The organism is Serratia sp. 22264 (assembly GCF_052045345.1).
GTDB classification, from domain to species: domain Bacteria; phylum Pseudomonadota; class Gammaproteobacteria; order Enterobacterales; family Enterobacteriaceae; genus Serratia; species Serratia plymuthica.
Window position 1 is genome coordinate 1 of sequence record NZ_JBQEOY010000001.1, and the last position, 56,048, is coordinate 56,048.

Consider the following 56,048-nt stretch of genomic DNA (forward strand, 5'->3'; position numbering starts at 1 on the left):
TTGGACAGCGCTTGCGCTGGCCCGAAGGGCGAGGCCAGAGGCCGAATCAATCCCGCACGACCCACCATTCTTTCCGATACCTCAGCCCTTTCCCCACATCATAAAATTACATAACGCACGAATCGTGTGGGTGAGTAACCTGCGTTCAGGTTCGACAAAATTGCCCAGTCAATTTTGGACAGCGCTTGCGCTGGCCCGAAGGGCGAGGCCAGAGGCCGAATCAATCCCGCACGACCCACCATTCTTTCCGATACCTCAGCCCTTTCCCCACATCATAAAATTACATAACGCACAAATCGTGTGGGTGAGAAGCTGCGTTCAGGTTCGGCAAAATTGCCCAGTCAATTTTGGACAGCGCTTGCGCTGGCCCGAAGGGCGAGGCCAGAGGCCGAATCAATCCCACACGACCCGCCATTCTTTTCAGCCTGCGCATCATTTCTATAAACACGCAACTTTCAACTCCTGACAAACCGCACCTACTGCAATCGTCTTTCTTTTGCCGGAATTCAATCCATTAAACTTTATCATCGCAAAAATGAAAATATCAGCGGACTTTTGGCGTGTTTTTAGGTATTTTGTTTAGTATATAAAACGAGTGGCGGTTGCGAAGGGGCATACCCGGGCAGCAGACACCCAGCCTAGCACAGAGACGATTGCAGCGATGAGTGAAATGTTTGATGTCAATGCGGCGGTGTACCCGTTCCCGCCCAAACCGGTGCCGCTGGACGTAGCGGAAAAGGCGTTTTATCGCGAGAAGATTAAAACCCTGCTCAAGCAGCGCAATGCGGTGATGGTGGCTCATTACTACACCGATCCGGAAATTCAGGCGCTGGCGGAAGAAACCGGCGGCTGCGTGGCGGATTCGCTGGAGATGGCGCGTTTTGGCAGCAACCACCCGGCCTCGACTCTGTTGGTCGCCGGCGTGCGCTTTATGGGGGAAACCGCCAAGATCCTCAGCCCGGAAAAGCAGGTGCTTATGCCGACGCTGAACGCCGAGTGTTCGCTGGATCTCGGCTGCCCGGAAGACGAGTTTCATGCATTTTGCGACAGCCACCCGGATCGCACCGTGGTGGTCTACGCTAATACCTCGGCGGCGGTAAAAGCGCGTGCGGATTGGGTGGTAACATCCAGCATCGCCGTAGAGTTGATAGAACACCTCGACAGCCTGGGCGAAAAAATCATCTGGGCGCCGGACCGCCATCTGGGCAACTATGTGCAAAAGCAGACGGGCGCCGATGTGCTGTGCTGGCAAGGGGCCTGTATCGTCCATGACGAGTTTAAAACCCAGGCGCTGATGCGCATGAAAGCCCTGTACCCGCAAGCGGCAATACTGGTGCATCCAGAGTCTCCACAGGCGGTGGTCGATCTGGCCGATGCGGTCGGCTCAACCAGCCAACTGATTCAGGCGGCCAGAACGCTGCCCAACCCGCAGCTGATTGTTGCCACCGATCGCGGCATTTTTTACAAGATGCAGCAGGCCTGTCCGGACAAAGAACTGTTCGAGGCGCCAACCGCCGGTGAAGGTGCCACCTGCCGCAGCTGCGCGCACTGTCCGTGGATGGCGATGAACGGTCTTAAGGCGATTGCCGACGGGTTAGAGCAGGGCGGCGCCCTGCATGAAATCCACGTGGATGCCGCGTTGCGCGAAAAGGCGTTGATCCCGCTTAACCGGATGCTGGACTTTGCCGCGCAGTTGAAAATGCAGGTCAAAGGAAACGCTTAAGTTAACCATTTGATAAGGAAGAACAGATGAGCTTTTTCAGTACCAGCAATATATTGGTGCACATCCCGCTGGGGGCGGGCGGTTACGATCTGTCATGGATTGAAGCCATAGGTACCTTGTTCGGCCTGCTGTGCATCTGGTACGCCAGCAAAGAGAAAATCATCAACTATCTGTTCGGCCTGATTAACGTCACGTTGTTTGCGGTGATTTTCTTTCAGATCCAGCTTTACGCCAGCCTGTTGCTGCAACTGTTCTTTTTTGTCGCCAATATTTACGGCTGGTATGCCTGGAGCCGCCAAACCCAGGACAATCAGGCCGAGCTGAAAATCCGCTGGCTGCCGTTGCCGAAAGCGCTGGCCTGGGCGGCGGTGTGCGTTATCGGCATTGTCCTGATGACCTTCAATATCGACAGCGTCTTTGCCTGGCTGACGCGGCTTGCGGTGACGGTCATGCAGGGAATGGGCTTCAGCGTGCAAATGCCGCAGCTGCAGCCGGATGCTTTCCCGTTCTGGGATTCGGCGATGATGGTGCTGTCGATCGTGGCGATGATCCTGATGACGCGCAAATACGTGGAAAACTGGCTGTTGTGGGTGGTGATCGACGTGATCAGCGTGGCGATTTTCACCTACCAGGGCGTGTACGCCATGGCGCTGGAATACGTGATCCTGACGCTGATTGCGCTGAACGGCTCCTGGTTGTGGATCAAAAGTGCAGCTCGCAACCATTCCCGGCCGTTATCTTCCTCGCAATAACAAACGCAGAGGGCGCCAAACTGGCGCCCTCTTGATTTTAGTGGTGATGACCCAGATGTGAATGCGAGCCGGAATGTGAGTGGTCACTCGGCTCGGGTGCCCGGTTAATGCCGCAGTCCGGCGTATCACAGTGCTGATATTCCATTTGAATGGTGACATGGCCGATACGGTAGTGTTCCAGCAGATAAGCCTGAATGCGGCGCAGCAGGCCATCGTGGTCGTTTGGCGGTATCACTTGCGCATGCAGCGTCATCAGTTTCTGTTCGCCAATCTGCCAGACGTGAACGTGATGAATATTGCGTACCTCGGGAATATTCAGGCACAGGTCTTTTTGCAGTTTGTTGATATCCACTTCTTGCGGCGTGCCTTCCAGCAACTCGTGGAAGCTCTCTTTCAGCAGCCGCCAGGCGCTGCGTAACACCAGACAGGACACCAGCACCGACAATATCGGGTCAATCGGCGTCCAGCCGGTGCTCAGGATCACAATGGCGGCTACGATCGCCCCCACCGAGCCCAGCAAATCTCCCAACACGTGCAACGCAGCGGCCCGCACGTTGATATTCTTCTCTCCCGTACCGCGGTGCAGTAGCCAGAAGGCGAACAGGTTAGCCAGAAGCCCCGCTATGGCGATGATCAGCATCGGCGTACCCATCACCGGCTGTGGCTCGAAGAAACGCCGTATCGCCTCCCACAGGATGAATACCACGATCACCAACAGGGCGGCGGCATTGAGGAACGCGGCCAGCGTGGTCAGGCGCAAATAGCCGAAGGTATGGCGCGCGTTGGGTTTCCGCTGCGAAAAGTGTACGGCCATCAGCGCCACCAGCAGCGCCGCAGCGTCGGTGAGCATATGGCCGGCGTCGGCCAGCAGCGCCAGCGAACCGGAAATCAACCCGCCGGCCACTTCGGCGATCATAAATACCGCAGTGACTAAAAAAGCGGTCAGTAGGCGTTTACTATTACTGTCTTTTGGCAGGTGTACCTGTGGGGAGTCCGTCATTATTTATCCTTATGTAGAGCGAAGTTCAGCGCGTCAGTGCTGACCAGACCGTCCAGTTCTATCAGTATCTGTTCTACTAACGCACTCAATTCAGTATAGGCGGCCTGAGCCAACCTCCCATCACGGCCGCTTTCCACCAGCAATTGGCACAGGCTTGCGGCCTCAGGCTGTTGCAACATCAGCAGGCTGCCCTTGATGCGGTGTGCGGCCTGCCCAAGGCTAGGCCAGTCTTCGCCCTCCGCCGCTTTGTCAAGCCGTTGCCGATCTTGTCGCAGCGTGGAGAGCAGCGTGGTCGCCAGGCGTTGCGCCATCTGCCGATCGTTACCGGCCATATCGGCCAGCATCCGTTGCAGGTCAGTAAGGGCTAACTGTCCTTCCAGCGCCTGCGGTTGCTGCGGTAACGTCTGAGCAATGGCGGCCAGTGAAATCGGCTTGGTCAAAAAGCGATCAATAGCCACCTGTCCCTGTGGAATGCGGGTAAATTCCTGCACGTCTGCCGAACAGAGAATAATCTGGCAGGCCGGCCGCTGATCTCGCTGTTCATCGCGTCGTATTAGCCTCGCCAATGTCAGGCCGTCCGGGCGCGGCATGTTGTAATCGATAAACAACAGGTCGAATGGCTGCCTGCGGTGCGCTTTCAGCAATGCGTAACCGTGCTCGAACAGCACGGGTTGCAGGCCGAAGTGACGCAGTTGCCTCTCCATCAGCAGCAGGTTGGTGGGGTGATCGTCAATCAGCGCCACGCGCAGCGTGGGAGGCGGCAGGCTGAGCGGTTGGTCGTTCTGGCGTGGGGGGGCGGCATCTGGGGCGGCTTGGGTTACCGGTACTGACACCTTGACTTGCGTACCTATGCCAGGCTGTGAATGCAGCTCAATCTGGCCGCCCATTTGCTCGATAATTTCCTTGCAGATAGACAGCCCCAGCCCGGTTCCCTGAACCGAGACGCGTTGTGCACCGCGTGCGCGGTAGAAGGGTTGGAACAGCTTGCCTATCTCATCGGCGGCGATGCCACAGCCGCTATCGGTCACCGTCAGCAGCAGTTCGCCCTGTTGTTTGTTCTGTTCGCGCCAGCCGATATTGACCTGAATGCTGCCGCGGGGAGTGAATTTAATGGCATTATTTATCAGGTTGTTAGCCACTTGAAGTAAACGCTCACCATCAATAACAACGGCGGCGGGAAGCTGGTGGCTGGCGGTCACGCTCAAGGTTACCGGGCGTTCGCCGATCAGCGGCTGATACAGCGCGCTGATGTGAGCTATCCAGGGTTGCAGCGCCATGGCTTTTGGCACCAGCGTCAGCGATCCGGTTTCCAGCCGGGCGTAATCTTGTAAGTCATTGAGCAGATTGAGCAAGGATGACGCCGAGCTGTAAATGACCGGCAGCCCCTCCGGTATCGGCTGGCGTTTCAGTTCCAGTTCCAGCAGGCCGAGGATGGCGTGCATCGGCGTACGCAGTTCATGGCTGATGGTGGCCAGAAACTTGCTTTTCATCCGGTTCTCGGCTTCGGCATGACGGCGTGCCTGTTCGATCACTTCACGCTCACGTTTTTCCCGCCGCTGCAAAACAAAGCGGCGCAGGGTCAGCGCCAGTAACAGCAGGATCGCTGCCGCCAGTAGCGCCAGCAGCCAGGTAGTTTGCGGTTGCATGCGGTTGTCGTTCACCGCATCTATCAGGTTGCTGCGATCGACAATCCACTCATCGCGCAGCGATTGCAGCGTTTCCGAGGGGATCTGCATCAGGTTTTTATCGAGGATAGCCAGCAGCAGGGGCTGATCCTGGCGTACGCCAAACGCCACCGGATAGGCGATATTATTGGCGGCGAACGCCAGTTTTATTGCCCCGGCATAACGTGACAGAGCGATAAAGTTCGCCGAGATCACGTTATCCACCAGCGCATCCAATTGGCCGTTGGCCAGAGCGTCATACATCGCCTTGCTGTCGGCAAAATGAATGAGCTCTTCGTTCTGCGGCACCAGCCCCTGCGCCAGATCGCCCTGCAAAACGCCGATGCGTTTGCCGGCCAGATCGCTCCAGGTAGAAATCCCGTTGGCGTACTGACCGACGTAAACCCCCCACAGCGAGCGGTGAATCGGCATGCTGGCGCTGTAACGCGCCTTAACGCCGCGCGCCAGCGGCAGAGCGGTGCGGAAACTGGCCTGGCCGGATAGCACCAGTTGGTCTGCCTGTTCGGCGTTGCGCGCCCATAGCGGAGCAAAACGCAGCCCGGTGTTTTGCGCAATGATCTTGAGTATGTCGATCGCGTAGCCGCGCGGTTGGCCGTCGGAACCGCGATAGGCGAACGGGAAGTTATTCTCTATGGCGGCGTAATAAACGGTGCGGTGCTTTTCTACCCAGCTTTTTTCCATCTGCGTCAGATCGGCGTTGCCGGTATCGAGATAGCTGGGGATCTTTTTGCTCCAACGGCTTTGAATGGCGTTCATCAACTCCATCGGCGCATCGGCGATAGCGACGTTGAGGGTGTCGATCAGTGCCGGATTGTCGGCGGCGAAGACGAAAGACAGGTTACCGAGATTGACCGTGCTTTCGATCTGATAAAGCTGGCCGAGTTGCAACTGGTCAATAATAAAGCTGGCGCTGGCTTCGTCGGCAATAAAGTAATCGCTGCTGCCGTTCAGCAAGGCATAAACCGCCTGCAGGTTGTTGTCATAACGCTGAACGTGGGAAGACACCGCCTTCAGCGCGTTGCCGGCCTGCATATCGGTCAGGGTACTGATTGCCACCCGCGCATCGGCGGAGTTAAGCATCACCCGGCGGTCATTGCTCCGGTCGCGCAGCACGCGCAGGTTACTGACGTAATAAGGCTGGGAGATTTTCAGATCCTCCAGCGCTTCGTTCTGCGGAATGCCGTACAGCAGATCGATAGCGCCGCTGTGCAGCGCCTGTTCGAGCTGCGCCAGATCGGCGAAACCGTAAATCTGAAAGCGGATGCCGGTGACCTGCTGGACATAACCGAGGTAGTCGGCGTTCAACCCGTACAGATCCTCATCCACGATAATGTTATAGGGACTGGCATTCTCGCTGATGATGCCCACGCGCAGCGTCGCGTCGCGCCAGGGATTTTTCTCGCTGGCGATCAGCATGTCCGCCGGAATATTCAGGTTACTGACCAACTGATAAGACACCGGTTGCGCCGCATACGCGACGTTGCCGAGGTTGAGCAACATCGCCAACAGCAGCAGAACGCCGCGCATCATGGCGCCAGTTCTCTAAATACCGCCACCAGTTCCAACAGATTGCTGGCGCCGGTTTTGCGCAGAATATTCTTCTTGTGAGTGCTGACGGTTTTGTTGCTGATGTTCAGCATCTCGGCAATTTGCAGATTGGACAGCCCCTTGCTGAGCAGGCCGAGGATCTGCAGCTCTTTGGGCGTCAGCAGCACTCCCTCTGCCGGTTGCGTTTCTTCCGCCATCGCAGCGGCGGGAAAACTCGGCTCCCCGGCCAGCACGGTTTCAATTGCCTGCACCAATTGTTCAAGCCGGCTGCCTTTATGCACAAACCCGTTGGCGCCGGCTGCCCAGGCCATACGCGCGTAGATCTCTTCTTCCTGCGCGGTGTAGATCAGGATCGGTTGCTGCGGGTAGTGGCGGCGGATTTTTTTCAGCAGTTGCAAGCCGTCTACCTGCGGCAGGCCGATATCCAGAATGACCAGCGAAAAATCGGCTGCGGCCAATTGGGCCAACGCCTGAACATCATCCTGAACCGCCTGCAGGCTATAAGGACGGGAAGACTTCATTAGCGCCGCTTCCAGTGCGACATGAACCACAGGGTGGTCATCAACTAATAACAGAGAAGGCATGGTTTGGCTCAAGTAACGGTATCCTGATCGCTAGCATAGCGAAAAAGGAGCCACTGCGCTCTCCCGATGAAACAGCACAATCTACTGATAATTTGGCCGTTCCGCCGGGAGGCGGCAAAGGTGATTTACAGCGCTACCCTCACAGGCTAAATTGGTTGGATCCACGCTCTGTGAAATACCGCCCCTCGATACCGAATGGAAAAGTTATGAATTACCAAAATGACGATTTACGCATTAAAGAAATTAAGGAACTCCTGCCACCGGTGGCCCTGTTAGAGAAGTTTCCGGCCACTGAACGTGCAGCTGAGACGGTGTCCCTGGCGCGCAGTGCAATTCACAAGATCCTTCGCGGTAACGACGATCGCCTGCTGGTGGTTATCGGCCCATGCTCGATCCACGACACCAAAGCGGCAAAAGAGTATGCCGAGCGCTTGCTGACGCTGCGTCAGGAACTGAGTGGCGAGCTGGAAGTGGTGATGCGCGTTTACTTTGAAAAACCGCGTACCACCGTGGGCTGGAAAGGGCTGATCAACGATCCGCAGATGGATAACAGCTTCCAGATCAACGACGGTCTGCGCCTGGCCCGTAAGTTGCTGTTGGATATCAACGATAGCGGCTTGCCGGCCGCGGGGGAATTCCTCGACATGATCACCCCGCAGTACCTGGCTGATCTGATGAGCTGGGGCGCGATCGGGGCTCGTACCACGGAATCCCAGGTGCACCGCGAGCTGTCTTCCGGCCTGTCTTGCCCGGTTGGCTTCAAGAACGGCACCGACGGCACCATCAAAGTGGCGATTGACGCCATCAACGCTGCCAGCGCGCCGCACTGTTTCCTGTCGGTGACCAAGTGGGGCCACTCGGCGATCGTTAACACCAGCGGTAATGGCGATTGCCACATTATCCTGCGCGGCGGCAAAGAGCCGAACTACAGCGCGGCGCACGTCAAGGAAGTCAAAGACGGCCTGGTCAAAGCGGGTCTACCGGCGCAGGTGATGATCGACTTCAGCCACGCCAACAGCAGCAAGCAGTTCAAAAAGCAGCTGGAAGTGAATGCAGACGTGTGCAAACAGGTCGCCGGCGGTGAAAAAGCGATTATCGGCGTGATGATCGAAAGCCATCTGGTGGAAGGCAACCAGAATCTGGAAAGCGGCGAGCCGCTGGTCTATGGCAAGAGCGTGACAGACGCTTGCATCGGCTGGGAAGACACGGAAACCGTGCTGCGCGAGTTGGCGGCGGCGGTTAAGGCGCGTCGCGCCTGATAAAACAGGGCTCAGTTTGCGGAATCTCTCTGGAATCTATGGGCCACCTGTTTTGCAAGACGAATTTTGAGGGGCAGGCGGCTTTGCTTAAGTCGACCCGATGCCTGTCGGGAAGTGTTTCCTGTACCCGATGAAAGCCGCTTGCGCCATCAATACGCGGTTTTCGCCAAACGGCGTATAATTTGCATATTATTCAAATAAACAGTGGGTTAGCGATTTATGCGTTAGCCCACTGTTACTTGATAAACCCGGCGTCGGCAACTTAACTGCCACCCATGCACTTCTGCAATTTTCCATTGACGGGTTACCGGAAGGAGGACAAGGGGTAAAGCGTGATAGCCTTATTGATACTTGGCTATGGGCGTATAGATAACTGACGCAAGCCGGGAGTGAAGGGGATTTTCTTGCAGATACTACATGAGTAAAGCAAGTCTTCATTCGTATTTTGTTTTTACCAGCTTACCATTTTTCTTCATGTGATAAATTCCATTGTAAACGCTAAATAATATATCGTCATTTCTGTCATTCTCAACAGAGAAAACCTTGTTTTTATCTATACAATTTTTTGATGTGTTCATATCATCAAAACATCGTCTGTCATACTTTCCTTCTTCTTTATAACCCTCGCCAAAATCCCAAAAGGTAATAGCAAAGAATCCATCTGGCGCAGGTTCGGGGGTTTTATATTTTTCTTTTAACATTTCTTTATTGTTTAGCCACCAGTTTATCTTTCCTTTGTCGGTAAAAGGGAAGTTTTTAACTAAAACCGAACTGAATTCCCCATCCTTATGGACAGCCACAATTTCTACAGGACGCAGTGACAACCAGAGGGAGTAACTGAGTAGTGCGCAGACAATCAGGAGTAGTGTACAAATTTTAACTTTCATTGCGCGCGCCGGGATTTTTACAGTGGTTTCCAAATTTACTATACTTGATTATGGGGGTACAGGAGTGAAGAAAATCTCGCCACCTTCACTCCGAGGTGAGAAAATACTTATTTATGATAAATTTTTATAATCTCTCCATCTTTTTTCATGCGATATATCCCATCATGTACGGTAAATAAAATATCATTGCTTCGGTTATTCTCAACTGAGAAGACTCTATTTTTATCAATGCAGTTAAATTTTGTTTTCATATCATCGAAACACATTCTGTCATACTTCCCTTCTTCTTTATAACCTTCGTTGAAATCCCAAAATACTATGGTGAATAAACCATAAGGTGCTGTTTTTGGTATGTTATACATGGTTTTTAATCTATCTTTATTTTCCATCCACCAGTTTATTTTACCTTTATCAGTGAAAGGGAAGTTTGTTACCAGTACATCACTGTAATTGTTTCTCTGATGGACGCCTACGATTTCGATCGTGCGATTAGATAGCCAGATGAAATAAAAAACCAGGGCGCATCCGATCGGGAGTAATGCATAGAGAGTTTTCTTAATTTTTGTTTCCATTTCGTCCCCCGGAAATATTCACAGTGGCTTCCATATTGGTCATAAAGGGTTTAAAACCAAATTGATAGTATCGCTGAAGCACAAACCAGATGCGGAAAAAACGGAGCCGGTTAAATTTAGTATTTGAAATGTCATCACCGTCCAGGCCGAAGTGATCCTGTACCTTGTAATGCACCATGGCCCGGTAGCGGTCATTATCAATCTGTAGTGATTTTATGGTGATATGAGTTGCCCAAGTGTCGTGGACAGTTATTCCCATGCCGTTAAAATTATCCTGTAATCTGTCAAATTTAGGTAATTTTCCTCCAAGGATAGCATCCTTTAGTTCACTTTTATTTTCTATTGGATAACATTTATTTTCCCAGTCTATATTTTTGCTTAAAGATTTCCCCAATAATAAGCGTGAGCTATTATCTGGCGATCTGTCACTCAAAATATGCTCCTTCAAAGCCGCATCCAGATGCGTACTGGTGAAGGGCGAACCCTGGCCATTCTGCATATGGGTGATCATCTTTTCGATCAGCGGCTTGTAGGGACCGTATACGGAGGAAGGCTGCGAGAGGTGACGGAATTCATCAAACAGAATTTTGGCGCACGCCTCACGGGTAATTTTCTCGTCCTCTCCACGGGAACCACGAGCCAGCGATTGTGGCTGGCTGAACGGGGTGATTTTCGTCAAGGTGAACGGATTAACCCTGGCCGAGATGTCGACCAGATTAAATGTATTCTTTAACTGTGATTCGCTTAAATCACCGCAGCGCATATCATCCGCGCCATAGTCGTCCATTCTTTTTTGGGTTTTGAATATAGTGCAGGGAAACTCTAGTGCTGACATGGTGATAAATTCCTTGTGTCGTCGTCCATTGCGGTCCTTATCTATGGATAATAGGTCATGACCGGCTGCGGTGTAAATGTTGAGCAACTCTCCCTGTCGGTTTACCGATAGGGAGGACAGGCTGTGCCATTTTCTCTCCGTCGGGTAGCGCCTGGCGTAAAAGGGAAAATTCTCTTACTGTCTCTATACGATAAAGTAAATTTTATTTGTGTTGTATTTTTACTATCTCACCATTGTGGTCTAAACGATAATCGCTGCCATCATATACAACAAAGGTAGTACCCATGTTTCTACTATGGTCCACAGAGAAAATTGCATTTTTATCAATGCAATTTTTCTGTGTTTTCATATCCTCAAAACATAACCTGTCATACTTATCTTCTTTCTGATACCCTTCACCAAAGTCCCAAAATATTACTGTGTAAAAACCATCCGAAGCAGGTTTTGGTATGTTATATTTCTCTTTCAATATCCCTTTGCTTTTTAGCCACCAGTTTATCTTTCCTTTATCGGTAAAAGGAAAGTTTCTTACTAAAACAGAACTATAGTTATTTCTCTGATGGATGGATATGATTTCTACTGGACGTGATGATAACCAGAATGAATAACTAAGCAGAGCGAAACCAATCAGTGATAGCACTGCTAGGATTTTTTTATTTTTTTCCTTCATTCCGTCCCCCGGTAATTTCTACAGTGGCTTCCATATTAGTCATAAAGGGTTTAAATCCAAAAATATTGTATCGCTGAAGTACAAACCAGATGCGGAAAAAACGGAGCCGGTTAAATTTCGATTTTGAAATATCGTTACAGTCAAGGCCGAAGTGATCCTGTACTTTGTAATGCAAAATGGCTCGGTAGCGGTTATTATCAATCTGTAGTGACTTTATGGTGATATGAGTTGCCCAGGTGTCGTGGACAGTAATTCCCATACCATTAAAATTATCCTGGAATCTGTCAAATTTAGGTAATCGCCCAAAGGATACTGCATCCGTTAATCTGCCATTATTATCTAACGGATAACATCTATTCTCCCAGTCTATATTTCTGTCAAAAGCAGTTCCTAGCAAAAGACGTGTGCTATTTTTAGAATTGTCACTAAGAATATGCTCCTTCAAAGCCGCATCCAGATGCGTACTGGTGAAGGGCGAACCCTGGCCATTCTGCATATGGGTGATCATCTTTTCGATCAGCGGCTTGTAGGGACCGTATACGGAGAAAGGCTGCGAGAGGTGACGGAATTCATCAAACAGAATTTTGGCGCACGCCTCACGGGTAATTTTCTCGTCCTCTCCACGGGAACCACGAGCCAGCGATTGTGGCTGGCTGAACGGGGTGATTTTCGTCAAGGTGAACGGATTAACCCTGGCCGAGATGTCGACCAGATTAAATGTATTCTTTAACTGTGATTCGCTTAAATCACCGCAGCGCATATCCTCCGCGCCATAGTCGTCCATTCTTTTTTGGGTTTTGAATATAGTGCAGGGAAACTCTAGTGCTGACATGGTGATACATTCCTTGTGTCGTCGTCCATTGTGGCCCTTATCCATGGATAATAGGTTGTGACCGACTACGGTGTAAATGTTGAGCAGCTCTCCCTGCCAAAATTCGGATTTTTGGCCGTTTCCGGGGTGAAAGTAATAACGGAGATAACCGCTACGTTCTTGGCCCATCATCAAAATGCCATCAGGCAGGTCCTTGCATCGGTGGCCCGTGTCTAGAGCTCGATAACATCGACCCCACGCTTGCATGCTGAGAAAGTTACCGGGTTTAGACATAAAAAAATCCGGAGTCAGGGGACTGACTCCGGATTTTCTCTTATTGACAGGATTGTTTATGTGCTCTTAAACGATCTGCATTACCGGCCAAACCGGGATCAACGGGCGAAAATTACTTCGCTTTACCCTGGTTTGCCACAGCGGCCGCTTTAGCAGCGATCTCGTCGGCATTGCCCAGGTAGTAACGTTTGATTGGCTTGAAGTTTTCGTCGAATTCATACACCAACGGCACGCCGGTTGGGATGTTCAGTTCGAGGATCTCATCTTCGCTCAGGTTATCCAGGTATTTTACCAGCGCACGCAGCGAGTTGCCGTGCGCGGCAACGATAACGCGCTCGCCGCTTTTGATGCGTGGCAGAATTTCTTCGTCCCAGTAAGGGATCACGCGATCGATGGTCAGCGCCAGGCTCTCGGTCAGCGGCAGCTCTTTTTCGGTCAGCGCCGAATAACGTGGGTCGTGGCCCGGGTAACGCTCATCATCTTTGGTCAGCTCTGGTGGGGTAACGGCGAAGCCGCGACGCCATTGCTTAACCTGCTCGTCACCGTATTTCTCAGCGGTTTCAGCCTTGTTCAGACCCTGAAGCGCACCGTAGTGGCGTTCGTTCAGCTTCCAGGATTTTTCAGTTGGCAGCCAAGCCTGATCCAGTTCGTCCAGGATGTTCCACAAGGTATGGATCGCGCGCTTCAGGACGGAGGTGTAAGCAAAGTCAAAAGAGAAACCTTCATCTTTCAACAGCTTGCCTGCTGCTTTCGCTTCGGTGCGACCTTTGTCGGACAAATCAACATCATACCAACCGGTAAAGCGGTTTTCGTTGTTCCACTGGCTTTCGCCGTGACGCACCAGAACCAGCTTAGTTACAGCCATAGCTTAACTCCTTAATAATCTGACATTTCAATGATAACGAAAATCATTATATTGCCGCGGCCGGTGGCTCGGCAATCGATAGTGTCTAACCATAGCCAATTTCTTGCCGCAAAGTAAGTGCTGTTCTGAGGAAAAGCTGAATCGATCAGGCGGGCGTCACGGGGGAAACCGGCACGGCGGAATGAGATCCGGCCGTGCCGCTGGTGAAGGGCAATCAGGCTGATTTTTTCAGACAGTTGCTCATAAAGGTTTTACGCTCGTCGCCTTTCAGGCTTTTGGTTTTGGCATCGGCGTTGCAGGTTTTCATCTTCTGCTGTTGCGGCGTCAGGGTTTTCGCTGCAGTGGAACCTTCTGCCTTCAGGCAGGTGCTCATGAAGGTAGTGCGGTCCGCGCCTTTCAGCGTTTTGGTGGAGGCTTGTTGATTACAATCAGTCATGCGCTTCTGCTGTGCAGCCTGCGCCGGCGAAGGCGTTTTTGCTGCGGTTGCGGTATCGGCAGCCATCAGGTTGGTGCTCAGCAGTAAACCCGCCAGTAATGGGAGTGCAGTAATCAGACGCATAGGTGTTCCTTCAGCTATTGACCGGCCAGAGATGGCCGAAAATTGTGACGCAGCACAAGGTGTTGTGCTTATCACCGTAGCCTGATTCTAGTGTGCGCTTTGGAATAAGGAAAGGCAGGTGCCGGTGGGGCCGGCGTGTAAAAAGGTAAGCATTTATAACAAACGGCCCCCGGCCGCATGGCAAGGGGCGTGGTGGGTCAGATAGGATAAAACTGATAATGGGTGGCACTTTGATATTGCTGCCCCGGCTTGAGCCAACAGTCCGGCTGCGGCCATTCCGGGTGGTGCGGGCTGTCCGGCAAAAACTCGCTTTCCAGCGCTATGCCGGCGTAACTGGCGTAGCTGCCGCCATCACGTGCCGGTGTGCCGTCCAGGTAATTGCCGCTGTACAGTTGCAGCGCCGGTGCGCTGGTGAAGACGCTCATCTGCACCTGACCGTCCGCCGACCACAGGTGCGCCGCCGGGCAGTCCAATGCGCCGCAGGTACGGTGCAGCAGATAGGCATGATCGTAGCCTTTTACCCGCTGCTGATCGCGGTCGCGCAGGAAATCCTGCAGCAGCGTTTTCGGGTGGCGAAAATCCATGCCGCTGCCGTCCACCGGCGTGAGTTCGGCGTTGGGTATGCCCTCGCTGTCGACCGGCAGATAACGGTCGGCAAACAGCTGCAGCCGTTGCCGGCGGGCGTCGGTGCCGGCGCCGTCCAGATTGAAATAGGCGTGGTTGGTCAGATTGACCGGGCAGGCGCGATCGGTCCGGGCCTGGTAACTGATTTCCAGCCGGTTATCGGCGGTGAGTCGGTAATTGACCTGAACCTCAAGATTGCCGGGAAATCCCTGGTCGCCGTCGGGTGAATGCAGCGCGTAACTCACCTGCTGCGTATCTTGTTGAACAATCCGCCAGCGACGGGCATTGAAGCCTTCCGGCCCGCCGTGCAGTTGGTGTTCCCCTTGATTGGCGAGCAGCGGATGCGGCTTGTTGCCGACCAGCAGACTGGCGTAGGCGATACGGTTGGCATAGCGTCCGACGGTGGCGCCAAGATAGGCGGCTTGCCGCTGGTAATCCGCCGGTGTCCGGCACCCCAGCAGCAGTTCACGCGTTTTGCCCGATTTCAGCGGCAGCACGGCGGAAAGCCAGGTCGCGCCCCAATCCATCAGCGTGACCGTCATCCCGCCGGCGTTTTGCAGCCGGGTTAGCTGGTAGGGTTGGCCATCAGGGGCCAGTTGCAGGCTGTCTGTCAGCATATTCCGGCCCCCGCTGATGCCTTGCAAACGTAAAAGGTTTCCCGTAGTCCGTTGGTTTGCAACGGATATTCGCGCGCTACCGTCTCGCGCACCGGCTCCACCAATTCTTGCGGCATCAGCGCCACTATGCAGCCGCCAAAACCGCCGCCGGTCATGCGCACGCCGCCGCGATCGCCGATAACGTTTTTGACTATCTCCACCAACTGGTCGATCGGCGGCACGGTAATGGCAAAGTCATCCCGCATTGAAGCGTGAGATTCCGCCATCAGCCTGCCCATCAGTTTCATATCGCCTGCCGCCAACGCATCTGCGGCGGCCAGGGTGCGATCGTTTTCGGTGATTACGTGGCGCGCTCGTTTGGCGACGATCGGATCCAATTCATGTTGGATCGGGAAGAACAGCTCCGGGCTGACGTCGCGCAGTGCCTTGACGCCGAAGAAGCGCGCGGCGGCTTCGCATTGTTCGCGACGGGTGTTGTATTCGCTGTCCACCAGCCCGCGCTTCACGTTGGAGTTGATGATCACCACGGCAATATTTTCCGGGACCGACACCGCACGGGTCTCCAGTGAACGGCAATCGATCAGCAAGGCATGATCCTGTTCACCGAGGGCGGAAATCAGCTGATCCATGATCCCGCAATTGCAGCCGACAAACTGATTCTCCGCCTCCTGGCCATTCAAAGCCAAGGCTACGCCATCCAGCGGCAGTTCATACAGCGCCTGCATCACCTGGCCAACGGCCACTTCCAGTGAGGCGGAAGAGCTGAGGCCGGCGCCTTGCGGCACGTTGCCGGAGATCACCAGATCCGCGCCGCCAAAATTGGCGTTGCGCAGTTGCAGGTGTTTGATCACGCCGCGCACGTAATCGGACCAAAGCTGGTCCGGGTGACTGACGATCGGATCGTCGAGCGAGAATTGATCCAACTGCCCGTCGTAATCGGCCGCGATCACCCGGATCTGGCGATCGTCACGTCTGGCTCCGGCGATCACCGTTTGGTAATCAATGGCGCACGGCAATACGAAACCGTCGTTATAGTCGGTATGTTCGCCGATCAAATTCACTCGTCCTGGCGCTTGAATGGTCAGTGCGGGCGCGTAGCCAAAGCGTTGGGTGAAAATGGTGTGGGTATGATTTTTCAAACTCATTGTTTGGCTCCGGCTTCACGGTAATGAATGTCGTCAACGGCGCGCAGACGCTCTGCGGCCTGTTCTGCAGTCAGATCGCGCTGGGTTTCAGCCAGCATCTCGTAACCCACCATAAATTTACGCACCGTGGCGGAGCGCAGCAGTGGCGGATAGAAATGGGCGTGCAACTGCCAGTGGCGGTTATCCGCGTCATTGAAAGGTGCGCCGTGCCAGCCCATGGAATAGGGGAAAGAGCACTGGAACAGATTGTCGTAACGGCTGGTCAGCTTTTTCAGCGCTACGGCCAGGTCACTGCTCTGCGCGGCGCTCAGATCGGTAATGCGTTGTACTGCGGCCTTCGGCAGCAGCAGCGCTTCAAACGGCCAGGCGGCCCAGTAGGGCACCACGGCCAGCCAGTGTTCGGTTTCAACGATCGTACGGCTGCCGTCAGCCCGTTCACGCTGCACGTAATCCAGTAACAGAGGGGATTGGTGCTGTTGGAAATACTCGCGCTGCAGGCGGTCTTCATGCTCGACTTCGTTCGGCAGGAAGCTGTTGGCCCATACCTGTCCATGCGGGTGCGGGTTTGAGCAGCCCATGGCCGCCCCTTTGTTTTCGAATACCTGGACCCACGGATAGCTGCGGCCGAGATCGGCAGTTTGTTCTTGCCAGGTGGCAATCACCCGCTCCAGAGCCGCAAGCGTCAGTTCCGGCAGGGTTTTACTGTGATCGGGGGAGAAGCAGATGACCCGGCTGGTGCCGCGCGCGCTCTGGCAGCGCATGAGCGGATCCTGGCTTTCCGGTGCCTGCGGCGTATCCGTCATCAGCGCGGCGAAGTCATTGGTGAACACATAGGTGTCCTGATAATCCGGGTTTTTATCGCCGGTAACGCGGGTATTGCCTGGGCAGAGGAAGCAGTCCGGATCGTGCTGCGGCAGCGTTTCCTGCTGCGCGGACTCCTGTTGGCCCTGCCATGGGCGCTTGGCGCGGTGCGGCGATACCAATACCCATTGACCGGTCAGCGGGTTATAGCGGCGATGGGGATGATCGATGGGATTAAAATCCGTCATTGCGGTTCCTTTTTCTTGTCCGGCGCGGCGAGTGTAATCGCTTTCATCAACTCCAGGCGCACCCTTTACAGATTAAAATGGATAACGATGCGCAAAAAGATAGCATGCCCGACGGAGTAAAAAGGTGATCCAGAGCGAAAAATGGAATCGTTTACACTTGAGGCAGCAATAAGGAACACAGGCAGTACGGCAGAGGGTTTAGGACAGAGAAAGCAGGGCAATAAGTTGGATGATAGCGTTTTCATCCATAGCGCCGGCAGAAGGGCTCCTGCCGGCTGAGAAGGTCAGGGATGTTGATACACTGGATAAGTGAATAACAGCAGGTGCGTCAGATTAAGCCCAAAATGGAACAGGATCGGCACCCACAGGCGGCCGCTCCACATCCACGCCAGGCCGTAAATCAACCCGGCGAGCGTGGCGAATGCCACCATCAGCATGCCGCCGGCCAGGTGCGCGGCACCAAACACCAGTGCTGCGATAATCAATGCGGGCCAGGCGCCCAGCCACTGGCTGAGACGTTGCTGCAGATAACCGCGAAACAGTGCTTCTTCCGCCATACAGACAAAGAACAGATTGGCCATCACAAACGCCAGGATCCAGTCCGGTGCGTGCGGCTCAATCTTCAGGCCACCGAGGGCTAAGGCCAGCAGCAGTAAGGCAGGCACTGCCAGTATCAGCGCGATCCAACCGGTTTTACCGGCGCTTTTACCGGTTTCAGCGGCAAACAACGTCGGCAGGCAGGCGAACAGCAGGAATGGCACCATCGCTTTGTCGAAATTGTAATACATGGTGAACGGCGCGCTGAGCGGGCCGGGTTTTTCACCGTCGATCATCAACTGGTTATGGAACCCCGGCACCAGGTGCAGGAATAGCGCCACGCAGCTTGCCATCACCAACACTTCCAGCAGCCCCGCCAGATTACGTTGGGCGCGGAAATGGTGCCGCAGGCCCGCCAAAGCGACAATGACCAACACACAGCCCAGACTCAGCGGGGTCAACACCCCGTGGTACATCCCCATGCCCGCCGATGCGGCCAGAACCAACCAGGCAATCAGCCGGTTAAATGGCAAAAAGAATAACGAAATCGAAAGTACGCCCCACATAACTCTATCCCTTTAAAATATGCACACGGCGCTCAATGCCTGTGCGGCGTGTGAGTATGGCGAAGTTGAACGCTATGACGAATAGTAACATAGAGAGGTTACAGCAAAGGTCCGGACAGTGATCTGAAGCGAGCTTATTCGGCAACTGTCTGATTTACCCTTTCATCCAGGCCTGCGAACGGGTGATTTCCGCCAGGTTTTGCAAAATATCCAGGCTTTGCTGGTGTATCTCCTCGCTCGGCGCCGCGCACAAATCCTGCAATACGGTAACCTGAAAACCTGCGTCGTGAGCCTGCCGCGCGGTGCTTTCAATCGCCAGTGGGGTGCTGACGCCTCCCAGCAATAGGTGATGGCAACGATGCTGCTGCAACCAGGCTAACAAATTGTTACCGGCAAAAGCGGAAACGGCGTTCTTTTCGAACTGAAAATCCACCGGCAACACCTGTAAAGCCTTGTCCCATTGGCAACCGGGGCTGCTCAAACGCAGAGCGCCGATCTGCTTAAGGTGGTTGAACAGCGGAGAATGGGGCGGGATATCGTGATAATCGTCGGCAAAACCCACGCGCACCCAAATCACCGGAATTTTGCGTACCCGCGCATAGGCCGCAGCGACATTGGTGTTGGCAATCAGGTTATGCGCCACCACCTGTTCATGACAGTGATTCGCGCGCCCCTTGGGGCCAATCAGATCCTCGATCAGATCGATAATAATCAGTGCGGCGGACATAGCCTCTCCAAAAATGAATCCTTCATCCCTTTATGATAAAAGGCCCACTGAGATGTGTTACGCAGGAAGTGTTGCCGGATATGTCATCGGATGAGTGGCAGGGCCACCCCTCCGCAGGATTATCCAGAATGTCAGGCAAGCTGCTCCTGCTGATAGCGGTAACCGTCACCGTCGGGCAAGAAGCTCAGGCGGTGGGTAATGCACTGCGGCGCGTCTTCCGCATGGTGGGAAACAAACAGCAGTTGGGTAGCGCCCTGGCCGATCAGCACGTCGACAAAGCGGCGCACCAGTTGGCGATTGAGCGGATCCAGCCCCTGCAAAGGTTCGTCGAGGATCAGCAACGCCGGATGCTTGACCAGCGCACGGGCGATCAACGCCAGCCGCTGCTGGCCCCAGGACAGGCTGTGAAACGGCGTATCGCCGCGGGAGCCGCCCAACCCCAACAGCGCCAGCCATTGGTCGGCCAATTGCTGCTGCCGGTCAGACACGGCCTGATAGATGCCGATGGAGTCGAAAAATCCGGACAGGATCACGTTGCGTACGCTTGAGCTGACGCGGTAGTCCAGATGCAGGCTGCTGCTGACGTAGCCGATGTGGCGTTTGATATCCCAGATGGTTTCTCCGCTGCCGCGGCGGCGGCCGAACAGGGTAAGATCGTTGCTGTAACCTTGTGGATGATCGCCGGTGATCAGGCTGAGCAGGGTGGATTTACCGGCACCGTTAGGACCGACGATCTGCCAGTGCTCACCGGGGTTAACCTGCCAGTCGAGATGATTAAGGATGGGGCGATCGTTGTAACTGACCACCCCGTCATGCAGCACGATTAACGGTTGATCCGTCGGCAAGGGGGCTTTCTGGGCCGGATCCTCGGTTTCCGGCAGCGCCAGGCCATCCAGATTCTCGCTGTGCGCCAATTGCGCCACCAGCGCGTCCGCCATCACCTGTTGGCGCGTGCCCTGGCTTGCGAGAGTGCAATCTGCCAGCACCCCCACCTGCCGGATAAAGTCCGGCACCTCGTCAAAACGGTTGAGCACCAGTACCAGGGTATAGCCGTGCCCGGAGAGATCGTTCAGCAGCGCGGCCAATTGGGCGCGGGAATTCACGTCGAGCCCGTCGAAGGGTTCATCCAGGATCAGCAAGTCGGGCTGCGGCATTAACGCCCGGCACAGCAGGGTTTTGCGCGTTTCGCCCGTGGAAAGGTACTTAAAACGGCGCGTCAGCAGCGCAGTGATGCCAAACTGTGCGGCCAGTTGCGCGCAGCGTTCCGGGTCTTTCACTTCTTCTTGAATGATTTCCGCCGCGGTGCGGCCGGTGTCTTCTTCGCCGGGGCTGAGCAGGTCGGTATTGTTGCGTTGCCATTCGTCGCTGACCAGTTTTTGCAACTGTTCGAAGGAGATGCGCACCTGGCGGCTGAAATCGCTGCGGCGTTCGCCGCTCAGCAACACTAGCTCATCGGCCAACGCGCGCGCCAGGGCGGATTTTCCGCTGCCGTTGGCGCCGACAAAGGCCCAACTGTCGCCAGACCGAATCTCCAGCGCATCCAGCGTCAGGGTTCGGGTATCGCTTAAGCGAAATGAACCTTGCGAAATGTGCAACGATGACATTACCTATTCCTTATTGTGCAATTATTTGATTTAGAAATAGGCGTATTGGCGGGTGAAGTCAATCGGCAAAAACGCAACATTACGTTGCGTTTAGCACAACGTGGCGACAATCACCCGGTCGGCGTTGAACAGGGCGTGCACCGCGCTGCCGGGTTGCAATTTAAGCTGTTGCAGTTCCTGATTGGCTACCGTGGCGCACAGGGTTTCGCCGCCCGCCAACGTCACCAGCACTTCGCTGTGATCGGCGCCCGGCTGGATGTTGGCCACCACGCCCGCCAGCGCATTGTCCGCTGCCCCGACGAGGGCCGGATCGGTATTCAGCTTCACCCATGGCGCTTTAATCAGCGCCAATACTTCCTTGCCGGGGGCGAGCTGCAGCCGGTCGGCGCTTTGTTGGGTGAGAGCCGCGCTGAGACGGGTTGTTCCATCGCTCAGTAAAATCTCCAGATGCTGCTGAACCTGCCGGTGGTCGCGTTCGATGACGGTGCCGAAGAACTGATTACGCGCGCTGGTTTGCAGCGAAAAGCGGGAAATTGCCGCCAGCAGGCTGTCGAGCGGCAGGTTGTCTTGCTGCAATACGTCGAAGGCTTTTTGCTGGATTTGGCCCAGCAGATCGTATAATTGGATCAGCCGTTCACCGTAATGGGTGACCTGAGCGCCGCCGCCGCCTTTGCCGCCGGTGGCGCGTTCCACCACCGTTTGCTCCGCCAACTGGTTCATTTCGTTAATGGCGTCCCAGGCGCTTTTATAGCTGATGCCCGCCAGTTTCGCGCCTTGGCTGATGGAGCCGGTATGCCGGACCTGCTTGAGCAGCGCGATGCGGCGTGGATCGGCGAACAGTTTTTGCTGGAGTTTTAGAGTAAGGAGGATTTCGGCCTGCATAACGCGTCCTGTCGGCTGCAAAAGCCTTATTGTCGCCGATTTACCGGCAAAGCGCCAAAATGGCACGTTTGGCCGGTTACAAATTTCACCTGATGTTTAAAATAACTCCGTTTTAGCCGCTATTTTGGTTTAAAATGGCGCTACGTAGCGGTGTTCATTGCCGCTCAATGGGCAGTTAAGTGAGGCTACCATGTTGGAATTATTGAAAAGTTTGCTGTTCGCTGTGGTAATGGTGCCGGTGGTTATGGCGATCATTCTCGGCCTGATCTATGGTTTGGCGGAAGTGTTCAACATTTTCTCCAAAGTGGGCCGCTCGAAAGAAAACCGCACTCAGCACTGATCGTCAGCCATCCCCATCTCAACGCCCGTCGGCGCCGTTCGGCGGGTGTCTCAAGTTATGTCTTCCCCTGCCGATAAACCGCATGACAAGCTTCCGCACAACGTTATATTATTTTTTATATAACGAAGAGTGATATTGCACATTAACTTGCGGAGAACACCATGAAACAGCAATGGACTAAATGGGTCGGCGGTATTGTATTGGCATCCGGTATGGTCATGCAGGCGTCTGCGGCAGAGAAAATTACCGTTTTTGCGGCAGCATCGCTGACGAATGCGCTGCAGGATATCGCGACCCAGTATCAGAAAGGCAAGGATGTGCAGGTGGTTTCTTCATTTGCCTCTTCTTCAACGCTGGCACGCCAGATTGAGCAGGGCGCTCCGGCCGATCTGTTTATCTCCGCCGATCAGCAGTGGATGGACTACGCCATCGACAAACAGCAGATGGTTAAAGAGACGCGGTATACGCTGTTGGGCAACGAACTGGTGCTGATCGCCGCCAAAGACGGCAAACAGGATAAAATTACGCTTAACAAACAGACCGACTGGGCGAAACTGTTGAATGGCGGCCGCCTGGCGGTGGGCGATCCGGACCACGTACCGGCGGGGATCTACGCCAAAGAAGCCTTGCAGAATCTCGGCGTCTGGACCGCGCTGGAGCCTAAACTGGCGCGGGCCAACAACGTACGCAGCGCAATGGCGCTGGTGGAGCGCGGCGAAGCGCCGTTGGGCATTGTTTATGGCTCAGATGCGGTAGCCAGTGATAAAGTCAGCGTGGTGGGCGTCTTCCCGGAAGACAGCCACAAACCGGTTGAATACCCGATGGCGTTGGTTAAAGGCCATCAAACACCGGCCGTCAGCGCTTTTTATAACTATCTGAAAAGCCCGGAAGCGGCGGCTATTTTTCACCATTATGGATTCTCCCCGCGTAAATGATTCTGAGTGAGTACGAGTGGCAGGCCGTTGAACTGAGCCTGAAAGTGTCCGCCGTGGCGGTAGTTTGCAGCTTGCCTTTCGGCATTCTGATGGCCTGGATCCTGGTGCGTTGCCGTTTCCCCGGCAAATCGCTGCTGGACAGTATTATCCACCTGCCGCTGGTGCTGCCGCCGGTGGTGGTCGGCTATATACTGCTGATCGCCATGGGGCGGCGCGGGGTGATTGGCGAATGGCTGTATGACTGGTTCGGTTTCAGTTTCAGCTTTAGCTGGCGCGGTGCGGCGTTGGCGTCCGCCGTGGTGGCGTTTCCGCTGATGGTGCGCGCCATCCGGCTGGCGCTGGAGGCGGTGGATACCCGCCTCGAACAGGCTGCCCGCACTCTGGGTGCCAATCCGTGGCGGGTGTTTTTCACCATTACGCTGCCGCTGTCGCTGCCTGGGGTCATCGTCGGTGTGGTGCTGGGGTTCGCCCGCTCGCTGGGGGAGTTCGGTGCCACCATTACCTTTGTATCCAATATTCCCGGCGAAACGCGCACCATTCCGCTGGCGATGTATACCCTGATTGAAACGCCGGGGGCGGAAGCCGCCGCCGCGCGTCTGTGCGTCATTGCCATAGCGTTGTCGCTGGTTTCACTGATGGTTTCCGAGTGGCTGGCCCGCTGGGGCCGCAAACGGATGGGTATCTAAATGCTGGAGCTGGATTTTTCCCAACGCCTCGGCGATCTCAACCTCAACGTGCGCGCGGATCTGCCCGCCCAGGGCATTACCGCCATTTTTGGCCTGTCCGGTGCCGGTAAAACCTCCTTAATCAACGCCATCGGCGGCCTGACGCGTTTGCAACAGGGGCGCATAGCGCTCAATGGTCGCACGCTGGCGGATACCGCCAGTGGCTTGTGCCTGCCGCCGGAAAAACGCCGCATCGGCTACGTATTTCAGGACGCGCGTCTGTTCCCGCATTACCGGGTGCGCGGCAACCTGCAATACGGCATGGCGGCCGGCATGCGCTCGCAGTTCGACGGCATCGTTGAGCTGTTGGGCATCGGCCCCTTGCTCAACCGCCTGCCGCTGACCTTGTCCGGCGGTGAAAAACAACGGGTGGCGATTGGTCGCGCCTTGCTGACCGCCCCGGAACTGCTGTTGATGGACGAACCGCTGGCGTCGCTGGATCTGCCGCGCAAGCGCGAACTGTTGCCGTACCTGGAGCGGCTGGCGCAGGACGTCAATATCCCGATTCTCTACGTCAGCCACAGCATGGACGAAATCCTGCGTCTGGCGGAACAGGTGATGGTGCTGGATAACGGCCAGGTGCGGGCATTCGGCGGGCTGGAAGAGGTTTGGGCCAGCAGCGCGCTGCGGCCCTGGTTGCAGCGGGAAGATCAAAGCAGCGTGTTGCGCGTCAGCGTGATCGAACATCACTCCCGCTATGCCATGACCGCCCTGGCGTTGGGTGATCAACGCCTGTGGGTCAGCGGTGTCGATGCCCCATTGGGGGCGCAACTGCGTATCCGCATCAATGCCGCTGACGTTTCGCTGATCTTGCAGCCGCCGGTTAACAGCAGCATTCGCAACGTCTTGCCGGCCAAGGTGACCGAGTGTCTGGAGGCCGACGGGCAAGTGGAAGTGAAGCTGGCGGTGGGGGAAAGCGTTCTGTGGGCGCGCATTACGCCGTGGGCGCGTGACGAGCTGGCGATCCGGCCGGGGCAGTGGCTGTATGCGCAGGTGAAAAGCGTGTCGATCAGCCGCGAGGCGCGCTGAATACGGCCCTCCCGCAGGGGAGGGCGAAGGGGTTACTGGCCCAGCACTCGCGTGCGGATCACGTCGGCGATGCCTGGCTGCAGGTGATCGGCGATCACCAGATCGGCGCGCTGTTTGATAGCGTCATCGGCGTTACCCATGGCTACGCCCAGACCGGCCGCTTCCAGCATGCTGAGATCGTTGTAGTTATCCCCGAAGGCCACCACCTGATCCATGCTCAGCCCCTGAGACTCGACCCACTGTTGCAGGCGTTTGCCCTTGCTGTTGCCGCCCTTGGCGATATCTACCTGATCGTGCCATGACCATTCGCACGCCAGCCCCAGCTCTTTTTCCACCGTTTCGGCGAAGCTGCGCAGCGCGGGAATATCGTCGTGCGAGGTCGCGAATTTCCAGATCGACTGCACCTCGTCCACCGCCTGAACCAGATTGTTGACGTGAAGCAACGTCGGGCGTTGCGCCGGGGGCAGGGTTTCCGCCCAGGCCAGCGAGCGGGTGATGTGGCCGCTGGTGTCCTGATACAGCATGGCGTCGTCCACATACATCAGGCCGTGAATGCCGCTTTGTTTCAGCATTTGCAGCACCAACCTGGCCTGCTCTTTTTGCAGTGGATCGGCAGCCAACACCTTTTTCTGTTGGAAGTCATACAGATAGGTGCCGTTGCAGCAGATCGCCGGCGTGTCTATTTCCAGCGCCTGATAGAACGGGTGGATCGCCACATGATGGCGGCCTGTGGCCACCACCACTTTGATACCGGCGGCGCGTGCTTCAGCCAGGGCCGCCAGCGACTGCGGCAAAATGCGTTTTTGGTTGTCCAGCAGGGTGCCGTCCAGATCGAGGGCAATGACGCGGTAGCTCATAGGGATCTCATTATCGTTAGCAAGAAAACTAACCCGATGGTACACCGGATAAGCGATGGATAAAACTGTACAGATTTCATCTGCAACCCGGGGTTGTTATGTCACCGATGTGAGGTAAGCTAGGGGAAACCGAAAAACCTGAAACCGGTTTCTCTTTTACTCTCTTCAAGGAGAACACATGAAGCAAATCGTTTATGTCGCCAGCCCGGAAAGCCAGCAAATCCACGTGTGGCAGTTAAATGACACCGGCGTACTGGAGCTGCTGCAGACCGTCGACGTACCGGGCCAGGTACAACCTATGGCGATCCACCCGGATAGAACCCACCTGTACGTTGGCGTGCGCCCGGCCTTCGGTATCGTCAGCTACCGCATTGAGGCGGACGGCAAACTGCAACAGGCCGGTATGGCGCCGCTGCCGGGCAGCCCGACGCATATTTCCACCGATTTGCAGGGCCGCTATCTGTTCTCCGCTTCCTACAGCGGCAACTGCGCCAGCGTCAGCCCGATCGGCCATGACGGCGTGGTAGGGGCCCCCCTTCAGCAGATCGACGGTTTAACCGCGCCGCACTCGGCCAATATCGACCCGACCAATCAGTTGCTGTTGGTACCTTGCCTGAAAGAAGATCGCATCCGCCTCTTCAACCTGAGTCAGGAAGGCAAACTGACGCCGCACGTACAGGACGCGGTGGCTACCGCAACCGGCGCAGGCCCGCGTCATATGGCGTTCCACCACAATGACAACTATGCCTACTGCGTGAACGAGCTGGACGGCACGGTAGATGTGTTCGTCATCACTGAAAACGGCAGCAAATACACCCTGACGCAGACGGTGAATATCATGCCGGACGATTTCGACGGCACCCGCTGGGCGGCGGATATCCACATCACGCCAAATGGCCGCTTCCTGTACACCAGCGACCGCACTGCGAGCATCCTGACGATTTTCAGAGTGTCCGAAGACGGCAGCACCCTGTCGCCGGTCGGCCATCATCCGATCGAAGAGCAACCACGCGGTTTCAACATCGACCACAGCGGCCGCTTCGTGATTGCCGCAGGTCAGAAATCCGATCATATCGGCGTCTATGAAATCGATCAAACCAACGGCAAATTGACCACGCTGGCGCGTTATCCGGTGGGGAAAGGCCCGATGTGGGTGAGCGTGTTAGCCAAGTAATTAATACCCGTCGCCTTTCAAGCTGCAGCGTTGTTACCTGCACTCGGTTATTCGGCCCATCCGTGGGCCGAACCCCTTCGGGGCCGCTGCAAGCAGCGTTCAAATCTGCTCCCGGCAGATTTGTCACCCCAGTCACTTACTTGAGTAAGCGCCTGGGGATGAGCGAGCTGGGCGCCTAGCTGCAACTTGAAATCCATAGGGTATGAATTATTGGAAAGTAGGCTCGAAAGAGCCTTTTATTTGCCAAAGAATCAGCTGTACTTCACCGTCAGCGTGGCGCTGCCAAGGCTGTGGAAGTGCACGTTAAAGCCGACCAGCGCGCCGCTGGAACCTTCATCCACCTCAATGCTCTCAACGTCCAATGCATGAATCGTGAAGTGATAGCGATGGCTTTCACCCTGCGGAGGGGCCGCGCCGCCGTAGCCGGCTGAACCAAAATCGGTGCGGGTCTGGATAGCGCCGGCCGGCAGACCGCCTTTGCCGGAGCCTGCACCCTGCGGCAGTTCACGCGTCTGCGCCGGGATATTGGCCACCACCCAGTGCCACCAGCCTGAGCCGGTCGGGGCATCGGGATCGTACACCGACATCACGAAGCTCTTGGTGCCTTCCGGCACGCCATCCCAGGCCAGATGCGGCGACAGGTTATCGCCCTGATAGCCCATGCCGTTAAACACCTGACGCTCCGGCATTTTCGCGCCGTCTTGCAGATCGTTGCTGTACAAACGAAAGCTCATAATGACCCCATGGGTCGGTAAAAGCTGAATGCCTAAGCTAGATCTTTTTGGCTCGATAACACAAGCGTCATTGCATCTCGCCAGCCGCCTCATCTATGAGTTATCCTCGTTAACGCTGAAGCTACATACGTGACATCAATAATTCACAGATCGATAAAAGTAATCATGATTTCATTCAAAAAACGCACGCCGTGGTTTGGTTGGCTGCGCCGCTGGGCCAAGGGCATCAAGCGCGACATTTATGCGCTGTGGCTGGCGGCCCGCGATCGGCGCACTCCCTGGTATGCCAAATTGATCGCCCTGCTGGTGGCGGGTTATGCGGTGTCGCCTATCGATTTGATCCCGGACTTTATCCCGGTGCTGGGCTATCTGGACGACGTGATCATCGTGCCGTTGGGCATCATGCTGGCGGTACGCCTGATCCCCCAGCCGCTGATGGCGGAACTGCGGGAGAAGGCGCAACGGCGTATCGATAATCCCACCGGCCGCATGGCGGCGGTGATGATCATTTTATTGTGGGTGCTGTGTCTGGTGTTGCTGGCCCGCTATCTGGACCAGCATTGGTAAGCCGTTAGCTCGCCGCTGCGGCCACGGCGGCGGTCAACCGGCTGAGCTGTTCGGGCTGAATGATGTAAGGCGGCATCAGGTAAATCAGCTTGCCGAATGGCCGGATCCACACTCCGCGCTCGACAAAACCGCGCTGCAACTGTGCCACGTCAACCGGTTCGCGCATTTCCACCACGCCAATCGCCCCCAGCACTCGCACATCCGCCACTTTTGGCCGCGACAGGAGCGGCAAAAGCTGCTGTTTTAGCTGCGTTTCGATGGCGGCGACCTGCTGCTGCCAATGGTTCTCCGCCAACAGCGACAGGCTGGCTTCGGCCACCGCGCAGGCCAGCGGGTTTCCCATAAAGGTCGGCCCGTGCATAAAGCAGCCCGCCGCGCCATTGCTGATGGTTTCCGCTACGTGGCGGGTGGTCAGAGTGGCCGACAGCGTCATATAACCGCCGGTCAGCGCCTTGCCCAGGCAGAGAATATCCGGTACCACCTCCGCGTGCTCACAGGCGAACAGCTTGCCGGTGCGGCCAAATCCGGTGGCGATTTCATCGGCAATCAGCAGTATCCGATGCTGGTCACACAGCTCGCGCACCCGCTTGAGGTAGGTGGGGTGGTAAATGCGCATCCCTCCTGCGCCTTGCACCACCGGCTCCAGAATCACTGCGGCGATCTCCCCGGCGTGCTGTTCCAGCAGCGTGGCGAACGGCGCAATGTCGTTTTCATTCCAGGGTTCATCAAAACGGCACTGCGGCGCGGTGGCGAACAGGTGCGGCGCGAGATAGCCCTGATACAGACTGTGCATCGAGTTGTCCGGATCGCACACCGACATCGCACCGAAGGTATCGCCGTGATAGCCGTGACGCAGGGTCAGAATACGTTGCCGCCGTTCCCCACGCGCCTGCCAGTATTGCAGCGCCATCTTCAGCGCCACTTCGACGGCCACCGAGCCGGAATCCGCCAGAAAAACGCATTGCAGCGCCTCCGGCGTCATCTCCACCAGCCTGCGGCACAGCGCGATAGCGGCAGGATGGGTGATACCGCCGAACATCACGTGCGACATTTTTTCCAGTTGCCGGGTGGCGGCCAGGTTCAACTGCGGATGGTTATAGCCGTGGATCGCAGCCCACCAGGACGACATGCCGTCTACCAGGCGCCGGCCGTCGGCCAATTGCAGCTCGACGCCGCTGGCGGCCTCTACCGGATAGCAGGGCAACGGATGGCTCATGGAGGTGTACGGGTGCCAGATATGGCGCTGGTCGAATTCAAGGTCGGAGGCGCTGATAGACATACTTGTAAACCAAATCATATTCGTAATGGTTGACAGTATATCCACAATATCTACACTGACGACACTTTTTTCATTTTTGGAGACGCCGTGATGGCCGATCGCATTCACTGGACAGTAGGTCTCGCCCAGACCTTGTTTGATAAACCGTTACTTGAGCTGTTGTTTGAAGCCCAGACCGTTCACCGCCGGCATTTTGACCCGCGCCAGGTGCAGGTGAGCACGCTGTTATCAATCAAAACCGGCGCCTGTCCGGAAGACTGCAAATACTGCCCGCAAAGTTCGCGCTACAAAACCGGTCTTGAGACGGAGCGGCTGATGCAGGTGGAACAGGTACTGGAATCGGCGCGCAAGGCCAAAGCGAATGGATCGACCCGCTTCTGCATGGGGGCGGCGTGGAAGAACCCGCACGAGCGCGATATGCCCTATCTGCAACAGATGGTGCAGGGGGTGAAGGCGATGGGCATGGAAACCTGCATGACGCTGGGCACGCTTGACCACACCCAGGCAGAACGGCTGGCGGACGCCGGGCTGGATTATTACAACCACAACCTGGACACCTCGCCGGAATTTTACGGCAACATCATCACCACCCGCAGCTATCAGGAACGCCTGGATACGCTGGACAAGGTGCGCGGGGCAGGCATTAAAGTCTGTTCCGGCGGTATCGTCGGGCTGGGTGAGACGGTGCGTGACCGCGCCGGGCTGCTGGTGCAACTGGCTAACCTGCCGACACCGCCGGAGAGCGTGCCGATCAACATGCTGGTGAAGGTAAAAGGCACGCCGTTGGCGGATAACGATGACGTCGATCCGTTCGATTTCATCCGCACCATCGCGGTGGCGCGCATCATGATGCCGGCCTCTTACGTCCGCCTTTCCGCCGGTCGCGAACAAATGAACGAGCAAACTCAGGCTATGTGCTTTATGGCCGGCGCCAACTCCATCTTCTATGGCTGCAAACTGTTGACCACGCCAAACCCGGAAGAAGACAAAGATCTGCAACTGTTCCGCAAGCTGGGCCTCAACCCGCAGCAGACCGAAACCGAGCACGGCGACAACCAGCAGCAACAGGTACTGGCGGAGCAACTGCTGCATGCCGATACCGCTGAGTTTTACAACGCGGCGCTGTAATGAGCTGGCAACAACGTATTGAACAGGCGCTGGAGGAGCGGTGGCAGAATGCCGCTTACCGTCATCGCCAGGTGAACCAGGGCGGCAATGGCCGCCATATTCAGCTGGGTGGCGAGCGCTACCTGAACTTTTCCGGCAACGACTATCTTGGCCTGAGCCAGGATCCGCAGGTGATCGCCGCCTGGCAGCAGGGCGCTCGGCAGTATGGCGTCGGCAGCGGCGGCTCCGGGCACGTCACCGGGTTCTGTGCGGCGCATCAGGCGCTGGAACAGCAACTGGCGGAGTGGCTCGGTTACCCGCGTGCGCTGCTGTTTATCTCCGGCTATGCCGCCAATCAGGCATTGCTGGCGGCGCTGATGCAGGCGGACGATCGCATCTTGGCGGACAGGCTCAGCCACGCGTCGCTGCTGGAGGCGGCCGCCCATTCACCTGCACAGCTGCGGCGTTTTCGCCACAATCAGCCGCAGGCGCTGGCCGGCCTGCTGGCAAAATCCTGCGGTGGCCAGATGCTGGCGGTGACCGAAGGGGTGTTCAGCATGGACGGCGACAGCGCCCCCCTGGCGGAGCTGCATCGCCTGACCCAAGCAGCGGGGGCCTGGCTGATGGTCGATGACGCGCACGGCATCGGCGTTCACGGCGAACAGGGGCGCGGCAGTTGCTGGCAGCAGGGCGTGCGGCCCGAACTGCTGGTGGTCACCTTTGGCAAAGCCTTTGGCGTCAGCGGCGCGGCGGTACTGTGCGACGAGGCTACGGCGGAATATCTGCTGCAGTTTGCCCGCCATTTGATTTACAGCACCGCCATGCCGCCGGCGCAGGCTTGCGCCTTGCAGACGGCGTTGCAGCGCATCCAGCAGGGGGACGAATTGCGCGCCCGGCTGCAGGACAATATTCAGCGCTTCCGGCAAGGTGCGGCCCAGTTGCCGTTAGCCCTGACGGCGTCGGTGACCGCCATTCAGCCGTTGCTGGTGGGCGACAACCAGCGCGCGCTCGATCTGGCACAGCAGCTGCGTGGCCAGGGGTTGTGGGTGAGCGCCATTCGCCCGCCAACGGTGCCGCCGGGCGGCGCGCGCCTGCGCATTACCCTGACGGCGGCGCATCAACCGCAGGATATCGATCGCCTGCTGGAGGTATTGCATGACGTCAGCCTTTGAGCCGGTCAACAAGCAGGCGGTCGCTTCGGCCTTCAGTCGTGCGGCGGGCAGTTATGATTCGGCGGCGGTACTGCAACGTGATGTTGGTGAGCGCTTGCTGGGGATGGGGGCGGAGCATCGGGGCGAACGGTTGCTCGACGCAGGCTGCGGCACCGGGCACTTCAGCCGCCGCTGGCGCGAATTGGGGAAGCAGGTTACCGCGCTCGATCTGGCGCCGGGCATGTTGGCATTCGCCCGCCAGCAGCAGGCTGCGGACCATTATCTGCTGGGGGATATCGAAAATGTGCCGCTGCCTGCGGCCGCGGTGGATATCTGTTTCAGCAGCCTGGTGGTGCAATGGTGCAGCGATTTGCCGCGCGCGTTGGCGGAGCTGTACCGCGTCACCCGGCCGGGGGGCCTGATTTTGTTTTCCACGCTGGCGGAAGGCTCGCTGGTAGAATTGGGCGCCGCCTGGCAGCAGGTAGACGGCGAGCGTCACGTGAACGACTTTCTGCCGTTGGCGCAGATCGACGCGGCCTGCGCCGGCTATCGCCACCTTCTGGAGACGGAGCGACAAACCTTGAACTACCCGGACGTGATGGCGCTGATGCGATCGCTCAAGGGGATCGGCGCCACCCATTTGCATCAGGGGCGCGAAGCCGGTTTGCTGTCCCGTCGGCGGCTTGCCGCTTTACAGGCTGCCTATCCACGCCGGGGCGGGCAATTCCCGCTCAGCTATCATCTGGTTTATGGAGTGATTTATCGTGATTAAGCGTTGGTTTGTCACCGGCACCGATACCGAGGTGGGCAAAACCGTGGCCAGCAGCGCCTTGTTGCAGGCGGCCAATTTGGCGGGGTATCGCACGGCCGGTTACAAGCCGGTTGCCTCCGGCAGTGACATGACGGTCGAGGGGCTGCGCAATGGCGACGCGCTGGCATTGCAGGCCAACAGCGCCGTGGCGCTAAGCTATGGCGAAGTAAACCCTTATGTGTTCGCCGAGCCGACCTCACCGCACATTGTCAGTGCCGACGAAGGGCGGCCAATCGAGCTGGCCCGGCTTTCCGCCGGCCTGCGTCACCTGGAGCAAAGGGCCGATTGGCTGTTGGTCGAAGGGGCTGGCGGTTGGTTTACGCCGCTGTCCGAGCAGCACACCTTCGCCGACTGGGTACAGCGGGAGCAACTGCCGGTGATCCTGGTGGTGGGGATCAAACTGGGTTGCATTAACCATGCCGTGCTGACCGCTCAGGCGATCCAGCAGGCGGGGTTGCAGCTTGCCGGGTGGATTGCCAACGACGTCACCGCACCGGGCCCCCGTCATCAGGAATATTTGGCTACGCTGCGCCGTATGCTGCCTGCGCCATGGCTGGGGGAGATCCCTCACCTGCCGCAACCTGAGCGGCAGGCGCTGGGGGCGTATCTGGATTTGAGCGTTTTATCCCACTGATCGTCGAGTCGTCCGTCCACGGCATTTACCGTGGACGGAGATAATGTGAATTGTCGTTTTCACATGGCAGTAACGCAGGCATTATCGAAGTACAGAACGCCATTTTTCGCCAAAGCGTACAAATTGAAAGACAAGATGACGTGGGTTGCCCAAACCGGCACTTTGCGTCTGTTGCTGTTAAAACGGTACTCTTTGAACTGAGCATAATCATTGGCGTTTAGGGTGCCATCCCAGGCGGCGGCATCAGATTTGGCGATGATCGACACGCCATTGCTTTCCGTTTCCTGAATGCAGGCATAGCGAAGCGTGGCAAATAAATTGCCGGACCCGCCATTCAGCGCTTTCAGAGTAAAGCAGGCGCCCAACTGTTCATATTGCGATACCGGAACAACCACCCTCAGACCGGCGTTTGAGTTGGTATTACCCAGCTTGGTCACCTTTAGCGCATTGCTGCCGTTAACGCCCGCGCCGGCTTCAATGGCGAGGGTAATGGCATCCGAAGTAAAAGGATCGCTGATGTTACCGCCGGAAACCTCCCAACCGAAGGGTTTGGTGCTGAATGCGAAACTGCCGTCCTTGATTTTATTATTATTCTCGGTAGTTAAAGTTTGAAGGCCTTTACCCCCGCCGCCGCCATCGAGCCGGCTGTTATTAATCACAAAGTCGCCAGTGCCGCCGAAATAACGCCCTGTCACGGTTCTGACACCATAAAATTTAACGTTTTCGACGATAATTCCACTGCTGCCCGCTTCGGCAAAAAAACAGTAATCTTTGGTCAGAGGGCCTTCCAGCGTAATAATCTCGCCTCCCTGAATAAGCAATGAGGCATTTTGGTTGGCGCTACAACGGAAGGGAAAATCAGTGAGTGGGCTATTTTCATTATTGAACTCGATATGGCAACCGTGCAGTTCGACGCTCCCTGCTTGCACATTCACAATAGCACCCGCGTAATCTATTGATGTACCGAAGAAACGAAAAGCGCCGTTCGGGTTCTGGTTGCCGATGGCCAGCCCTTGCGAATTACCGATAGTGCCACCAAAGAAGTTAATTCCCTCACCAAAGTTTTTAGCACCGGATTCAGCAGAGGGCATGTGCACGCATTCATGGCAGCGGATGATCTCACAGGCATAGTGATGCCCAATATAGGCGTTGGCGCCAAAATACATACCGTAATAAAAACCGGAGATATACAGGTTATTAACGGAAAAATTCCCCAGCAGGCTTTCTGGCGAGTCAAACAGGATCCCGTCGATAAAGTTGTATTCGACTTTTTCTTCATCGGCCACAGTAGGCGGTGTGGTTTTTTTCTTTGCACCGATCCCTTTGACGGTAAAGTTTTTTAAGATTGGCGCTGGTCGAATTGGGACACCATTATCCAATGCGAGGGCGGTTGTGTAGCAACGCATAAAGTAGTTGTGATCGCTTTCAGTGCCACTTGGAATTTTGGTGGTTATATTTACGCCGTTGCCGTCGATATAAACGAAGCCCACGTCGATATCGGTCTTGGGCGCTACCCATTCCTCAAAGGGCGCAGTGAATTTGACGATTGCCGGTCTTTTTAATGTGTCTTTAATGAAGGTTTGCGCTTTGATCAGCTCATCGCGTGACTTGACGTAAATACCCCCGATATCGAGACGTTCTTTTAGGGTCCAGATCTTAGTGTTCAGATCGCTATATTGAATAAACGCTGCGTCGTTATCGGCCATTGTCCACTCCTCGGTAAGGTCAATCAGGTATGAAAGTCCGTTGAGTATGGAAGGCGTGTTGACTCATTCACAGCAACGCGGGCTCTGTCCTGGCTGGTACAACACAGGAGCAGAGAAAGGGGATCAACCGGTTCGAAAGAGAGCTGGGGCGCAATACTCCGCGCCCCGCCAGTTACACTGCCAGATAGGCATTGATCAAGTCCTCGTCCAACTGCTCCAGCGTGCCGTTCGCCACGCTGCGGCCCTGATCCATCAGGCAAAAGCGATCCGCTACGCGGCGCACAAACGGCAATTTGTGTTCCACCAGCAGGATCGTCATGCCCAGTTCGCGGTTCAGTTTGCGGATCGCATTGCCGATATCGGCGGCGATCGAAGGCTGTACTCCGCTGGTCGGTTCGTCGAGGATCAGCAGCTCCGGCTCCAGCACCAGCGCACGGCCAATCGCCAGTTGCTGTTGCTCGCCATCGCACAAATCGCCGGCCCGGCGGCTGCGCATTTCCCGCAGGTTGGGGAACAGGCTGTAAATGAGCGGCGGAATGCGCCGGGTTTTGTCCCGGCCGGCCATCAGCGCCACCTGCAGGTTCTCCTCCACGCTGAGCTGCGAGAAGATTTGTCGCCCTTGCGGCACGTAACTGATGCCCAGCGCCGCCCGGTTTTCCATCGGCTGCTGCAGCAGATTTTGCGGGGGTTCGTCCGCCAATTGCCAGGTCATACTGCCGCTGACGACCGGCAAATGCCCCATAATGCAGTTGACCAACGTCGTTTTGCCCACGCCGTTACGGCCGATAAGCACCGTGCACTGGCCGCGCGGTAATTCCAGGTTAATATCCCACAGGGTATGATTTTGCCCGTAGAACTGGTTCACTGACCTTAAACTCAACATCCGGCACTCTCCTCAAAGACCCGTATTCCACTCGTGGATGTGTGCCCAAATGGGCACAGGCGTAACGCGTTCCTGCTAAAAACCACACCGATTTCACCGGCCGGCATCAGCGCAGGAACGGCCATCAAACGTCTACTTCCCTGCGTTATCCACTCCTTACTGCTTGAACCGCCTTGGCGGTTTCTTTCCCGAGTGTCTTAATGTCCAGAATAAAATGCTGCATGCCTACCTTTAACGAGGTAGTTACGGTTAAGGAAAAATAAACGATTTACAGCCAAAAATGGTTGTTAATGGCGTTTTATCAGCGTGTTTTCGCCTTTGTCGTGTCATTGCCAGTTATTTAGCCCCAGGCTAGCGCTGAACGTAGAGCAGCTAATCCTGCCGTACCGATGCGGATATTTCACCTGGTCTCACTTTTGCCGTTAAACGATTGCAACTCTCAGGCCAACTTTTAAAATCGGGGAAAAAAGGGGGAATGTTATTGTCTTGTTAACCGTTTGTCGGGTGTAGACTGGCCCAGCGGCCCGGCCAAAAATGCGGTGGAAAGTTAACGCGGACGATTTTTGCACTGTTGCAGTGCTGTGAGGAAAAGTGATGGTGCAAACTATTTCGCCGGTTGCGGCAAGATGCAGCACATGAGCGCAAAAATGGGATAAATGTGTTTTTGGCAATGGGGCTGTTTAGCATTAATCGGCATAAACAAAGCTAATTTTTTGTGAAAAAATAACTAAAAAAGCCGTTTCGGCGAGGAGAAACGGTAAAAAGCGTTCTTTCTGCAACTCCCGTCACGGGCGGGGCGGTGGGAGTTATCCACTATTCCTGTGGATAACCTTGTGCATTAGATTTAGAAAAGCGGTTTAAAGCGAGAGCGGGCGCGGGTTCTGTTCGCGTTGGCCGCATTGTCATCTTTTTATTAAATGTGTTTAATATCAATAAATTAACTAAAATCAAGCCACCAATGTATTGATGATGTGGCTATGTATGATTTTTGGCCGCAGTGCTATCAATAAGTTAATTTTTGACGGATTTTGGGGATAAATCAGTTATTGACAATAAAAATGTCACGCGACTGTAACCCTGTCGGTGCATCCGCGCCCCGCCGGCGCGCATTAGGCGGCGCTTTGCCATTGCGCGTCGCCACCGGGGTCAATGGCGGGCTACGCCATCTTGAGCAACGAATCGCTTGAAGCTGGTTTTATATCCAGTATCATAGGCACTGGCGAAAATCGCCGGGGCTTTCCATAATTAGGGGCCATTCGTCGAGCATCCGCTCCATGGCCGCCTGAGCGCGCGCATCTCCACAGGGTAGCCGAGTCAATGAGTAAAATTTTCAAACTGCATTCCGATTTCAAACCGGCCGGCGATCAGCCGGAAGCCATTCGCAAGCTGGAAGAGGGCCTGGAAGACGGCCTGGCGCATCAAACGCTGTTGGGCGTTACCGGTTCGGGCAAGACATTTACCATCGCCAACGTCATCGCCGATCTAAACCGGCCGACCATGGTACTGGCGCCAAACAAGACGCTGGCGGCGCAGCTGTATGGCGAGATGAAAGAGTTCTTCCCCGAGAATGCGGTTGAGTATTTTGTCTCGTATTACGACTACTACCAGCCGGAAGCCTATGTTCCCAGCTCCGACACCTTTATTGAAAAAGACTCCGCGGTGAACGAGCACATCGAACAAATGCGCCTTTCAGCCACCAAAGCGCTGCTGGAACGCCGCGACGTGGTGGTGGTGGCATCGGTGTCGGCAATCTACGGTCTGGGCGATCCGGAGCTGTATCTGAAAATGATGCTGCACCTGACCAAGGGCATGATCATCGATCAACGTTCGATCCTGCGGCGTTTGACGGAGCTGCAATATTCCCGCAACGATCAGGCTTTCCAGCGCGCCACCTTCCGCGTGCGCGGCGAGGTGATCGACATCTTCCCGGCGGAGTCGGACGAGCTGGCGCTGCGCATCGAGCTGTTTGATGAAGAAGTCGAGCGGCTTTCGCTGTTCGATCCGCTGACCGGCCAGATCGAGCAGGTGGTACAGCGCTTCACCATTTACCCGAAGTCGCACTACGTGACGCCGCGCGAGCGGATCCTGCAGGCGATGGAAGAGATCAAGGTGGATCTGGCCGAGCGGCGTAAAGTGCTGCTGGCCAACAACAAGCTGTTGGAAGAACAGCGCCTGACGCAGCGCACCCAGTTTGATCTGGAGATGATGAACGAGCTGGGCTACTGCTCCGGCATTGAAAACTATTCGCGCTATTTGTCCGGGCGCAGCGAGGGCGAGCCGCCACCGACGCTGTTTGACTACTTGCCGGCGGATGGCCTGCTGGTGGTCGATGAATCGCACGTCACCATTCCGCAAATCGGCGGTATGTACAAAGGCGATCGCTCGCGCAAGGAAACGCTGGTGGAATACGGCTTCCGCCTGCCGTCGGCGCTGGATAACCGCCCGATGCGCTTTGAAGAATTCGAAGCGCTGGCGCCGCAGACTATTTACGTGTCCGCCACGCCGGGCAAATATGAGCTGGAGAAGTCCGGCGACGACATTATCGATCAGGTCGTGCGGCCTACCGGGCTGCTGGATCCGATAGTGGAAGTGCGGCCGGTCACCACCCAGGTGGACGACCTGCTTTCCGAGATCCGCAAGCGGGTGGCAGTCAAGGAACGCGTGTTGGTTACCACCCTGACCAAGCGCATGGCGGAAGATCTGACCGAATACCTGGAAGAGCACGGCGAGCGCGTGCGCTATCTGCACTCGGACATCGATACCGTGGAACGCGTCGAGATCATTCGTGACCTGCGTCTGGGCGAGTTTGACGTGCTGGTGGGCATCAACCTGTTGCGTGAAGGGCTGGACATGCCTGAGGTGTCGCTGGTGGCGATTCTGGACGCAGACAAGGAAGGTTTCCTGCGTTCCGAACGCTCCCTGATCCAGACCATAGGTCGTGCGGCGCGTAATCTCAACGGCAAGGCAATCCTCTACGGCGACAGAATTACCGACTCGATGGCCAGGGCGATTGGCGAGACCGAGCGCCGCCGCGTCAAGCAGCAGGCGTTCAACGAAGAAAACGGCATCGTGCCTAAAGGCCTGAACAAGAAAGTGTCTGATATCCTGCAGTTGGGCCAGCCGGGCAACCGCAGCAAGCGCCGAGGGAAGGGCAAGGCCGCGGAAAGCGCCGCTCAGTATCAGCACCTGACGCCAAAAGCGCTGGATCAGAAAATCCGCGAGCTGGAAGCGCAGATGTATACCCACGCGCAGAACCTGGAGTTCGAGCTGGCCGCCGGTTTGCGTGACGAAATCCACCAGTTGCGCGAGCAGTTTATCGCCATCTTGTGAGCCGTTGGGGCGCCGTATTCGGTGCCCGCATCAAGGGGGGCGAATTTCTTCGCCCCCTACGGTGATGTGAACGCTGCGGTTTGAAAGACGAAGGGTATAAATTTCTTGTCGCCTGTGCCAAAGCTGATTATGGTGTGCGGCCAATTGACTAACGCGAGCCATAGACCATGACCGAACGCCCGTCCAAAGACCCGTTGCACGGCGTCACTCTGGAACAACTCTTAACTAAGCTGGTGGAGAGCTATGGCTGGTCAGGGTTGGCCGAACGCATTCGCATCAACTGCTTCAGCAGCGATCCCAGCATCAAATCCAGCCTGAAGTTTTTGCGCCGCACGCCTTGGGCGCGCAAGCAGGTGGAAGATCTCTATATCGATATGGTCAACAGCGCCGTCAGCGACAACCCGTGGCTGCGTGGGCGCGATTAACCGACCGCGATTAACTCAGGCGCGGGTGCCCAGTTCTATCAACGCCTGATCCAGCGCCTGGCGCAACAGTTGGCGATCGTGGCGGTAAGGAATATCGGCGGCTTCCAGCGGTTGCTGAATCACTACCCGATCCTGCACCGCCCCGGTATCCGCTGCCGGGCCGACAATCAGCGCATCAATCATCTTGCGGCCAATCCGCTCTTCCATCAGTTCCAGCTTGTCTTTCAGCGACAATGCCGCCGCCGCGACGCTCAGTTCGCGCCCCAGATTGCCGATGTAAATCATATTGGCGCTGCTGCGACGCAAAGCCTGGGTGAGATCGTCGAGCAATAACAGCGGCATCAGGCTGGTGAGAAAACTGCCCGGCCCAATCAGGATCACGTCGGCCTGCGCGATGGCATCCAGCGCTTCACGCGTGGCGTGGACGTGCGGCGACAACATCAGCTCCTGCGGCATATGGGTAAGCTGGTCGATGTTCACTTCACCGTAAACCTGGTGGCCTTCGTGATCGTGCGCCATCAGGTCCACCGGCTGTTCGGACATCGGGATCAGCGCCGCGTCCACTTTCAGCAGGCTGCGTACCAGATTGATCGCTTCCAACGGGCGCACGCTAAGGTGATCCAGCGCCTTCAGCATCAGATTGCCGAGATTATGCCCCGACAGCTCGCCGTTGCCGCTGAAGCGGTATTCGAACATCGCGGAGGCGACGCTTGGTTCGGTGATCAGTTGATTGAGACAGTTGCGGGTATCGCCCCAGGCAATGCCGCCTTCCGAGCGGCGGATGCGACCGGTGGAACCGCCATTATCGGTGGTAGTCACAATGCCGGTTAAACGGGAGCCTAAAGACGACAGGGAAGACATCACGCGACCAAGACCGTGGCCGCCACCTAATGCCACCACCCGATCGAGATCGGCCAGGGTACGATTACGCATAAATTTCCTTACAAAGGGGGCTGAAACTGCCCGCATAAAGTAGCGGATTTGGCGTAAAAACGCGAAAAAGAGTGTCATTTGCGTGATTCTGGTCAATTCACCTGCGCAAGGGGCGTTTATCATGGTTAACCAGACTCGTGGCCACGTAAAATCGCTGTATACACAATTATATAGCGAAATTGCGAGTTGGCTATCGCGTTTATTTAGCGCTAGAATTCTGGTGAAAACCACGGTTTCGTTCCGGCTATTTAAGCAGCGGGAACTGAGACCAAAACTCCTAGCCTCTGGGCCTACGTTGTTCCTGCGAACAATATGGCGCTTGGGCCGTGGCGAAGTCAGCCACCAGGGTGCAGAGTGGAAACGCTCGCATCTCCCGGCTTTGGAAAGGTGTTATGGTGCCGCAACTCATTGATGCTTATGAGCGTAAGTTTTATTACTTGCGCCTGTCGATCACCGACGTGTGTAACTTTCGTTGCACCTACTGCTTGCCTGACGGTTACCGACCTAACGGCAGCCCGAAAACCTTCCTGTCGCTGGATGAGATCCGGCGCGTCAGCCGCGCATTTGCCGAACTGGGCACTGAGAAGGTCCGCCTGACCGGCGGTGAACCTTCGCTGCGCCGCGATTTTACCGAGATCATTGCCGCCGTGCGTGAAAACCCGGCCATCCGAACGCTGGCGGTCACCACCAACGGTTACCGTCTGGCGCGCGACGTCGCCCAGTGGCGCGACGCCGGCCTGACGGCGATTAACGTCAGCGTCGACAGCCTGGACGCCCGCCAGTTTCATGCCATTACCGGTCAGGACAAGTTCCGCCAGGTGATGGACGGCATCGATGCCGCGTTTGCCGCCGGGTTCAGCAAGGTCAAGGTCAATGCGGTACTGATGCGTGACGTCAATCATCAGCAACTGGGCGCATTTCTGCACTGGATCAAGGACCGCCCGATCCAACTGCGTTTTATCGAACTGATGGAAACCGGCGAGGGCGGCGAGCTGTTTCGCCGGCATCACGTGTCCGGCGAAGTGATTCGTTTGCAACTGGAGCAGCAGGGCTGGCAACGGCAACCGCGCGGCCGTAGCGACGGCCCGGCGCAGGTATTCAGCCACCCGGATTATCAGGGGGAAGTGGGGTTGATCATGCCGTACGAGAAAGATTTCTGCGCCAGCTGCAACCGGCTGCGGGTCTCCGCCATCGGCAACCTGCATCTGTGCCTGTTCGGCGAGCAAGGCATTACGCTGCGTGATCTGCTGGCGGACGACGGCCAGCTCGAGGCATTGAAGCAACGTATCCAGGGCGGGTTGCTGAGCAAAAAACAGACCCATTTCCTGCATCAGAACAACACCGGCATTACCCAGAACCTGTCGTTTATCGGCGGATAATGCTCTGCATATCTCAAGCCGCAGCGTTGTTGGCTGTAACTTGAAATCTATAGGGCATTCAACGAAGAGGAGCATCGTTAACAATGAGTCATGCCAGCAGTGAATTCATTCCGGCGCATATCGCCATTCTGACCGTCTCGGACAGCCGGGGCGAAGCGGAAGACACCTCCGGCCATTATCTGCAGGAAGCGGCGCAGGAGGCGGGCCATCAGGTGGTGGATCGCGCCATCGTCAAAGACGATAAATACCTGATCCGCGCGCGGGTTTCCGCGTGGATTGCCGATGAAGGCGTGCAGGCGGTGTTGATCACCGGCGGCACCGGTTTTACCGCCCGCGACAACACCCCGGAAGCGCTGCTGCCGCTGTTCGACCGCGAGGTCGAAGGATTCGGCGAACTGTTCCGCATGGTGTCCTACGAAGAAATCGGCACCGCCACTATCCAGTCGCGCGCGCTGGCCGGCATCGCCAACCGGACGGTGATTTTCGCCATGCCGGGTTCGACCCGCGCCTGCCGCACCGCCTGGGAGCGCATTATTGAAGAGCAGTTGGACGCGCGCCACCGCCCGTGCAACTTCCAGCCCCATTTGAAGAGATAAGATCCATGACGCAGTTAACCCATATTAACGCCGCGGGCGAAGCCCATATGGTCGACGTTTCCGCCAAGGTGGAGACGGTGCGCGAAGCCCGCGCCGAGGCCTTTGTCGAGATGCTGCCCGCCACGCTGGCGATGATCCTCGGCGGCAGTCACCACAAGGGCGACGTCTTCGCCACGGCGCGCATCGCCGGCATTCAGGCGGCGAAACGCACCTGGGAGCTGATCCCGCTGTGTCATCCGCTGATGCTGAGCAAGGTTGAGGTGCAGTTGGAGGCGCAACCGGAACACAGCCGGGTGCGCATTGAAACCTGCTGCCGGCTGACCGGCAAGACCGGCGTCGAAATGGAAGCGCTGACCGCCGCCTCGGTCGCCGCGTTGACCATTTACGACATGTGCAAAGCGGTGCAAAAAGACATGGTGATCGGCCCGGTACGGCTGCTGGCGAAAAGCGGCGGCAAGTCCGGTGATTTTAAGGTGGAGCTATGATTAGCATTCTGTTTTTTGCCCAAGTGCGCGAACTGGTAGGCACCGGCGACTTGTCGATGCCGGCAGACTATCCCACGGTAGAGGCGCTGCGCAGGGCGCTGTGCGCACGCGGCGAACGCTGGGCGCTGGCGCTGGAATCCGGCAAGCTGCTGACGGCGGTCAATCAGTCGCTGGTGGCGGCCGAACACCCGCTGCGCGCCGGCGATGAAGTCGCTTTCTTTCCGCCGGTAACCGGGGGTTAACAGTGGAAAACACCCGTATCCGCGTCGGCGCAGCGCCATTCAGCGTCGGCGATGAGTATCAGTGGCTGGCGCAGTGCGATGACGACGGCGCTGTCGTGACCTTCACCGGCAAGGTGCGCAACCATAATCTGGGTGATGACGTCAGCGCGTTGACGCTGGAGCACTACGCTGGCATGACCGAAAAAGCGCTGGCGGAGATCGTGGAGGAAGCGCGCAACCGCTGGCCGTTGCAGCGGGCGACGGTGATCCACCGCGTGGGCGAGCTGTTTCCCGGCGAGGAGATTGTGTTCGTCGGCGTGACCAGCGCGCACCGCAGCATGGCGTTTGCCGCCACCGAATTCATCATGGACTACCTGAAAACCCGTGCGCCGTTCTGGAAGCGCGAAGCGACCGGGCAGGGCGAGCGCTGGGTCGATGCGCGCGACAGCGATCGTCAGGCGGCGGAACGTTGGCATAATGCGAATAAATAAAAGGTAAACCGCAGAAATATATCAATACCTTTGCAACTTTCAGGCTAGGCTTTCTGTGGTAGGCTTATAGCAGGCCGAATCCCTTGGATACCCTATGAATTTCAAGTTACAGCTCGGCACCCAGCTCGTTCATCCCCAGGCGCTTACTTTAGTAAGTAACTGGGGTGACAAATCTGCCGGGAGCAGATTTGAACGCTGCTTGCAGCGGCCCCTAAGGGGGTCGGCCCACGGATGGGCCGAATAACCGAGTGCAGGTAACAACGCTGTAGCTTGAAAGGCGACGGGTAATGGGGTTCGAAATCTTGTTTCATACGCAAAAGGTAACCGTCATGGACCGATATCCACGCTCTAATGGTTCAATCGTTGAACGTGCCAACAGCGGCATTCAGGCTTATATGGCGCAGGTTTATGGCTGGATGACCTGTGGCCTGCTGTTGACGGCATTCGTTGCTTGGTATGCTGCTCAAGACCAACGGATCCAAGCGTTTATATTTTCTAGCCAAATCACCTTCTTCGGCCTGATTATCGCGCAGCTGGCGTTGGTGTTCGTGATTTCCGGCATGGTCAACCGCCTGAGCGGCACTGTGGCTACGTCACTGTTTATGCTTTATTCGGCGCTGACCGGGCTGACGATGTCGAGTATCTTCCAGGCATACACAGGTGTATCAATTGTGAGCACCTTTGTGGTGACCGCCGGGATGTTCGGGGCCATGAGTCTGTACGGCTACACCACCAAGCGTGACTTGAGCGGTTTCGGCAGCATGTTGTTTATGGCGCTGATCGGTATCGTGCTGGCTTCGCTGGTGAATATCTGGCTGAAAAGCACCGCCTTGATGTGGGCGATTACCTATATCGGGGTGCTGGTGTTCGTTGGCCTGACGGCGTACGACACCCAGAAACTGAAAGCTATGGGTGAACAGCTGAACGCCGATGACAAAGACAGCTTCCGCAAATACGCCATCGTCGGCGCGCTGACGCTGTATCTTGATTTCATCAACCTGTTCCTGATGTTGTTGCGTATTTTCGGCAACCGTCGCTAAATCCGTCGTCTTTCAAGGCGAGGCGTTGTCGCAAGGCGCCTGGCTGTGGCTTGAAATTCATAGGATATCTGGTGATCGAAAAGGCTCTGCGATTCAACACGCAGAGCCTTTTTTTATGCCATTTTGCGGCGGAACATGGCGTAGGCGGCGCTGCCGGTGGTGGCGGTGATCACCAGCAGCGGCCACAGGCTGTGCCAGATAATGCCGAAGCTGGCGTCCTTCAAATAGATCTGTTTGGTGATATCGGTAAAGTGGCGAATCGGGTTAACCCAGGTGAGATCCTGCAGCCACACAGGCATGTTCTCCACCGGCGAGACATAACCGGAAAGCAGGATCGCCGGCATCATAAACACGAACACGCCGATAAACGCCTGCTGCTGCGTGGCGCACAGCGAAGAAATCAGCAGACCGAACCCCACCAACGACAGCCCGTAAACCAGCATGGTGCCGTAGAACAGCAGCAGCGAGCCGGCGAACGGGATCTGGTACATAAAGATGCCAATCAGCAGCACGATGCTGGCCTGGAAGGTGGCAACAATCAGCGCCGGGACCGCTTTGCCGATAAAAATCTGCCAGGTGGTCAGCGGCGATACCAGCAACTGCTCCAGCGTGCCCTGTTCACGCTCGCGCGCCACCGACAGCGAGGTGACAATCAGCACGCCGATGGTTGTGATCATGGCGATCAGCGAAGGCACCACGAACCATTTGTAATCCAGATTCGGGTTATACCAGTTACGCACCACCAGCTCGCTGTTGTTGGGTTTGGCGCGGTTGCCGATCAGCTCGTTTTGGTAATCCTGCACAATCTGCTGCACATAGTTGGCGGCAATCTGCGCGCTGTTGGAATTGCGCCCGTCGAGCAGCAATTGCAGCGGGGCGGTAGTACCGCTGGCGATATCGCGCGAGAACTGCGCCGGGAAGCGGATCAGCAGCAGCGCCCGCTGGTTGTCGAGGGTGGTTTGTATCTCTTGCGGGTTGCGCAGCAGCAATACGTGCGAAAAGGCTTTCGCCTTGGCGAAGCGCTGGGTCAGCTCTACCGAAGCATGGCCGCTGTCTTCGCTGTACACCGCGATGGTGGCGTTGGTCACCTCCAGCGTGGCGGCGAACGGGAACAGCAGCACCTGCAGAATAACCGGCAAAATCAGGATGGCGCGGGTCTGCGGATCGCGCAGCAGCGATTGCATTTCCTTAATGATTAACGTCCAGAGACGGTAAAACATTGTCTTTCTCCTTAATCCAGCCGCCGCTGGGTTTTCCAGGCCGTCAGGCCGATAAACACCACCGCCGAGGCGATCAGGAACAGCAGGTTGATCATCAGCACCGTGCCGACGTTGCCCGCCAGAAACAGCGTCTGCAACGTGCTGACGAAGTAGCGTGCCGGGATGATATAGGTCACGGCGCGCACGATCGCCGGCATGCTGTCGATCTGGAAGATAAAGCCGGACAGCATGATCGAAGGCAGAAAGGCGGCGTTCAGCGCCACCATAGCCGCGTTGAACTGATTGCGGGTGAGGGTGGAAATCAGTAGCCCCATGCCGAGCGTACTGGCGAGGAACAGGCTGCTGATCACGAACAAAATCAGCAGAGAACCGCGGTAGGGCACGCCGAGCACGAATACCGACACCGCCATGCACAGCACCATGGCGATCATGCCGAGGAAGTAGTAAGGCACCAGTTTTGAAAGCAACAGTTCGCTGCGCGTCACCTGGGTGGAGAGCAGCGCCTCCATGGTGCCGCGTTCCCATTCGCGGGCGATCACCAACGAGGTAAGGATCGCGCCAATCACCGTCATGATAATGGTGATGGCGCCGGGAATGATGTAGTGCCGGCTGATGGCCGCCGGGTTAAACCAGTACCGCATCTGCACGTCAATCAGCGGTTTGTCCTCGCGCCCGCGATCGGTGGCGCGCTGCTGCTGCCAGACTTGCCACACGCCCTGGGTATAGCCCTGGACAAAGTTGGCGGTGTTCGGCTCGCTGCCGTCGGTGATTACCTGGATTGGCGCTCTGTCGTGCGGCCGCGCCAGCTGTTTGTCAAAGTCGTTGGGGATCACCACCAGCCCACGGATGCGCCCGGCCTGCATCAGTTGGATCAGCTGTTGGCGATTATCGCTGATGGTCGGTTCAATGTAGGGCGAACCGGCGAAAGCGTGGGCCAGATCGCGGGCGTCTTCGCTTTGTTGCTCCATCAAAATGCCCAGCCGCAGCTTGCTGGAATCCAGGTTGATGCCGTAGCCGAAGATAAACAGCAGCATCAATGGGATCACAAAGGCGATCAGCCCGCTGCTGGGATCGCGCAGGATCTGCCGCGTCTCTTTCAGACACAGCGCACGCAGCCGTCGCCAGGAGAAACCGCTGGCGTCGGCGGAGGTTGTTTTCTCGGTCACGGCTATGTTTTCGCTCACGGCTACTTTCTCGCTCACGGCTGCTCCTCCCGATCGTAACCCTGCACCAGATCGATAAACGCCTGCTCCATTGAAGGGTTGGGGTTGTCGTCGCAGGCTACCTGCTGTTTGAGATCGTCCGGCGTGCCGGCGGCGATGATCTTGCCGCGATACACCAGCCCGATGCGATCGCAGTATTCCGCCTCGTCCATAAAGTGGGTCGTGACCATCACCGTCACGCCTTTATCCACCATGCCGTTGATGTGCAACCAGAACTCGCGGCGGGTCAGGGGGTCTACGCCCGAGGTCGGTTCGTCGAGAAACAGAATGTCCGGTTCGTGCATCAGCGCGCAGGCCAAGGCCAGCCGTTGCTTGAAGCCGAGCGGCAGCGAATCCGGCGTTTGGCCGAGGATCGGCCCAAAGTTGAAGGCGGTCGACATCTCGTTGATTTTGTCGCGCTGCGCTTTGCCGCTCAGGCCGTAAACACCGGAGAAAAATTTCAGGTTCTGCGCCACCGTCAGGTTGCCGTACAGCGAGAATTTCTGCGCCATATAGCCCAGACGCTGACGCGCCTTGCCGGAGCTGGTTTTCAGATCCATATCCAGCACCAGCGCCTTGCCTTCAGTCGGCACCAGCAGCCCGCACATCATTTTGAAGGTGGTGGATTTGCCGGCGCCGTTCGGGCCGAGCAGGCCGAAAATCTCGCCGCGTTGCACCTTGAAGTCCACATGGTCGGTGGCGGCGAAATCGCCGAATTTCTTGGTCAGCCCCTGAGCTTCAATCACAGTTTGCGTGCTTTCGCCCTCTACGGTGGGCATGATCTCCGCCAGCGCCGATTTACTGTTTGGCCCGCCGCCGAGCAGATCGATAAACGCATCCTCGAAGCGCGGATCCGCTTCCGTCATTTCCGCATCCGGCAGATCCAGCGCTTGCAGTATCTGGCGGTGATCTTCGCCCTGCTTGAGGATCAGCCGCAGGTATTTGCCCTGGATCACCCCGTCGGTGACCGAAGGCAGGCAGATAGCCCGTTGCAGCAGGGCGCGGTGGCTGCCGGCGGGGGGAGCGATCAATACCGTGCGCCCGGCCATGCGCTGAGTCAGATCTTTAGGCGCGCCGCTGAACAGCAATTCACCTTCATTGAGCAGCAGCACTTCGCGGCACTGCTCGGCCTCGTCAAGATAGGAGGTGCTCCACAGGATCAGCATGCCGTCGTTGGCCAGCTCATGCACCATGCGCCACAGCTCGCGGCGCGAGATCGGATCGACCCCGACCCCAGGCTCATCCAGCAGCAGCACCTGCGGTTGGCCCACCAGCGTGCAGGCCAGCCCGAGTTTTTGTTTCATGCCGCCGGAAAGCTTGCCCGCAAGGCGGGTGGTAAAGCGAGTGAGATCGGTGAAGGTCAGCAACCGCTCGAAAGTCTGTTTACGCAGATCGCCGGTGACGCCGCGCAGATCGGCGTACAGCGTCAGGTTTTCCATGACCGTCAGATCTTCATACAGGCCGAACTTCTGCGGCATGTAGCCGAGGATGGCGTGCAGTTGACGATCTTGTGCGATCGGATCCAACCCGGCGACGCGCAGCGTACCGCTGCTGGGTTTCAGCAACCCGGCCAGCATGCGCAGCAGCGTGGTTTTGCCGGCGCCGTCCGGGCCAACCAGCCCGGTGACCGCGCCACTGGTCAGGCGGGTGGTCAGGCTGGCGACCGCGGGTTTTGCCAACGACGGGAAACGTTTTTCCAACGCCTCCAGTTCAATGACCTGTTCCATCACCGCCCCCTCAAGGTTTGGCAAAACGAACGGTGACCGGCATGCCCTGGCGCAATTCGTCATCGGCGTCGGTGACGATCACCCGCAGGCGGTACACCAAATCGGTGCGCAGGTCCGGGGTTTCGACGCTTTTCGGCGTAAATTCGGCGGTCGGCGACACAAAGCCGATTTTACCGTGATAAGGCTTGTTCGGCCGGCCATCGGTATAAATTTCCAGTTCGGCGCCCGGCACCGCTTTACCCAGGCTGGATTCGTTCACATAGGCGCGCACCCACACCGGGCGGGTCAGCGAAAGCGTGAATACCGTGCCGCCGGCGCTGAGCATGGTGCCCGGCTCGACAGCGCGCGTCAGCACCGTGCCGGCCGAAGGGGAAACCAGGGTGGTATCGTGCAAATTCAACTGCGCCTGTGCCAGCGCGGCTTCATTTTGCGCCAGATTGGCTTTGGCTTCTTCTATCTCCTGCGGGCGGTTGCCGCTGAGGTATTGCGACAGCTTGTCTTTCGAGGCCTGCAGGTTGGCCTGCGCCTGATTGCGCGAGGTGCGGGCATCTTCCAGCGCGTCGGCGGAGGTGGCGTTTTTCGCCCATAATCCTTGCTGGCGCTTGAGGAAGCTGTCGGCATAGTTAAAGGCGGAAAGGCGTTGCGCCACTTCCGAACGCACCTGGGCAATTTCTTCGGCGCGGTAACCGGCCATCAGCAGCGCCAGCTTGGCCTTGGCGCTGGCGACGTTGGCCTGCGCCTGTTGCAGCGCGTTAATGTACGGCGCATCGTCCAGCTTGCCGAGCAGTTGCCCCGGTTGGAGCGGGTCGCCCTCGTCCACGGTCAGCGACGCCAGCCGCCCGTCGACGCGGAAGCCGAGATTCACCGTGCGGATATCGACGTTGCCGTACAGCGTCAGCGGCTGGTCTTGCTGCTGTTGGTAATACCAAAAGCCGTAACCGGCGGCGGCGATCAGCACGATAGCCGCCACAATGAGGGCACTGCGTTTCTTGTTCATAACACTCCCTGCCTATAAAGATTAAACCCAATGAATTTCACGTTACGGCTAGGCGACAAGTGCGTGAGTTCCCAGGAGCTTACTCAAGTAAGTGACTGGGGGGAGTGCACGCAGTCAACAACGCCGTAGCTTGAAATACGCAGGGTTTACGCGCCATAACGCTGGCGCAGCCCATTAACCAGAAGATCTATGTGTTCCGCCAGCACCTCGCCGATCTGCGCCGCTTCGGCCACACCTATCTGCTGCCAGCCTGCCTGCCGACGCACGGTTTCCCGCGCGATGCGAAACGACAGCACCTCGCCGAGCAGCGCGTGAGTGTGCAGCACGATTTTGGTCGAACGCTCGTCGATGCCGGTATAGGCCGCCAACAGGCGGCACAGTTTGGTATGCAGCGGCGCTATCACCTGCTGGTGGATCAGCGGATAAGCATCGGTAGGCGAGAGCTGCTCGCGCGACATGATTTTGCTCAGGTTCAGCGTATGCGGTTGGGTCATCAGTTCGCTGAACGCCAGCAGCCCGCTTTTCAGGTAAGCGAGATACTGTTCCGGCCGGCGCTCGGCGGCGGGCCGTTGCCAGAAGCGGTCAATTTCCTCGGCCAGCGGGCGGAACGCCTGCTGGATAAAATCGGCGATCCACTGCGCAACGGCCAGATAGAGGCCTTCTTTGGAATTGAAGTAATAGGTAATGGCGGCGATGTTCTGCCCGGCGCGCTGGGCGATATCGCGGGTGGTCGCGCCCTGGATGCCGTATTCGCCGAACATCTCGATGGCGGCGGCGATCAGCTGTTGGCGCGCCTGTTCGCCGCGCGCCCGGCCGGCAGTTTGATGACCTGGCATAGACGGTGCTCGCAAAAGTTAATCAATCATATGATTAACTTTATGCCAGATTGGGTGAAATGCAATCAGAAACCCTTTTTAAATTCAGGTTATTCTCGGGATATGCTGAATTTCCGGCATATTGTGCTTTCGGTCAGTAAAATTGCGTTTTCTTGTGTGACTTCTGCTACACTCCCGCGCTGGTGCACTGCAGTTTGTGCCAAATCCCTCGTGGTCATGCTTAATGCCCCGTCTGATCATCCTCCCAGGAAACTGCACCGAACATTGTTTAGGTTAGGGGGGATCTGGAGCTTTTCTCTACTATGTCATTTGAAACTCTCGGCTTAAGTGCTGAAATTCTGCGCGCTGTTGAAGAACAGGGCTATCGCGAACCTACGCCAATTCAGCGCCAGGCTATCCCTGTGGTGTTGGAAGGTCGTGACCTGATGGCCAGCGCACAGACCGGTACCGGTAAAACCGCTGGCTTTACCCTGCCGCTATTGCAGCTGCTGAGTAAGCATGATCATCCGATCAAAGGCCGTCGCCCGGTACGTGCGCTGATCCTGACGCCAACCCGTGAACTGGCGGCGCAGATCGGCGAAAACGTCGAAGCTTACAGCAAACACCTGCGCCTGCGTTCGCTGGTGGTGTTTGGCGGCGTGAGCATCAACCCGCAGATGATGAAACTGCGCGGCGGCGTCGACATTCTGGTGGCGACACCGGGTCGCCTGCTGGATCTGGAACACCAGAACGCGGTTGATCTGTCCAAAATTGAAATTCTGGTGCTGGACGAAGCTGACCGCATGCTGGATATGGGCTTTATCCATGATATCCGCCGCGTGCTGGCCAAGCTGCCTGCCAAGCGTCAGAACCTGCTGTTCTCGGCCACCTTCTCCGACGACATCAAAGCGTTGGCGAACAAGCTGCTGCACAACCCGGCATCGGTGGAAGTGGCGCGCCGCAACACCGCGTCCGAGCAGATCGAACAAAGCGTGCACTTCGTCGACAAGAAGCGTAAGCGGGAACTGCTGTCGCAGATGATCGGCGAAGGCGACTGGAAACAAGTATTGGTGTTCAACCGCACCAAGCACGGCGCCAACCACCTGGCCGAGCAGCTGAACAAAGACGGCATCACTGCCGCAGCGATCCACGGCAATAAAAGCCAGGGTGCGCGTACCCGTGCATTGGCCGATTTTAAAGACGGCAAAATTCGCGTGCTGGTGGCAACCGACATCGCGGCGCGCGGTCTGGACATCGACCAGTTGCCGCACGTGGTGAACTACGAGCTGCCTAACGTGCCGGAAGATTACGTGCACCGCATCGGCCGTACCGGCCGTGCAGAGCGCACCGGTGAGGCGATCTCGCTGGTCTGCGTGGATGAACACAAACTGCTGCGCGACATCGAGCGCCTGCTGAAGCGTGAAATCCCGCGTATTGCCCTGCCAGGCTACGAGCCGGACCCAAGCATCAAGGCGGAGCCGATCATCAACGGCCGTCAGGGTGGCGGGCGCGGCAACGGCGGCGGTCAACGCTCCGGTGGCGGCCAGCGCAGCGGTAACGGCGGCGGCCATAGCGGCCAACGTGAAAACCGTGGCGGCGGCAGTGCCCGCCCTCAGGGTGACGGCAAGCCGCGTTCAGGCGCGCCGGCACGCCGTCCGCGCAGCCGCAAACCGGGCGAATAATATCGCGCTGTTGCAAGACGCTATCAGGCCACCTTTATAGGTGGCTTTTTTTATGTCTGGCGGAAGTGAATTTTCGTACTAGGATCGACGGGGTAACTCAATTTCTCTGGAGCCGATGATGAAACTGAAGTGCGCAATTCTTGATGATTATCAGCAGGTGGCGCTCACCATGGCGGACTGGTCGGCGATAGCCGGGCGGGTTGAGGTGTTCGCCATGAGCCAGCATTTTACCGACGAGGCGGAGCTGGCGGTGCACCTGCAAGACTGCGACATGCTGGTGATCATGCGCGAGCGCACGCCGATCACCGCCACGCTGCTGGCCCGCTTGCCGAAGTTAAAACTGCTGATCACCTCCGGTATGCGCAATGCCTCTATCGATCTGGCCGCTGCCGAACAACGTGGCATTGTGGTTTGCGGCACCGCCAGCGGCTCGGCCGCGCCGATGGAGCTGACCTGGGCGCTGCTGCTGGGGTTGGCAAAGCACACGGTGGCGGAAAATGCCGGGCTGCGCAATAACGGCCCCTGGCAACAGGCGCTTGGCGTCACCCTGCAAGGCAAAACGCTGGGCCTGCTGGGGCTGGGCAAGATTGGCAGCCAGATGGCCAAGGTGGCGCAGGCGTTCGGCATGCGGGTGCTGGCCTGGAGCCAGAACCTGACGGCGGAAAGAGCCGGGCAACAGGGCGTTGCGCTGGCCGAGTCGAAACTGGCGCTGTTCGAGCAGAGCGATTTTGTCTCCGTCCATTTGGTGCTGAGCGAACGCAGCCGTGGGCTTGTGGGGCGCGATGAACTGGCCGCGATGAAACCTTCCGCCTATCTGATCAACACTTCGCGCGCGGCGATTGTCGATCAGGCGGCATTGATAGAAGCCCTGCAACAACAACGGATCGCCGGCGCCGGGCTGGACGTGTTCGAGGTTGAGCCTTTGCCGATGGACGATATCTTCCGCCGCCTGCCCAACGTGCTGGCGACGCCGCACCTGGGTTACGTGGCCGATGACAACTACCGTACCTACTTCCGCGAGGCGATTGAGGACATCGAGGCGTTTCTCGCCGGGCAGCCCCTGCGCAGGTTGAGCTAAGCGGCTTTTTATTCCCCCGTGCGCTTGTCTGATACCGGCATTCCCCCGTATCATTGCGCGTCTTTTTAAGCAGGGGTAATCATGCGCGTATTATTGGCTCCGATGGAGGGCGTTCTCGATTCTTTGGTGCGCGAGCTGCTCACCGAAGTGAACGACTACGACCTGTGCATCACCGAATTCCTGCGCGTGGTTGACCAACTGCTGCCGGCCAAATCTTTCTATCGCCTGTGCCCCGAACTGCACCACGCCAGCCGCACCCCGTCCGGCACGCTGGTGCGCATCCAACTGCTGGGCCAGCACCCGCAGTGGCTGGGGGAAAACGCCGCCCGCGCGGTCGAACTGGGCTCTTACGGCGTCGATCTCAACTGCGGTTGCCCATCCAAGCTGGTTAACGGCAGCGGTGGCGGGGCGACCTTGCTGAAAGACCCGGAACTGATTTACCAGGGCGCCAAAGCGATGCGTGCGGCGGTGCCGGATCATCTGCCGGTAACGGTAAAGGTACGCCTGGGGTGGGACAGCGACAGCCGCAGTTTTGAAATCGCCGACGCGGTACAACAGGCGGGTGCCACCGAGCTGGCGGTGCATGGCCGTACCAAAGAGGACGGCTACAAGGCCGAGCGCATTAACTGGGCGGCGATTGGCGAGATCCGCAAGCGGCTGACCATTCCGGTGATCGCCAACGGCGAAATCTGGGATTACCAAAGCGCGCAAGACTGCCTGCAAACTACCGGCTGCGACGCGGTGATGCTGGGGCGAGGCGCATTAAACGTGCCGAACCTGAGCCGGGTGGTGAAATACAACGAACCGCGCATGCCGTGGCCGCAGGTGGTGCAGCTGCTGCAAAAATACGTTCATCTGGAAAAGCAGGGCGACACCGGCCTGTATCACGTGGCGCGTATCAAGCAGTGGCTGGGGTATTTACGCAAAGAGTATGCCGAGGCCACAGAGCTGTTCGGCGAAGTGCGTGTTTTGACCAACTCGAAGGACATTGCGCGGGTGATTTGCCGCTGAATCATAATAAACCCGCAGGGAGCGGGTTTGATTAAATTCGGTTGATCAGGCTTCGCTGTCGAGACGGTTTATTTCGATCTCGATATCCTGAATGTTCTTTTCCAACCCTTCCAGGCAGGTACCCTGTTTATTCAAAAGATCGGCGATCGCTTCGGCAAATTCAGCATGCTTGTATTCGCCCTGATCGAAGGCCAACCATTGCGCAGACAGCGTTTCGGTATTGGATTGCGCATAGTGCCGCATTTCTTTTAGCTGAGAAACCACATCACGTAAATTATCAATCTGCGTCTTACTGTTTTCATTGTCACTCATGCATTTCTCCTTAAGATATATCGTTGAAATAATCGTGACTGCCAAGTAAAGCCTACCCTATCTAAATAAAAATATCAGAATCAGTCTCTTTTGTGATTGATTTTGACGAGATTTTCAACGAAAAATACCTGTATAAACAAAAGGGTGCTGCAATTGTAAAATCATATAAATATTGTTTTTCATCCGTTTTTTTATTTGAAATATTAATAATATTATATTGTCAATGGTGATTGTCTTATATATCTAAAAGGTAAGGTCAGGAATATTCAAAGCGGCAGTGCATTCCCTATAAAATAAACAGGGGAATATTCCCCTGTTCAGAGAGCGATTATTTCCCCTGTCATCAGTGATCCAAATCAATCCCAAAATAACGCATCAGCGTTGCACGCCGTTCGTCTTCGGAATGCAGCGTCGATTCATGGCGCTGGTGATCTTCGGTGATAATCAGTTTGTTCTCGCTGAGGGTCACCCGGCCATTTTCCGTTGGCCGCGAGCACACCAGCCGCTGGGTGAAATGCGACTGCGGCGAGGTGCTGTGGTAGTGGCACATGCCGTCGAACTCACTCGGCTCACGGGCTTGCAGGGTAAAACGGTACAGGGTTTTGGCGTGCGAGCGGTTATCGCCGTTTCTGCGTTCCAGATAGTAGGTCTCGCCTTCCTGTTCTAAATGGAAGGTGCCGCTGGTCTGCGGTTGCTGCTCGGTGGTGGTGATTTTCAGCGGCGTCAGGAACGAGTCGCCAAACCCCACGTCCACCAGATACGGCTGATCCAGCTCCACCTTCAGCGCCATATGGTCGAAGGGCGCGCCGAAGCTGCCGTCGCGGGCGCGGATCTCGCCGGAAATAAACTGCACGTTAAAGCCGATGTCCTTCAACAGCGAGGCAAACAGCCGGTTCAGCTCATAGCAAAAGCCGCCGCGGTTGCGTTCGACAATTTTATTGAACAGCGCCGATTCTTCCAGATGAATGCCCTGGCGATAAATAATGCTCAGGTTCTCAAAGGGCACGCTCAGCATATGGCAGCGGTGCAATTGTTGCAGCGTCAGGAGGTCAGCCTGGGGGATGCCTGCGAATCCAATATGTTGCAGGTAGCGTTGTCTATCCACGGTTTGTCTCGCAGCAAAAAAATTGATTATAAAATAGTTGGATTTTTCACTGCTGTGGGCGCAATACGTGCTGCGTCAGAATGCCGGGGGTTTGCCTGCCGCTTGCAGCAGCAGATTAACCCAGCGGCGGGTGGTGGTGCTAACGAACGCGCTGTCCGCCCAGCACAGGCGATATTGATAGGCGCAGGGCAGCTGCCCGTGCTCGCCAAACACCGGCACCAGCTTGCCTGCGGCTAACGCATCCTGCGCCACCGCCAGGCTGCCGAGCACGA

At 56.8% G+C, this 56,048-nt stretch carries 55 protein-coding genes, 2 other RNA genes and 1 riboswitch (1 of these 58 running past the window's edge); of the genes, 26 read left to right on the plus strand and 31 right to left on the minus strand.

Going from position 1 to position 56,048, the window contains the following annotated elements:
- Positions 1-110: 110 nt before the first annotated feature.
- The 4 genes from ACTJJ1_RS00005 (at position 111) to pnuC (ending at position 2,475) form a co-directional block, all read left to right on the plus strand.
- Positions 111-241: non-coding RNA, RtT sRNA (locus ACTJJ1_RS00005), on the plus strand.
- Between the two features lie 43 nt (positions 242-284).
- Positions 285-414: non-coding RNA, RtT sRNA (locus tag ACTJJ1_RS00010), on the plus strand.
- Positions 415-661: 247 nt separating this feature from the next.
- On the plus strand, positions 662-1,723 hold the full coding sequence (gene nadA, locus ACTJJ1_RS00015) for a quinolinate synthase NadA (protein ID WP_037430405.1): 1,062 nt from the start codon (positions 662-664) through the stop codon (positions 1,721-1,723).
- A gap of 26 nt (positions 1,724-1,749) precedes the next feature.
- Positions 1,750-2,475 (plus strand): nicotinamide riboside transporter PnuC, encoded by a 726-nt coding sequence (gene pnuC / locus ACTJJ1_RS00020; protein WP_440831882.1) that lies wholly within the window; start codon positions 1,750-1,752, stop codon positions 2,473-2,475.
- A gap of 37 nt (positions 2,476-2,512) precedes the next feature.
- Here the strand turns inward: pnuC and zitB are convergent, their stop codons facing one another.
- The 3 genes from zitB to ACTJJ1_RS00035 are packed head-to-tail and all read right to left on the minus strand — an operon-like array spanning position 2,513 to position 7,292.
- Positions 2,513-3,475 (minus strand): CDF family zinc transporter ZitB, encoded by a 963-nt coding sequence (gene zitB, locus ACTJJ1_RS00025; RefSeq protein WP_004941803.1) that lies wholly within the window; start codon positions 3,473-3,475, stop codon positions 2,513-2,515.
- Entirely contained in the window at positions 3,475-6,690 is a 3,216-nt protein-coding gene (locus tag ACTJJ1_RS00030; RefSeq protein WP_440831885.1) for an ATP-binding protein, read from the minus strand. The genes zitB and ACTJJ1_RS00030 overlap by 1 nt, the downstream gene beginning before the upstream one ends.
- Positions 6,687-7,292 (minus strand): response regulator, encoded by a 606-nt coding sequence (locus ACTJJ1_RS00035; RefSeq protein WP_004941807.1) that lies wholly within the window; start codon positions 7,290-7,292, stop codon positions 6,687-6,689. The genes ACTJJ1_RS00030 and ACTJJ1_RS00035 overlap by 4 nt, the downstream gene beginning before the upstream one ends.
- A gap of 206 nt (positions 7,293-7,498) precedes the next feature.
- On the opposite strand from ACTJJ1_RS00035, the gene aroG reads away from it, so the two are divergent.
- A complete protein-coding gene (aroG, locus tag ACTJJ1_RS00040; RefSeq protein ID WP_004941813.1) occupies positions 7,499-8,551 on the plus strand; it encodes a 3-deoxy-7-phosphoheptulonate synthase AroG in 1,053 nt (350 codons plus the stop codon).
- A 434-nt stretch (positions 8,552-8,985) separates the two neighbouring features.
- Here aroG and ACTJJ1_RS00045 read toward each other — a convergent pair whose 3' ends face one another.
- From ACTJJ1_RS00045 to modE, 14 genes are all read right to left on the minus strand, one after another.
- Positions 8,986-9,438: a DUF943 family protein gene (locus tag ACTJJ1_RS00045; protein WP_440831887.1), complete on the minus strand. Its 453-nt coding sequence runs from the start codon at positions 9,436-9,438 to the stop codon at positions 8,986-8,988.
- Positions 9,439-9,545: 107 nt separating this feature from the next.
- The gene (locus ACTJJ1_RS00050; RefSeq protein WP_062791364.1) at positions 9,546-10,010 is read right to left on the minus strand and encodes a DUF943 family protein; all 465 of its coding nucleotides are present in this window, start codon (positions 10,008-10,010) and stop codon (positions 9,546-9,548) included.
- Positions 9,994-10,845, minus strand: a complete 852-nt coding sequence (locus ACTJJ1_RS00055; protein WP_440831889.1) for a YPO3983 family protein — start codon at positions 10,843-10,845, stop codon at positions 9,994-9,996. The genes ACTJJ1_RS00050 and ACTJJ1_RS00055 overlap by 17 nt, the downstream gene beginning before the upstream one ends.
- 202 nt (positions 10,846-11,047) lie before the next feature.
- A complete protein-coding gene (locus tag ACTJJ1_RS00060) occupies positions 11,048-11,515 on the minus strand; it encodes a DUF943 family protein (protein ID WP_440831891.1) in 468 nt (155 codons plus the stop codon).
- Positions 11,499-12,347, minus strand: coding sequence for a YPO3983 family protein (locus ACTJJ1_RS00065; protein WP_440833567.1), 849 nt, complete (start codon positions 12,345-12,347; stop codon positions 11,499-11,501). Before ACTJJ1_RS00065 ends, ACTJJ1_RS00060 begins: the two co-directional genes overlap by 17 nt.
- Before the next feature lie 385 nt (positions 12,348-12,732).
- Positions 12,733-13,485 (minus strand): 2,3-diphosphoglycerate-dependent phosphoglycerate mutase, encoded by a 753-nt coding sequence (gene gpmA / locus ACTJJ1_RS00070; protein ID WP_004941818.1) that lies wholly within the window; start codon positions 13,483-13,485, stop codon positions 12,733-12,735.
- Between the two features lie 214 nt (positions 13,486-13,699).
- Positions 13,700-14,044 (minus strand): PsiF family protein, encoded by a 345-nt coding sequence (locus ACTJJ1_RS00075; protein WP_004941822.1) that lies wholly within the window; start codon positions 14,042-14,044, stop codon positions 13,700-13,702.
- A 197-nt stretch (positions 14,045-14,241) separates the two neighbouring features.
- Positions 14,242-15,285 (minus strand): galactose-1-epimerase, encoded by a 1,044-nt coding sequence (gene galM, locus ACTJJ1_RS00080; protein WP_062790498.1) that lies wholly within the window; start codon positions 15,283-15,285, stop codon positions 14,242-14,244.
- Complete coding sequence (gene galK / locus ACTJJ1_RS00085; RefSeq protein ID WP_004941827.1) at positions 15,279-16,430, minus strand: galactokinase; 1,152 nt, start codon at positions 16,428-16,430, stop codon at positions 15,279-15,281. Before galK ends, galM begins: the two co-directional genes overlap by 7 nt.
- The gene (gene galT / locus ACTJJ1_RS00090) at positions 16,427-17,479 is read right to left on the minus strand and encodes a galactose-1-phosphate uridylyltransferase (RefSeq protein ID WP_006324139.1); all 1,053 of its coding nucleotides are present in this window, start codon (positions 17,477-17,479) and stop codon (positions 16,427-16,429) included. The genes galK and galT overlap by 4 nt, the downstream gene beginning before the upstream one ends.
- Positions 17,480-17,763: 284 nt before the next feature.
- Positions 17,764-18,582 (minus strand): lysostaphin resistance A-like protein, encoded by an 819-nt coding sequence (locus ACTJJ1_RS00095; protein WP_440831895.1) that lies wholly within the window; start codon positions 18,580-18,582, stop codon positions 17,764-17,766.
- Positions 18,583-18,736: 154 nt separating this feature from the next.
- Positions 18,737-19,309 (minus strand): cysteine hydrolase family protein, encoded by a 573-nt coding sequence (locus tag ACTJJ1_RS00100; protein WP_004941837.1) that lies wholly within the window; start codon positions 19,307-19,309, stop codon positions 18,737-18,739.
- A 131-nt stretch (positions 19,310-19,440) separates the two neighbouring features.
- Entirely contained in the window at positions 19,441-20,913 is a 1,473-nt protein-coding gene (modF, locus tag ACTJJ1_RS00105) for a molybdate ABC transporter ATP-binding protein ModF (RefSeq protein ID WP_004941839.1), read from the minus strand.
- Between the two features lie 90 nt (positions 20,914-21,003).
- Positions 21,004-21,795 (minus strand): molybdenum-dependent transcriptional regulator, encoded by a 792-nt coding sequence (gene modE / locus ACTJJ1_RS00110; protein ID WP_004941841.1) that lies wholly within the window; start codon positions 21,793-21,795, stop codon positions 21,004-21,006.
- 190 nt (positions 21,796-21,985) lie between these two features.
- On the opposite strand from modE, the gene ACTJJ1_RS00115 reads away from it, so the two are divergent.
- The 4 genes from ACTJJ1_RS00115 to modC all read left to right on the plus strand — a co-directional run bounded on the left by ACTJJ1_RS00115 (position 21,986) and on the right by modC (position 24,824).
- Positions 21,986-22,135, plus strand: coding sequence for an AcrZ family multidrug efflux pump-associated protein (locus ACTJJ1_RS00115; RefSeq protein WP_004941845.1), 150 nt, complete (start codon positions 21,986-21,988; stop codon positions 22,133-22,135).
- A 161-nt stretch (positions 22,136-22,296) separates the two neighbouring features.
- Complete coding sequence (gene modA, locus ACTJJ1_RS00120; protein WP_004941848.1) at positions 22,297-23,070, plus strand: molybdate ABC transporter substrate-binding protein; 774 nt, start codon at positions 22,297-22,299, stop codon at positions 23,068-23,070.
- Positions 23,067-23,756 (plus strand): molybdate ABC transporter permease subunit, encoded by a 690-nt coding sequence (gene modB, locus ACTJJ1_RS00125; RefSeq protein ID WP_004941851.1) that lies wholly within the window; start codon positions 23,067-23,069, stop codon positions 23,754-23,756. The genes modA and modB overlap by 4 nt, the downstream gene beginning before the upstream one ends.
- Complete coding sequence (modC, locus tag ACTJJ1_RS00130) at positions 23,757-24,824, plus strand: molybdenum ABC transporter ATP-binding protein ModC (RefSeq protein WP_062790492.1); 1,068 nt, start codon at positions 23,757-23,759, stop codon at positions 24,822-24,824.
- A gap of 32 nt (positions 24,825-24,856) precedes the next feature.
- On the opposite strand, the gene ACTJJ1_RS00135 is transcribed toward modC, so the two are convergent.
- On the minus strand, positions 24,857-25,681 hold the full coding sequence (locus tag ACTJJ1_RS00135; protein WP_440831900.1) for a pyridoxal phosphatase: 825 nt from the start codon (positions 25,679-25,681) through the stop codon (positions 24,857-24,859).
- A 178-nt stretch (positions 25,682-25,859) separates the two neighbouring features.
- Between ACTJJ1_RS00135 and pgl the strand changes: the two genes are divergently transcribed.
- Complete coding sequence (pgl, locus tag ACTJJ1_RS00140) at positions 25,860-26,855, plus strand: 6-phosphogluconolactonase (protein ID WP_440831902.1); 996 nt, start codon at positions 25,860-25,862, stop codon at positions 26,853-26,855.
- A gap of 251 nt (positions 26,856-27,106) precedes the next feature.
- On the opposite strand, the gene ACTJJ1_RS00145 is transcribed toward pgl, so the two are convergent.
- Positions 27,107-27,589 (minus strand): kinase inhibitor, encoded by a 483-nt coding sequence (locus ACTJJ1_RS00145; protein WP_006324150.1) that lies wholly within the window; start codon positions 27,587-27,589, stop codon positions 27,107-27,109.
- Between the two features lie 165 nt (positions 27,590-27,754).
- On the opposite strand from ACTJJ1_RS00145, the gene ACTJJ1_RS00150 reads away from it, so the two are divergent.
- Complete coding sequence (locus tag ACTJJ1_RS00150; protein ID WP_004941868.1) at positions 27,755-28,156, plus strand: YkvA family protein; 402 nt, start codon at positions 27,755-27,757, stop codon at positions 28,154-28,156.
- Positions 28,157-28,160: 4 nt separating this feature from the next.
- Here the strand turns inward: ACTJJ1_RS00150 and bioA are convergent, their stop codons facing one another.
- On the minus strand, positions 28,161-29,435 hold the full coding sequence (gene bioA, locus ACTJJ1_RS00155) for an adenosylmethionine--8-amino-7-oxononanoate transaminase (RefSeq protein WP_440831904.1): 1,275 nt from the start codon (positions 29,433-29,435) through the stop codon (positions 28,161-28,163).
- Positions 29,436-29,525: 90 nt separating this feature from the next.
- Here bioA and bioB point away from each other — a divergent pair, with 90 nt between their 5' ends.
- Genes bioB through bioD form a run of 4 tightly spaced genes read left to right on the plus strand, consistent with a single transcriptional unit; the run spans position 29,526 to position 33,138 of the window.
- Entirely contained in the window at positions 29,526-30,563 is a 1,038-nt protein-coding gene (gene bioB, locus ACTJJ1_RS00160) for a biotin synthase BioB (protein WP_004941874.1), read from the plus strand.
- Positions 30,563-31,714 (plus strand): 8-amino-7-oxononanoate synthase, encoded by a 1,152-nt coding sequence (bioF, locus tag ACTJJ1_RS00165; protein WP_440831907.1) that lies wholly within the window; start codon positions 30,563-30,565, stop codon positions 31,712-31,714. The genes bioB and bioF overlap by 1 nt, the downstream gene beginning before the upstream one ends.
- Positions 31,698-32,465, plus strand: a complete 768-nt coding sequence (gene bioC, locus ACTJJ1_RS00170) for a malonyl-ACP O-methyltransferase BioC (RefSeq protein WP_440831908.1) — start codon at positions 31,698-31,700, stop codon at positions 32,463-32,465. The genes bioF and bioC overlap by 17 nt, the downstream gene beginning before the upstream one ends.
- Positions 32,458-33,138 carry a dethiobiotin synthase gene (gene bioD, locus ACTJJ1_RS00175; RefSeq protein ID WP_440831910.1) on the plus strand — a complete coding sequence of 227 codons (681 nt, stop codon included), beginning with the start codon at positions 32,458-32,460 and terminating at the stop codon, positions 33,136-33,138. Before bioC ends, bioD begins: the two co-directional genes overlap by 8 nt.
- Positions 33,139-33,197: 59 nt before the next feature.
- Here bioD and ACTJJ1_RS00180 read toward each other — a convergent pair whose 3' ends face one another.
- A complete protein-coding gene (locus ACTJJ1_RS00180) occupies positions 33,198-34,844 on the minus strand; it encodes a hypothetical protein (RefSeq protein WP_440831912.1) in 1,647 nt (548 codons plus the stop codon).
- A 172-nt stretch (positions 34,845-35,016) separates the two neighbouring features.
- Complete coding sequence (locus ACTJJ1_RS00185) at positions 35,017-35,727, minus strand: ATP-binding cassette domain-containing protein (protein WP_004941886.1); 711 nt, start codon at positions 35,725-35,727, stop codon at positions 35,017-35,019.
- Between the two features lie 1,317 nt (positions 35,728-37,044).
- Between ACTJJ1_RS00185 and uvrB the strand changes: the two genes are divergently transcribed.
- Both uvrB and ACTJJ1_RS00195 read left to right on the plus strand, forming a co-directional pair.
- Positions 37,045-39,057 (plus strand): excinuclease ABC subunit UvrB, encoded by a 2,013-nt coding sequence (gene uvrB / locus ACTJJ1_RS00190; RefSeq protein ID WP_440831914.1) that lies wholly within the window; start codon positions 37,045-37,047, stop codon positions 39,055-39,057.
- A 167-nt stretch (positions 39,058-39,224) separates the two neighbouring features.
- Positions 39,225-39,482, plus strand: a complete 258-nt coding sequence (locus tag ACTJJ1_RS00195; protein WP_004941892.1) for a VF530 family DNA-binding protein — start codon at positions 39,225-39,227, stop codon at positions 39,480-39,482.
- 15 nt (positions 39,483-39,497) lie between these two features.
- Here the strand turns inward: ACTJJ1_RS00195 and yvcK are convergent, their stop codons facing one another.
- Complete coding sequence (gene yvcK, locus ACTJJ1_RS00200; protein ID WP_004941894.1) at positions 39,498-40,415, minus strand: uridine diphosphate-N-acetylglucosamine-binding protein YvcK; 918 nt, start codon at positions 40,413-40,415, stop codon at positions 39,498-39,500.
- 262 nt (positions 40,416-40,677) lie between these two features.
- A riboswitch (molybdenum cofactor riboswitch) is annotated at positions 40,678-40,821 on the plus strand.
- Here yvcK and moaA point away from each other — a divergent pair.
- From moaA to ACTJJ1_RS00230, 6 genes are all read left to right on the plus strand, one after another.
- Complete coding sequence (moaA, locus tag ACTJJ1_RS00205; RefSeq protein ID WP_006324157.1) at positions 40,808-41,794, plus strand: GTP 3',8-cyclase MoaA; 987 nt, start codon at positions 40,808-40,810, stop codon at positions 41,792-41,794. It overlaps the preceding riboswitch by 14 nt.
- Before the next feature lie 83 nt (positions 41,795-41,877).
- Positions 41,878-42,390, plus strand: coding sequence for a molybdenum cofactor biosynthesis protein B (gene moaB, locus ACTJJ1_RS00210; RefSeq protein WP_004941898.1), 513 nt, complete (start codon positions 41,878-41,880; stop codon positions 42,388-42,390).
- A gap of 5 nt (positions 42,391-42,395) precedes the next feature.
- The gene (gene moaC, locus ACTJJ1_RS00215) at positions 42,396-42,875 is read left to right on the plus strand and encodes a cyclic pyranopterin monophosphate synthase MoaC (RefSeq protein WP_004941900.1); all 480 of its coding nucleotides are present in this window, start codon (positions 42,396-42,398) and stop codon (positions 42,873-42,875) included.
- Positions 42,872-43,117 (plus strand): molybdopterin synthase sulfur carrier subunit, encoded by a 246-nt coding sequence (gene moaD, locus ACTJJ1_RS00220; RefSeq protein WP_006324160.1) that lies wholly within the window; start codon positions 42,872-42,874, stop codon positions 43,115-43,117. Before moaC ends, moaD begins: the two co-directional genes overlap by 4 nt.
- A gap of 2 nt (positions 43,118-43,119) precedes the next feature.
- The gene (moaE, locus tag ACTJJ1_RS00225) at positions 43,120-43,587 is read left to right on the plus strand and encodes a molybdopterin synthase catalytic subunit MoaE (protein WP_202290274.1); all 468 of its coding nucleotides are present in this window, start codon (positions 43,120-43,122) and stop codon (positions 43,585-43,587) included.
- A 329-nt stretch (positions 43,588-43,916) separates the two neighbouring features.
- The gene (locus tag ACTJJ1_RS00230; RefSeq protein WP_440831918.1) at positions 43,917-44,627 is read left to right on the plus strand and encodes a Bax inhibitor-1/YccA family protein; all 711 of its coding nucleotides are present in this window, start codon (positions 43,917-43,919) and stop codon (positions 44,625-44,627) included.
- A gap of 113 nt (positions 44,628-44,740) precedes the next feature.
- Here ACTJJ1_RS00230 and ACTJJ1_RS00235 read toward each other — a convergent pair whose 3' ends face one another.
- The 5 genes from ACTJJ1_RS00235 to cecR all read right to left on the minus strand — a co-directional run bounded on the left by ACTJJ1_RS00235 (position 44,741) and on the right by cecR (position 50,609).
- Positions 44,741-45,847 carry an ABC transporter permease gene (locus ACTJJ1_RS00235; RefSeq protein ID WP_004941909.1) on the minus strand — a complete coding sequence of 369 codons (1,107 nt, stop codon included), beginning with the start codon at positions 45,845-45,847 and terminating at the stop codon, positions 44,741-44,743.
- A gap of 11 nt (positions 45,848-45,858) precedes the next feature.
- Complete coding sequence (locus ACTJJ1_RS00240) at positions 45,859-47,031, minus strand: ABC transporter permease (RefSeq protein WP_440833569.1); 1,173 nt, start codon at positions 47,029-47,031, stop codon at positions 45,859-45,861.
- A 14-nt stretch (positions 47,032-47,045) separates the two neighbouring features.
- Positions 47,046-48,776: an ATP-binding cassette domain-containing protein gene (locus tag ACTJJ1_RS00245; protein ID WP_004941912.1), complete on the minus strand. Its 1,731-nt coding sequence runs from the start codon at positions 48,774-48,776 to the stop codon at positions 47,046-47,048.
- A 10-nt stretch (positions 48,777-48,786) separates the two neighbouring features.
- A complete protein-coding gene (hlyD, locus tag ACTJJ1_RS00250) occupies positions 48,787-49,773 on the minus strand; it encodes a secretion protein HlyD (protein WP_004941913.1) in 987 nt (328 codons plus the stop codon).
- Between the two features lie 146 nt (positions 49,774-49,919).
- Positions 49,920-50,609: a transcriptional regulator CecR gene (gene cecR / locus ACTJJ1_RS00255; protein ID WP_202290276.1), complete on the minus strand. Its 690-nt coding sequence runs from the start codon at positions 50,607-50,609 to the stop codon at positions 49,920-49,922.
- A 302-nt stretch (positions 50,610-50,911) separates the two neighbouring features.
- Between cecR and rhlE the strand changes: the two genes are divergently transcribed.
- The 3 genes from rhlE (at position 50,912) to dusC (ending at position 54,359) form a co-directional block, all read left to right on the plus strand.
- Positions 50,912-52,270: an ATP-dependent RNA helicase RhlE gene (gene rhlE / locus ACTJJ1_RS00260; protein WP_064798705.1), complete on the plus strand. Its 1,359-nt coding sequence runs from the start codon at positions 50,912-50,914 to the stop codon at positions 52,268-52,270.
- Positions 52,271-52,388: 118 nt separating this feature from the next.
- Entirely contained in the window at positions 52,389-53,348 is a 960-nt protein-coding gene (locus ACTJJ1_RS00265) for a D-2-hydroxyacid dehydrogenase family protein (RefSeq protein ID WP_004941919.1), read from the plus strand.
- Positions 53,349-53,429: 81 nt separating this feature from the next.
- Positions 53,430-54,359: a tRNA dihydrouridine(16) synthase DusC gene (gene dusC / locus ACTJJ1_RS00270; protein WP_440831922.1), complete on the plus strand. Its 930-nt coding sequence runs from the start codon at positions 53,430-53,432 to the stop codon at positions 54,357-54,359.
- Positions 54,360-54,404: 45 nt separating this feature from the next.
- Here the strand turns inward: dusC and ACTJJ1_RS00275 are convergent, their stop codons facing one another.
- From ACTJJ1_RS00275 to ACTJJ1_RS00285, 3 genes are all read right to left on the minus strand, one after another.
- Entirely contained in the window at positions 54,405-54,671 is a 267-nt protein-coding gene (locus tag ACTJJ1_RS00275; RefSeq protein WP_166728398.1) for a hypothetical protein, read from the minus strand.
- 343 nt (positions 54,672-55,014) lie between these two features.
- Positions 55,015-55,776 carry an arylamine N-acetyltransferase family protein gene (locus ACTJJ1_RS00280; protein WP_440831924.1) on the minus strand — a complete coding sequence of 254 codons (762 nt, stop codon included), beginning with the start codon at positions 55,774-55,776 and terminating at the stop codon, positions 55,015-55,017.
- 75 nt (positions 55,777-55,851) lie between these two features.
- A protein-coding gene (locus ACTJJ1_RS00285; protein WP_004941946.1) for a LysR substrate-binding domain-containing protein crosses the window boundary here: on the minus strand, positions 55,852-56,048 show its 3' portion. It continues 739 nt past the right edge of the window; only the last 197 of its 936 coding nucleotides appear in the window; the start codon falls outside the window, past its right edge — the gene reads right to left on this strand; it ends in the stop codon at positions 55,852-55,854.

Excerpts from the sequence above, each read along its gene's own strand:
- cecR (WP_202290276.1), bottom strand. The coding sequence starts at position 50,609 with ATGCCAGGTCATCAAACTGCCGGCCGGGCGCGCGGCGAACAGGCGCGC.
- ACTJJ1_RS00265 (WP_004941919.1), top strand. The coding sequence starts at position 52,389 with ATGAAACTGAAGTGCGCAATTCTTGATGATTATCAGCAGGTGGCGCTC.
- modE (WP_004941841.1), bottom strand. The coding sequence starts at position 21,795 with ATGCAGGCCGAAATCCTCCTTACTCTAAAACTCCAGCAAAAACTGTTC.
- modB (WP_004941851.1), top strand. The coding sequence starts at position 23,067 with ATGATTCTGAGTGAGTACGAGTGGCAGGCCGTTGAACTGAGCCTGAAA.
- moaA (WP_006324157.1), top strand. The coding sequence starts at position 40,808 with ATGGTGCCGCAACTCATTGATGCTTATGAGCGTAAGTTTTATTACTTG.
- ACTJJ1_RS00135 (WP_440831900.1), bottom strand. The coding sequence starts at position 25,681 with ATGAGCTACCGCGTCATTGCCCTCGATCTGGACGGCACCCTGCTGGAC.
- modA (WP_004941848.1), top strand. The coding sequence starts at position 22,297 with ATGAAACAGCAATGGACTAAATGGGTCGGCGGTATTGTATTGGCATCC.
- ACTJJ1_RS00030 (WP_440831885.1), bottom strand. The coding sequence starts at position 6,690 with ATGATGCGCGGCGTTCTGCTGCTGTTGGCGATGTTGCTCAACCTCGGC.
- aroG (WP_004941813.1), top strand. The coding sequence starts at position 7,499 with ATGAATTACCAAAATGACGATTTACGCATTAAAGAAATTAAGGAACTC.
- ACTJJ1_RS00185 (WP_004941886.1), bottom strand. The coding sequence starts at position 35,727 with ATGTTGAGTTTAAGGTCAGTGAACCAGTTCTACGGGCAAAATCATACC.
- pgl (WP_440831902.1), top strand. The coding sequence starts at position 25,860 with ATGAAGCAAATCGTTTATGTCGCCAGCCCGGAAAGCCAGCAAATCCAC.
- ACTJJ1_RS00145 (WP_006324150.1), bottom strand. The coding sequence starts at position 27,589 with ATGAGCTTTCGTTTGTACAGCAACGATCTGCAAGACGGCGCGAAAATG.
- yvcK (WP_004941894.1), bottom strand. The coding sequence starts at position 40,415 with ATGCGTAATCGTACCCTGGCCGATCTCGATCGGGTGGTGGCATTAGGT.
- ACTJJ1_RS00060 (WP_440831891.1), bottom strand. The coding sequence starts at position 11,515 with ATGAAGGAAAAAAATAAAAAAATCCTAGCAGTGCTATCACTGATTGGT.
- galT (WP_006324139.1), bottom strand. The coding sequence starts at position 17,479 with ATGACGGATTTTAATCCCATCGATCATCCCCATCGCCGCTATAACCCG.
- galK (WP_004941827.1), bottom strand. The coding sequence starts at position 16,430 with ATGAGTTTGAAAAATCATACCCACACCATTTTCACCCAACGCTTTGGC.
- ACTJJ1_RS00095 (WP_440831895.1), bottom strand. The coding sequence starts at position 18,582 with ATGTGGGGCGTACTTTCGATTTCGTTATTCTTTTTGCCATTTAACCGG.
- ACTJJ1_RS00065 (WP_440833567.1), bottom strand. The coding sequence starts at position 12,347 with ATGTCAGCACTAGAGTTTCCCTGCACTATATTCAAAACCCAAAAAAGA.
- hlyD (WP_004941913.1), bottom strand. The coding sequence starts at position 49,773 with ATGAACAAGAAACGCAGTGCCCTCATTGTGGCGGCTATCGTGCTGATC.
- ACTJJ1_RS00075 (WP_004941822.1), bottom strand. The coding sequence starts at position 14,044 with ATGCGTCTGATTACTGCACTCCCATTACTGGCGGGTTTACTGCTGAGC.
- moaC (WP_004941900.1), top strand. The coding sequence starts at position 42,396 with ATGACGCAGTTAACCCATATTAACGCCGCGGGCGAAGCCCATATGGTC.
- zitB (WP_004941803.1), bottom strand. The coding sequence starts at position 3,475 with ATGACGGACTCCCCACAGGTACACCTGCCAAAAGACAGTAATAGTAAA.
- ACTJJ1_RS00100 (WP_004941837.1), bottom strand. The coding sequence starts at position 19,309 with ATGTCCGCCGCACTGATTATTATCGATCTGATCGAGGATCTGATTGGC.
- modF (WP_004941839.1), bottom strand. The coding sequence starts at position 20,913 with ATGTCATCGTTGCACATTTCGCAAGGTTCATTTCGCTTAAGCGATACC.
- bioA (WP_440831904.1), bottom strand. The coding sequence starts at position 29,435 with ATGTCTATCAGCGCCTCCGACCTTGAATTCGACCAGCGCCATATCTGG.
- bioC (WP_440831908.1), top strand. The coding sequence starts at position 31,698 with ATGACGTCAGCCTTTGAGCCGGTCAACAAGCAGGCGGTCGCTTCGGCC.
- ACTJJ1_RS00045 (WP_440831887.1), bottom strand. The coding sequence starts at position 9,438 with ATGAAAGTTAAAATTTGTACACTACTCCTGATTGTCTGCGCACTACTC.
- galM (WP_062790498.1), bottom strand. The coding sequence starts at position 15,285 with ATGCTGACAGACAGCCTGCAACTGGCCCCTGATGGCCAACCCTACCAG.
- rhlE (WP_064798705.1), top strand. The coding sequence starts at position 50,912 with ATGTCATTTGAAACTCTCGGCTTAAGTGCTGAAATTCTGCGCGCTGTT.
- ACTJJ1_RS00235 (WP_004941909.1), bottom strand. The coding sequence starts at position 45,847 with ATGTTTTACCGTCTCTGGACGTTAATCATTAAGGAAATGCAATCGCTG.
- bioF (WP_440831907.1), top strand. The coding sequence starts at position 30,563 with ATGAGCTGGCAACAACGTATTGAACAGGCGCTGGAGGAGCGGTGGCAG.
- nadA (WP_037430405.1), top strand. The coding sequence starts at position 662 with ATGAGTGAAATGTTTGATGTCAATGCGGCGGTGTACCCGTTCCCGCCC.
- uvrB (WP_440831914.1), top strand. The coding sequence starts at position 37,045 with ATGAGTAAAATTTTCAAACTGCATTCCGATTTCAAACCGGCCGGCGAT.
- ACTJJ1_RS00115 (WP_004941845.1), top strand. The coding sequence starts at position 21,986 with ATGTTGGAATTATTGAAAAGTTTGCTGTTCGCTGTGGTAATGGTGCCG.
- dusC (WP_440831922.1), top strand. The coding sequence starts at position 53,430 with ATGCGCGTATTATTGGCTCCGATGGAGGGCGTTCTCGATTCTTTGGTG.
- ACTJJ1_RS00050 (WP_062791364.1), bottom strand. The coding sequence starts at position 10,010 with ATGGAAACAAAAATTAAGAAAACTCTCTATGCATTACTCCCGATCGGA.
- ACTJJ1_RS00245 (WP_004941912.1), bottom strand. The coding sequence starts at position 48,776 with ATGGAACAGGTCATTGAACTGGAGGCGTTGGAAAAACGTTTCCCGTCG.
- pnuC (WP_440831882.1), top strand. The coding sequence starts at position 1,750 with ATGAGCTTTTTCAGTACCAGCAATATATTGGTGCACATCCCGCTGGGG.
- ACTJJ1_RS00150 (WP_004941868.1), top strand. The coding sequence starts at position 27,755 with ATGATTTCATTCAAAAAACGCACGCCGTGGTTTGGTTGGCTGCGCCGC.
- moaB (WP_004941898.1), top strand. The coding sequence starts at position 41,878 with ATGAGTCATGCCAGCAGTGAATTCATTCCGGCGCATATCGCCATTCTG.
- modC (WP_062790492.1), top strand. The coding sequence starts at position 23,757 with ATGCTGGAGCTGGATTTTTCCCAACGCCTCGGCGATCTCAACCTCAAC.
- ACTJJ1_RS00035 (WP_004941807.1), bottom strand. The coding sequence starts at position 7,292 with ATGCCTTCTCTGTTATTAGTTGATGACCACCCTGTGGTTCATGTCGCA.
- moaD (WP_006324160.1), top strand. The coding sequence starts at position 42,872 with ATGATTAGCATTCTGTTTTTTGCCCAAGTGCGCGAACTGGTAGGCACC.
- ACTJJ1_RS00230 (WP_440831918.1), top strand. The coding sequence starts at position 43,917 with ATGGACCGATATCCACGCTCTAATGGTTCAATCGTTGAACGTGCCAAC.
- ACTJJ1_RS00180 (WP_440831912.1), bottom strand. The coding sequence starts at position 34,844 with ATGGCCGATAACGACGCAGCGTTTATTCAATATAGCGATCTGAACACT.
- ACTJJ1_RS00055 (WP_440831889.1), bottom strand. The coding sequence starts at position 10,845 with ATGTCAGCACTAGAGTTTCCCTGCACTATATTCAAAACCCAAAAAAGA.
- ACTJJ1_RS00195 (WP_004941892.1), top strand. The coding sequence starts at position 39,225 with ATGACCGAACGCCCGTCCAAAGACCCGTTGCACGGCGTCACTCTGGAA.
- gpmA (WP_004941818.1), bottom strand. The coding sequence starts at position 13,485 with ATGGCTGTAACTAAGCTGGTTCTGGTGCGTCACGGCGAAAGCCAGTGG.
- ACTJJ1_RS00275 (WP_166728398.1), bottom strand. The coding sequence starts at position 54,671 with ATGAGTGACAATGAAAACAGTAAGACGCAGATTGATAATTTACGTGAT.
- bioB (WP_004941874.1), top strand. The coding sequence starts at position 29,526 with ATGGCCGATCGCATTCACTGGACAGTAGGTCTCGCCCAGACCTTGTTT.